Genomic DNA, 47,088 nt, shown 5'->3' on the forward strand with positions numbered 1-47,088 from the left:
AAGGAAATCGGCGCCGACATGAACTACGCCTGGCCGACCGCGCAGATCGCCGTGATGGGCGCCAAGGGCGCGGTGGAGATCATCTTCCGCAGCGACATCGGCGACCCCGACAAGATCGCGGCGCGAACCAAGGAATACGAAGACCGCTTCCTGTCGCCCTTCATCGCCGCCGAGCGCGGCTACATCGACGACGTCATCATGCCGCATTCGACACGGCGTCGGATTGCGCGCGCACTGGCGATGCTCAGGGATAAGAAGGTCGAGATCCCCGCGAAGAAGCACGACAATCTGCCGCTGTGACCGAAGCGTAGGGTGGGTTAGCATAAGTGTAACCAACCACCTTCGTTCGGCACGATCCGCGGCGGGTTACGGCTGTGCCTAACTCGCCCTACAGGTTTCAGTCTGATGACCGAAGACGAGCCGACCGACGAGATTTCAGAGATCGAGGCGCAGATCGAGGAGCTGGCCGAGAGCGCTGAACGATCCCGGCGGATCATCCTCGGCTCGAAGGTGGCAATCGCCGGTGGGTTCGCGTTGTTGCTGATTGCGCTGCTCGGCCTGTTCGGGGCCGGGCAGACCGCGGCGCTTGGATCGATTGCGCTGGTGCTCGGCGGCATCGTGTCGCTCGGATCGAATGTCAGCACCTTGCGGCAGACCGAAGCTGCCATCAGCACCGCAGAGGCGCGCCGCGCGCGGCTGATCGGTAACATCGAACTTCGGCTGGTGCATGATGCGCCGCTGAAGCTGATGTGAGGGCTTGAGCGGGCGAGGGCACGCGCATGATCGAAACGCAACGCCTTCGACTTCATCAATGGCACGACCGCCATCGCGGCGCGTTCGCGGCGATGCATGCCGATCCCGAGGTCATGGCCGATTATGGCGGGCCCGTCGGCCGGGCAGAGAGCGACGAGAAATTCGCGCGATATCTTGCCGCGCAGCGTGACCACGGCATCTCTCGATGGGCCGTCGAGACCGTCGACGGCCTGTTCCTCGGCTATGCCGGCGTGATGCCGCGATTGGCCGAAGATCATCCGCTCGGAAAGCATTTCGAGATCGGCTGGCGATTCACGCGCATGGCCTGGGGACACGGCTACGCGACGGAGAGCGCGAGGGCCGCGCTGCTGCATGCCGTTCATGACTTCGGCCCGCGCGAGATCGTGTCCTACACCAGCCCGGACAACGCGCGCTCCCAGGCCGTCATGGCGCGGCTCGGTCTCGTCCGCCATCCTGCGCGTGACTTCACGACGCTGACGGCGCGTGGCGAGCCGTGGCGGGGGCTGGTCTGGATCGTGCCACCGGGATGGCCGGGTGGCTGATCTGCCCGGATGCGTAACTCCATCCTGTAGGATGTGTGGAGCGAAGCGATACCCATCGACTTGCGCCAATGATGGGTATCGCTTCGCTCCACCCACCCTACGAGCCGACAATCAAATTCGTTCCGATTTTCAGAATTTAATTTGACGCCGGACCCAACTCAGATGTTCAATATGTGCGTCTCACCCGATCGAGGGGCGCTTCGCGATCGTCACGAACGCGGCGTGAGATGCGGTGGACGCCGAATGCGCAGTCGACGAATGCGCATGAAGCGGACGGTGAAGTCGTGTGGTCCTGACGCCCTAGCGGCCGGTGTCTTTTCGCATTGCGCGATGCGCGTTGTGAAGACGGTGACAACCAAGCCCAGTCTCGCCGGGGAGAGCATGAAGTAAGCCGTAAGCCATCGCGCAGGGAAAGCCGGATTGTTCCGGTTACACCTGTGGTCCTACCCCCGTGCTTTCTAACCATTTGCACGGGGCCCATGGGTGCGATCGGCACCCGGCTTTCCCTGCGCCCTCTGCTCGCAGAGTGGCGAAACCAAACGCAAAGCTCGGGCGAAACGCGCCGCGAGAGTGCGGACGCTTATCCTCATCGCTGTTTGAGATGTGAATCGGAATCTCACCCTACGTCGTCCCTGCGAAAGCCGCGACCAATAACCACCGCTCGATGTCGTTGCGCGACGCTGGGGCCACAGCGTGCTCAGCAACTCAACCCTGTGGTTATTGGTCGCGGCTTTCGCAGGGACGACGATGGAGAGAGTGTTGCGCTCCTTACTTCCCCGCCAGCGGCACGTAGTCGTATTCGCCGACGCCCTGCAGGATCAGGAAGGTCAGCGAAGTCGTGCCGGCATTGGTGACGAGGTGAGGGCGGGTCGGGCGTACCGCGTAGACTTCGCCTGGCTTCAGGTTCACTTCCTCCTTCGGTTCCTGCAGGAACAGCCGCATCCGGCGTTCCAGCACATAGAACGTGTCGGAGATGTTGCTGTGGGTGTGCCACGGCACTTTCTGGGTCGGCGAGAGTTGTAGCTCCATGATGCGGAAGCCGGGGCGGGCGGCGTGCTGGGCGCGGCGCTCGACTTCGTAGAGGTGGCTGGCATCCTTGATGGGTTGTCCTGACTTCACGGCGGCCTCCCGGAGGTTGTTCTTATGATGCGAGATGCTAGTCCCGTTCGGTAGTCCATGAAACGGTCGGAACGAGCATGACCGATGCGCGCGGAGGAGGCCGTGACGTCACACCGTGGCGGACGCCGCCGCGAGGCGTCGAGTTCCGCGAAACGTGAATGCGGGGTTCAGCGAACGTTCAGGTCGGGGCGAAAAAACTCAAGGGGGCAGTTGGTCCAACTCAGCAACAAAGGGAAACTCTCATGGAACGCCGGGATTTTCTGAAGATGGCCTTCGGTGTCGCCGCCGGAGCAGCCACGTTCGCAGCAACGGCCCAGGCGGCGCCGCTCGCACCACTTCCCCTCAACCAGGATGCACGTTCGCCGGCGACCAACGATGCGCATCCGGCCGTGACCACGGGCGATGAGGTCGATCGCCTGAAGCCCGAGCAGGTGCGTTGGCATCACGGTTGGTATCATCGGCGTTGGCACCACAGGCATTGGGGTTGGCGCCGCCGTCATTGGCGCCGTCACTGGCGCCGTCATCACTGGCGCCGCTGGTGATATCGACTCCATGTCGAAAAAGAAAAACCCCGCGCGAAGCGGGGTTTTGTTTGTTCGGAATGCACCGCGATCAGATCGGGCGGCAACGGCCGTAGCGCCACGTGAATCCGTAGGGGCAGGCGCGGACGCGCGGCGCCACCACGACCGGGCCGGGTGCGACGACGACAGGGCGCTCCACGACGACGGCGCCCGGAGCGACGACGACAGCGCCGCGGTTCCTGACGCAGCCGCCATAGGGGCCGCGGTGCCAGCCGGGGCCGCAGCCACCGGCGGCATCCGCAGCGCTGATGCCGGCGAAGGCGGTCGTCAGCAAAACTGCTGCTGCAAAAAGATACTTCATGACTTCTCCTTCTTAATGGGCCGCGCGCTGCGGCTCCGCAACAAGCTTGAGATTACCGATTCGCCCGGCCGGATCATTGCAGAAGCCGTGCCCGATGTCGTCGACCATAGTGGTGCGGACTGAATGCGACATGAATGTTGCGCATCACACCTGCGTCAGTGCGTCGCAAGCACGCTCAGCGTTGTTTCAGAATATTTCGCAAGGCGCGCGTTGAACGAAGCGCACAGCGGCGAGGGCACCAAATGTATCGGAGAGCGAGACAAGCGAGACCGGAGCTTCGCGAATGACCGCGCCAGGGCTGACCTGAACGCGCGATCTTACTCGTCCGCGCCGAACAGCGCTGCGAACCGCTTCTCGCCGGTTCGCGAGAAATTGACCACGCGGCTGCCCGGCGTCGCGTCGCGCGCGGCCCATTTCAACTCAGTGAAGCGGTCCATCACGGCAGCGCCGAGCGTGCCGGCGAGGTGGTGCCGCCGCTCGCTCCAGTCGAGACAGGCCTTGCACACCGGACGGCGCGGATGCGTCAGCGCGTCGGCGTCGATCTGCAACTCCTCGGCCATGAAGCGCTTGCCTTCGCCGGTGAGCTCGATCGCCTGCTTGCTCTGGCGCACCAGCTTCTGCCGCCTCATGCTGTCGAGCATCTGCACGCCGAGATCGCCGGCGAGATGGTCGTAGCAGATGCGGGCGTGGCGCAGCGCCGGATCCTTCGGTCCGGTGCGCACGCGCATGTGGCCGGCGCGGGCGGCAATGCCCTGCAGGCCTTCGAGCACGTCGGCGACGTCGGGGTCAGAGAGGCGATAGTAGCGGTGGCGGCCTTGCTTCTCGGGCTCGATCAGCCCGCCGGCCTCGAGCTTGGCGAGATGCGAGCTCGCCGTCTGCGGCGTGATGCCGGCCTCCTGCGCCAGCTCGCTCGCAGTCAGGGCGCGGCCGGTCATCAGCGCGGTCAGCATGTTGCAGCGTGCGGGATCCCCGACCAAAGCGGCGATCCGGGAGATGTCGGGTCCTGCTTTCATAGTTCGATGATAGCCGAAGCATCGAGGTGGAGCAAGCGGGTAGTGTCCACCTTGCAGTCATTGCGAGCGAAGCGACGCGATCCATCGTGCCACTTGCCAAGGCGTGGATTGCTTCGCTGACGCCCGCAATGACGGAATACATTCATCGGAGGCCATCAATGACCGTCACCGTTTTCATCCGCTACCAGCTCGATCCGTTCAAGCGCGCGATGTTCGAGGAGTATTCGAGGAATTGGCTCTCGATCATCCCGCGCTGCGGCGGCGATCTGCTCGGCTACTGGATGCCGCATGAGGGCACCAACAACATCGCCTTCGCGCTGATCTCGTTTGAGAGCCTCGCCGCCTACGAGGCCTATCGCGCGCGGCTGCGCCAGGACAAAGAGGGCATGGCGAACTTCCACTTCGCGGAAGAAAACCGCTTCATCCTCGCCGAAGAGCGGACATTTCTGCGCAAGGTCGAGCTATAGTCGCTCCACATCAGAAATGCGGAGACGCCCATGATCGCCGTGATCTTCGAAGTCTGGCCGAAGCCGGAGTACCGGCAGCAATATTTCGACCTTGCCGCCGAGCTGAAGCCGATCCTGCAGGAGATCGACGGCTTCATCTCGGTCGAGCGGTTCGAGAGCATCACCGAGCAGGGCAAGTTCGTGTCGCTGTCATTCTTCCGCGATGAGGCCGCGGTGGAAGCCTGGCGCAACACGGTCGAGCACCGGCGCACCCAGGCCAAGGGCCGCGCGCGGATTTTTGACGACTATCGCCTGCGCGTCGCTAGCGTGATCAGGGATTACGGTTTGAACGAACGCGATCAGGCACCGAAAGATAGCCGCGCGGTGCACGAACCGCACTAGCACCGTGAAGCCTGCGTGCCTATCTGTGCGCGGCCAACGATATCAGGGAGCGACCAATGCCACTGCCAACTGCTGACAAACGCACAGCCTTCAAGAAGCTGCATGAGAGCGGATGCTTCATCATCCCGAACCCGTTCGATGTCGGCAGCGCCCGCGCCTTGCAACATCTCGGCTTCAAGGCGCTGGCCTCGACCAGCGCGGGCTTCGCCTGGACCATCGCCAAGGCCGACAACCGCGTCACCGTCGATGACGTCTGCGATCACCTGACCGCGATCTGCGCAGGGGTCGATATTCCCGTCAATGCGGATTTCGAGGGCGGCTTTGCCGTCGAGCCCGACAAGGTTGCGGTCAATGTCGCGCGTGGCGTCAAGACCGGCGTTGCCGGGCTCTCGATCGAGGACTCCACCGGTGACGCTGCCAATCCGTTGTTCGAGCACAAGCTGGCGGTCGAGCGCATCAGGGCGGCGCGCAAAGCAATCGATGCCGACAACAGCGGCGTGTTGCTCACCGGCCGCTGCGAGGCGTTTCTGTGGGGCAAGCAGGACCTCAATCTGGTGATCGAGCGGTTGCAGGCCTATTCGGACGCCGGGGCCGACGTGCTCTATGCGCCCGGCATCAAGACCAAGGAGGAGATCTCGGCGGTGGTGAAGGCGGTGGCGCCGAAGCCGGTCAATCTCCTGATCGGCGGCGCGTCGGAGCTGACGCTGCAGGCGGTCGCCGATCTCGGCGTGCGCCGGATCAGCGTCGGCGGCGCGCTGGCGCGGATGGCCTGGACCGGCGTCATGAAGGCGGCGAGGGAGATGGCCGAGAAGGGCACCTTCACCGAATTCGCCAACGGCTATCCCGGTGGCGAGCTCAACAAGATGTTCAAGTAGACCTCACAAAGAAGCGGCGGGCCACATGGGCCCGCCGCTCGCGCCTGGTCAGACGTTGTTACTTTGAATTCTCGGCCGGCGGGGCGGCCGGCTTGTTCATGTCGGACTTGTTCATGTCAGACGGCGGGTTCGCCGGTTGCGCCGGCGCCGCGCCCGTGGTCACGCCGGGCTGACTGTTCGGCTTCGGCGTCACGTCGCGCATGCCCGGGGGTGGCGCGGCCGGATTCGGATTGGCCGGCTGCTGCTGCGCGGTCTGGGTCGACGGGGTCGTGCCGGCCTCGTGCACCGACGTGTTGTTCAACCCATAGAACAGCGCGCCGAGCACCACGGCTACCGCAACTGCGAACATCGCGATCTTTGTGCCGCTGGCCGGCCCCTCCTGCAGTTCCGGATCCGGCTGCAGCTCGTTGTCCAGGCTGTTGAAGCGCGCCTGACGGCGGACCTCGTCCTCGGTCAGGTTGGCGCGATACGGATCGTCAGGGTTGTAAGCCATCGTAAAGTTCCTCCGTTTGCCCCCAAAGGTTCAACGCTAAGCCTAAACGCCAAGGCTAAGCGCTCTCGGCTAAACACAGGGGACAATGGCTGGCGCGTTCGGATGTTCCGCGCCAATGTTGCAACCTGTTCATGCTGGAACCGGCGATTCCGGGTTCCGAACCCGTTCCATGAGGCGTTTTCAATGTGGACCATGCCGCCCACCGATTCGGTGCTGAACATGCTCTCGTTCATCGCGGTTGCGGCGCAGTCGATGACGGCGGCGCTGGCGGCGGGCCGGCGCAGCATGGATTGGGCCGGCGTCTGCATGCTGGGTGCGATCACCGCGCTCGGCGGCGGCACCATCCGCGACGTGCTGGTCGGGCATTATCCGCTGCTGTGGTTCAAGCACCCGATCTACCTTGCGGTCGCAGCCGCCGGCGCCTTCGCTACCATCCTGCTGGCCCGGCTGGTGGTCAGGCTCAATCTCGCTTTCCTGGTGCTCGATGCGATCGGGCTGGTGGTGTTCACCATGGCCGGCTGCGACGTGGCCTGGCAGGTCGACGCCTCGCTGCCGATCGTGATCGTCGCCGGCATGATCACCGGCTGCGCCGGCGGCGTGCTGCGCGACATCCTCTGCAACGAGGTGCCGCTGCTGTTTCGCAGCGAGCTCTACGCCAGCGTCTCGGTGGTGACAGGGCTGTTCTATGCGACCGGCGTCGGGCTGCACTTGAACGACCAGCTCTGGACCGTGCTCACCTTCGCCGTCGGCCTGACGTTCCGGATGCTTGCGATCCGATACCGATGGGAGATGCCGAAATTCGTATTCAATGCCGAGGAGGAGTGACCGACTATTGCGCTGTCCGCGCTTTGGCGACCTGATCGGCCGTCACGGCCGGCGCGGCATTGCCCCAGGAATTGCGGATATAGGTCGCGACGTCGGCGACCTCCTGGTCGGTGAGTTTCGGATAGGCCGGCATCGAGCCTGCGTTCGGCGCGCGCGGTGTGGTGATGGTCTGTGCGCCGTCGAGGATGATGCGCAGCGTGCTCGCCGGATTGGCCGATTGCAGATTGGCGTTGCCGGGCAGCGGCGGATAGATCCGTGGCGCTCCGGAGCCGTCGAGTTCATGGCAGGCGACGCAGGCGCCGCGATAGATGCGCTCGCCGTTGCTCATCTGAGCCGGCGAAGGCGGCGTGACCGCAGGCTCCGGCGCGCCGGGCAGGCTCTTCAGATAGACTGCGATCGCGCGCACATCGGCGTCACTCATCTTCGAGGTCGAGTTGACCACCATCTCGGACATCAGGGGGCCGGCATGGCTGTGCCCGTTGCGGCCGCTCTGCAGATATTCGGCGATGTCGTCCGCGCTCCAGGACTTCAGCCCGCTGCGCGCGGCGCCGTCGAGCCGTGGCGCGAACATGCCCTGGACCATGCTGCCATTGAGCGCCTGGTCGCGCTTGTCGGCGCCGAATGCGTTCTTCGGCGTATGGCAGGCGCCGCAATGGGCGAGGGCCTCGACCAGATAGCGGCCGCGATTCCATTCGGCACCCTTGCTCTGGTCCGGCTGGATGATGCCCGGTGTGAAGAACAGCGCATTCCAGGCTCGCATCAGCACGCGGTAGCATAGCGGCCAGCGCAGCTGCGGCGGCGGCGCCCTGTTGCTGACCGGCGCAAGCGTCGTGAGGTAGGCGCGGATCGCCAGGATGTCGTCGCGGATCAGCTTCGTGAAGTAAGGGTAGGGGAAGGCCGGGTAATAATGCTTCCCGTTCGGCGAGACGCCGCTCCGCAGCGCGCGGAGGAAATCGTCGTCGCTCCAGCCGCCGATGCCGGTATCGCGGTCGGGCGTCAGGTTCGGCGAAAACACCGCACCGAACGGCGTGTCGATCCGCTTGCCCCCGGCGAAGGGTTTTGCCGGGTCGGCGGTGTGGCAGCTCGCGCAGTCCCCGGCGATCGTGAGTGCCTTGCCGCGGGCGACGATGTCGTCGGTCGTCGCAGCGGCGCATTTGCCGGCCGCGAACGCACTGCACAACAGCGCTGTGACCAGAATCGCACCGGCCGTTCGAGGTCGTCGCCGCATCCATTCACCTTCCGCACCTTCCGGTCCACAGGACGCGTCACGCCATTTCGCCGCAGGCCCGTCTTGCGACAGAAACCGAAACGGCGCTCCGATATTCCCGGCACGAAATTGCGATTTTTGAGCGACGGGCTTTGTCGCCCAGAATTGTGTCGCGCAGGCCGGAACATCCGACATAGACTGGTTCTAACAAGCTCGGATGACTAGCTAAAAACCAGCCGTCGCGACCAGCGCAAAGAGGGCTAAATGGGAATCAACCAAGGGCCTATCAGCCTCGACCAGAAATACACCCAGGGCACCGGCCACGTCTTCATGACCGGCATCCAGGCGCTGGTCCGCCTGCCGATGGCGCAGATCAGACGCGATCGCGCCGCGGGCCTCAACACGGCAGGCTTCATCTCCGGCTATCGCGGTTCCCCGCTCGGCGGCTACGACCAGCAGCTGTTCGCCGCCCGCAAGCATCTCGAGCAGTACAACATCAAATTCCAGCCCGGCGTGAACGAGGATCTTGCGGCCACCGCGATCTGGGGCTCGCAGCAGCTCGGCCTGTCGTCCGGCGCCAAATATGATGGCGCGGTCGGCATCTGGTACGGCAAGGGCCCCGGCGTCGACCGCTGCGGCGATGTGTTCCGCCACGGCAATGCGGCGGGCTCCGCCAAGCATGGCGGCGTGCTCTGCCTTGCCGGCGACGACCATGGCGCAAAGTCCTCCACCGTCCCGCATCAGTCCGACCACGCCTTCATCTCCGCGCTGATGCCCTACCTCTATCCCTCCAGCATCCACGAAATGATCGAGATGGGCCTCCTGGGTATCGCGATGTCGCGCTACTCGGGCTGCTGGGTCGGCATGAAGGTGATCACCGAGACGGTCGAGACCACGGCCGAGATCGACCTCACCGACGAGATGACGCCGTTCATCATCCCGACCGATTTCGAGCTGCCGCCGGGTGGGCTCAACATCCGATGGCCCGACGACCGTTTCGAGCAGGACCGCCGCTTACAGGACTACAAGGGCTTTGCCGCGATCGCCTTTGCCCGCGCCAACAAGGTCAACCGCATCACGATGGATTCGCCGAACGCGCGCTACGGCATCATGGCCTCGGGCAAGAGCTACGAGGACATTCGCCAGGCGCTGCGCGAGCTCGGCATCACGCCCGAGATCGCCGCCAAGATCGGCATCCGGCTCTACAAGATCGGCATGCCGTGGCCGCTGGAGCCGGAAGGTGTGCGCAACTTCGCCGTCGGCCTCGAGGAGATCTTCATCGTCGAGGAGCGCCGCGAGATCGTCGAGAACCAGGTCAAGCAGGAGCTGTTCAACTGGCGCGACGACGTGCGTCCGCGCATCGTCGGCAAGATGGACGATCACGACAAGCGCTTCCTGACCTTCGCCGCCGAGCTCAGCGTCGCCTCGCTGGCGAGCTCGCTCACCGAACGGCTGCTTCGACTTAATCTCAACCCTGAAATCGCCGAGATGCTGCGCGCCAAGGCGGACTGGTTCAACGGCCGCCAGTCGAGCCAGATGCAGGCGACGGCGCCGGTCAGCCGTACGCCGTATTTCTGCTCTGGCTGCCCGCATAACACCTCGACCAAGGTGCCGGAAGGCAGCCGTGCGCTCGGTGGCATCGGCTGCCATTTCATGGCGCTGTGGATGAACCGCTCGACCGAGACCTTCACCCATATGGGCGGCGAGGGCGTGCCGTGGGTCGGCATCGCGCCGTTCACCAACGAGAACCACATCTTCGCCAATCTCGGCGACGGCACCTATTTCCACTCCGGCATCCTGGCGATCCGACAGTCGATCGCCTCCAAGGCCAACATCACCTACAAGATCCTCTATAACGACGCGGTCGCGATGACCGGCGGCCAGCGCCATGACGGCGATCTGTCGCCGCAACAGATCACCTTCCAGCTCCACGCCGAAGGCATTCGCGAGATCTATCTGGTCTCGGAGAACCCCAGTGCCTATCCGGCCGACACCATCGCGCCTGGCGTCAAGCTGTTCCATCGCGACGAGCTCGAGAACGTCCAGAAGATGTGCCGTGACACCAAGGGCACCTCGGCGATCGTGTTCGTGCAGACCTGTGCCGCCGAAAAGCGCCGTCGCCGCAAGCGCGGCCTGATGGAGGACCCGGCGCGCCGCGTGCTGATCAATCCCGCCGTCTGTGAAGGCTGCGGCGACTGCTCGGTACAGTCGAACTGCATCTCGGTCGAGCCGCTGGAGACCGAATTGGGGCGCAAGCGCACCATCAACCAGTCGACCTGCAACAAGGACTATTCCTGCGTGAAGGGTTTTTGCCCGTCCTTCGTAACGGTCGACGGCGGCACGCTCAAGCGCCGGGCACCGACTGAACTTGGCGATATCGGCGCCTTGCGGGAGCCGGCCTCGAAGCCCGCGCTCGACCGGCCCTACAATATCGCGGTCGGCGGCGTCGGCGGCACTGGCGTCTTGACGATCGGCGCGCTGCTCGGCATGGCCGCTCACATCGAGGGCAAGGCCTCGATGATCCTCGACATGTCGGGTTTGGCGCAGAAGGGCGGCGCGGTGCTCAGCCACGTCCGGCTCTCCGAGCACACGGCAGATGTGACCTGCTCGCGCATCGTGACCGGCACCGCCGATCTTGTGCTTGCGGCCGACGAGGTCGTGGCGGTCTCGAAGGACACTATCACGCTGTGTGACCCGAGCCGCACCGTCGGCGTCATCAACAGCCACATCATCCCGACCGCGGATTTCATCCTCAACCGCGACTTCAATTTCCAGAGTCGCAAGGTCAACAGCGTGCTGGAGACCGAGCTGCGCAAGGACTCCGCCTTCTTCGACTTCACCAAGCCGGCCGAAGCGCTGCTCGGCGATAGCATCGCCACCAACATCATGATGATGGGCTTTGCCTATCAGCGCGGGTTGCTGCCGCTGTCGGCGGAATCGATCCAGCAGGCGATCGAGGTCAACGGCGTCTCGATCAAGATGAACACCCAGGCGTTCCAGCTCGGGCGCCTCGCTGCCGCGGATCCGGCGCGGCTCGCCGCGATGATGAAGGGGCAGGATGGCGACGCAGCCCCGGTCAAGTCGCTGGATGCGATGTCGCTCGACGAGATCATCACCCATCGCATGGCGCTCTTGACCGACTACCAGAACGCGCGTCTGGCAAAACGCTACCGCAAGCTGGTCGACCAGGTCCGCGACGCCGCAGTCAAGGGCGGCTACGGCGAGGCGCTGCCGCGCGCGGTCGCGATCAACTACGCCAAGCTGCTGGCCTACAAGGACGAGTATGAGGTGGCGCGGCTGTTCACCGATGGCCGCTTCGAGAAGCAGCTGCGCGACCAGTTCGAGGGCGAGTTCAAGTTCAACTTCAATCTGGCACCGCCGATCCTCGGTGGCGGGCTCGATGCGCAGGGTCGTCCGAAGAAGCGCGCCTTCGGGCCGTGGATGATGTCGGTCTTCCGGACGCTGGCGCGCTTCCGCGTCCTGCGCGGCACGCCGCTCGACGTCTTCGGCTACAACGCCGACCGCAAGCTCGAGCGCGATCTGATCGCGGGCTACGAGAAAGACGTCGCGACGGTGCTGAGCCTGCTGTCGCCGCTCAATCACGACATCGCGGTCGAACTGCTGTCGCTGCCCGATCGTATCCGCGGCTACGGGCCGGTGAAGGAGAAGGCGATCAAGGAGGCAAAGGTTCGCTACGCGCAACTCGCCGCCGACCTCGCCAACCCGCCGCCCGCGCCGCGACAGATGGCGGCGGAGTAGGGTAGCCACACATTCGGTGTCGTCCCGGCGAAAGCAGGGACCCATAGCCACCGAAGTTCGTTGTTGTGCGACGCTGGGGCCATAGCGCGTTCTAACAACACAGCCCTGTGGTTATGGGTCCCTGCTTTCGCCGGGACGACACCGGTTTTGAGGCGCGCATAGTGCACGCTCATCACAGTCTCGCCTGACGGAATATTTCCGCGCTTGCCAAGGTCGCGTCGTCGGTTCAGAAAAACGCTGGAGATGAAAAACGCCAGCGGAGAGCGATTTGACCATCAAGGGCAAGGCCTACATTGCCGGGATCTACGAACATCCCACCCGGCATGCACCGGATAAATCAACAGCACAGCTTCACGCCGAGGTCGCCAAGGGCGCGATCGAGGATGCCGGGCTCACCAAGGACGACATCGACGGCTATTTCTGCGCCGGCGATGCGCCGGGTGGGCTGTGGCCGATGGTCGATTACCTCGGCCTCAACACCAAGAAGCTGCGCCACATCGACTCCACCGAGACCGGTGGCTGTTCCTATCTGATCCATCTCGGCCATGCCGCCGAGGCGATCGCCGCGGGCAAATGCTCGGTCGCGCTGGTCACACTGGCGGGCAAGCCGCGCACCGGCCCGATGCCGCCGCGCGCGTCCGGCGCCGAGGCCGATTTCGAATTGGCCTACGGGGCTACCACGCACAATGCCTACGGCATGTGTGCCATGCGCCATATGCACGACTACGGCACCACCTCCGAGCAACTCGCCTGGATCAAGGTCGCGGCCTCGCACCATGCGCAATACAATCCGCATGCGATGCTGAAGGAGGTCGTCACCGTCGAGGACGTGCTGAACTCGCCGATGATCTCCGATCCGCTGCACCGGATGGATTGCTGTGTCGTCACCGACGGCGGCGGCGCGATGATCGTCACCACGCCGGAAATTGCGAAGAGCCTGAAGAAGCCGCTGGTGCGCCTGATCGGTCACGGCGAAGCGGCGAAGGGTCCGCGCGGCGGCAAGGATCTCGATCTGACTTACTCCGCCGGTGTGTGGTCTGGCCCGCGCGCCTTCGAGGAAGCGGGTGTGACGCCGAAGGACATCAAGTACGCCTCGATCTATGACAGCTTCACCATCACGGTGCTGATGCAGCTCGAGGATCTCGGCTTCTGCAAGAAGGGCGAGGGCGGCAAGTTCGTCGCCGACGGCAATCTGATCTCCGGAGTCGGCAAGCTGCCGTTCAACACCGATGGCGGCGGCCTGTGCAGCAACCATCCGGTCAATCGCGGCGGCATGACGAAGATCCTCGAGGCTGTGCGCCAGTTGCGTGGCGAGGCGCATCCGAAGGTGCAGGTGAAGAACTGCGACCTCGCGATCGCCCACGGCACCGGCGGTCTGCTCGGCGTTCGCCACGCCGCCTCAACCTGTATTCTGGAGCGTGCGTGATGTCTGAAGCCAAGAAGTACAATGCCCCGGTGACCAATCCGGAGAGCGCGCCGTTCTGGGAAGCGGCGAAGGCGGGCAAGTTCATGATCAAGCGCTGCACCACCTGCGGGGAAGCGCATTACTTCCCGCGCGCGATCTGCCCGTTCTGCTTCTCCGACAAGACGGTGTGGGAAGAGTCGAGTGGCGAGGCCACGGTCTACACCTACAGCCTGATGCGCAAGTCGCCGACCGGTCCGTATGCGATCGCCTATGTGACGCTGAAGGAAGGCCCATCGCTGCAGACCAACATCGTCGACTGCGATCTGGAAACGGTGAAGATCGGCCAGAAGGTCAAGGTCGTGTGGAAGCCGACCGACGGCGCCCCGCTGCCGTTCTTCACGCCGGCCTGAGAAGTACCTTCCCCCTTGCGGGGGAAGGTGGCAGCGCAGCTGCCGGAAGAGGGGTATCTCTCCGCGAGAGATGTGTTTGCGGTGGCAACCCCTCTCCCAAACGAGTTTGCGTTTGATGCCAGTGTAGCCCTCTCCCGCAAGGGGAGGGGGCGCAATCGCGGGCAGCGGTGAAGAAAGAACAATTCGGGGAGAAAACGAATGCCGATCGTGTACGAACAGCTGATGGCCCTGAAGAATCTCGGCCAGAAATACAGCTACACCGACCGCGACGTGATGCTCTACGCCTATGGCATCGGCCTCGGTGCCGATCCGATGGATGAGAAGGAGCTCGCCTTCGTCAACGAGGGCGTGCTGACGCCGCGTCCGCTCAGGGTGGTGCCGACATTCGCGTCGGTCGCGGCCTGGGGCGCCGGTCCCGGCGAGATGAACCTCAACCGTGTGATGGTGGTCGACGGCGAGCGCGACATCACCTTCCACAAGCCGTTTGCGACCGCGGCCCACATCACCGCGGACTCGACCGTGCTCGACGTGTTCGACAAGGGCAAGGACAAGGGCGCGGTGATCCGTCACCAGACCGTGCTCAGGGACGAGAAGGGCGAAAAGCTCGCAACGCTCGTGGCCTCGCGCTTCGCCCGCGGCGACGGCGGCTTCGGCGGACCATCAGACGGCCAGCCCGAGCCGCACAAGGTGCCGGAGCGGGCGCCGGACAAGGTGGTCGACATCACGACGCGGCCCGACCAGGCGCTGATCTACCGTCTCTGCGGCGACCGCAATCCGCTGCACTCCGATCCGGAATTCGCCAAGAAGGCCGGCTTCCCGCGGCCGATCCTGCACGGCATGTGCACCTACGGCATCACTTGCCGCGGCGTGCTGCAGACCTATGCCGACTACGATCCTTCAGCCTTCAAGCAGCACGCAGCGCGGTTCTCCTCGCCGGTGTTTCCCGGCGAGACCGTGACCATGGAGCTGTGGAAGGACGGCAACGTGGTGTCGTTCGAGGCCAAAGTGAAGTCGCGCGGCGTTACGGTGATCAAGAGCGGCAAGACAGTGCTGGCGTAGCCACGCGCGACGGCTGTTATCTCCCTCGCCCCGCTCTTGCGGGGAGAGGGTGGGGTGAGGGGCCTTCACCGCGAGCTGTGACTGTGGTGAGACCTGTACCCCCTCACCCGGATCGCAAGGGCGATCCGACCTCTCCCCGCAAGCGGGGAGAGGTGAAGAAGAAACAATAAACGGAGAAACAACCATGGGATTACTCGACGGCAAGGTGGCGCTGATCACGGGCGCAGGCGGCGGACTCGGTGAAGCCTACGCGAAGCTGTTTGCGCGCGAGGGCGCGGCCGTGGTGGTCAACGATCTCGGCGGCCCGCGCGACGGCTCGGGCTCCGACAAGTCGATGGCCGACAAGGTGGTCGACGCAATCAAGGCCGAGGGCGGCCGTGCGGTCGCCAACGGCGCCGACATCTCGACCTTGGCCGGCGGCCAGTCGGTGTTCGACGATGCCATCAAGCATTTCGGCCGCGCCGACATCCTGGTCAACAACGCCGGCATCCTGCTCGACGAGACCTTCCACAAGGCTAAGGAAGCCAACTGGGACAGGGTGATGAAGGTGCATCTCAAGGGCACCTTCTGCTGCACCCAGCCGGTGTTCAAATGGATGCGCGACAATGGCGGCGGCGTCATCGTCAACACGTCGTCGACCTCGGGCCTGATCGGCAATTTCGGCCAGACCAATTACGGCGCGGCCAAGGGTGGCATCTGGGGCCTCTCCAACGTGCTGGCGATCGAGGGCCGCAAGTACAACATCCGGATCTGGACCCTGGCGCCGGGCGCGCTGACCCGCATGACCGCGGACCTGCCGCGCTACAAGGAGAACCCGGGTGCGGCGCTCGGGCCTGATGGCATCGCGCCGGCCGTGCTCTACATGGTCAGCGACCTCTCCGGTGACCAGACCGGCAAGGTGCTCGGCGTCTCGGGTCCGCGCGGCGTCCGCGAGATGCGGATGATGGAAATGGAAGGCTGGACGCCGCCATTCACCGGGTGGAAGGCCGAGGATATCGTCACCCACGCCAACGAGATCTTCTTCTCCGAGGAGGAGATCAAGAAGTCGGCGCGGCGGTTCAAGTAAATGGATGACCCGCGACCGGGGGTAGGGAGGGGCTTCCGGATGCGCAATGGCGCAGCCGGAAATGAGGCTGTATAGAGGGCGGAAACAGACGAGGCACCCATGACCAAACTCACCGCCCAGGCCGCAGGAACCTTTGCGATCGCGCCGACCCCGTTCCACGACGACGGCCGCATCGACGAGGCATCGATCGATCGGCTGACCGATTTCTACACCGAGGTCGGCTGCGACGGCGTCACGGTGCTGGGCATCCTCGGCGAGGCGCCGAAGCTCGATGCCGCGGAGGCGGAGCAGGTCGCGTTGCGCTTCGTCAAGCGCGCCAAGAAGCTGCAGGTGATCGTCGGCGTCTCGGCGCCGGGCTTTGCCACGATGCGCTCGCTGGCGAAGAAGTCGATGGATGCGGGCGCCGCCGGCGTCATGATCGCGCCGCCGCCGCATCTGCGCACCGACGACCAGATCATTGGCTATTTCAAGCAGGCACAGGAAGCGATCGGCGACGATATTCCCTGGGTGCTGCAGGACTACCCACTGACGCTGACCGTCGTGTTCACGCCCGCCGTGATCCGCAAGATCGTGATGGATTCGCCGTCCTGCGTGATGCTCAAGCACGAGGACTGGCCGGGGCTGGAGAAGATCTCGACCCTGCGCAATTTCCAGAAGGACGGCTCACTGCGGCCGCTGTCGATCCTGGTCGGCAATGGCGGCCTGTTCCTCGATTTCGAGATGGAGCGCGGCGCCGACGGTGCGATGACGGGCTATGCCTTCCCTGAGCTGCTGATCGACGTCGTCAATCTCTCCAAGGCCGGCAAGCGTGATGCCGCGCATGATCTGTTCGACGCGCATCTGCCGCTGATCCGCTACGAGCAGCAGCCCGGCGTTGGCCTCACCGTGCGCAAATACGTGCTGCAGAAGCGCGGCATCATCTCCTCCAGCGCCCAGCGCAAGCCGGGTGCCGTCATCACGCCGCAGGCGAAGGCCGAGGTCGACTATCTGCTCTCCCGTGTGGCGCGCGTTGACCGCCGTGCCAATCCGCAACCACAATCCAGCGCCGCAGGCTAAATAATGACCGAGATCGTTGCTCCGCGCCTTGCCTCAACTGTGCTCTTGCTGCGCGACGGCGCATCGTCACGCGAGATCGAAGTCTTCATGATGGTTCGCCATCACCAGATCGAGTTCAATTCGGGGGCGCTGGTGTTTCCCGGCGGCAGCGTCGACAAGAACGACAAGGAGATCGCCGCCGATCCCGCGCTCTATTCGGGCGGGAAAGGGCTCGACGGCGACGCGCTCGGTTTCCGCATCGCGGCGATCCGCGAAACCTTCGAAGAGAGCGGCATCCTGCTGGCGCGGCCGCAGGGCTCGAAGGATCTGGTCGACGCCGGGCGTGCGAACGAGATCGCCACCACGCATCGTGCGGCGTTGAACGAAGGCAAGATCACCTTCCTCAAGGTGCTGACCGACAACGGCATGGTGCTCGCGCTCGACGAGCTCGTGCCCTATGCGCACTGGATCACGCCGGAGGGCATGCCGAAGCGCTTCGACACCTGGTTCTTCCTGGCCGCAGCGCCCCCCGAGCAACTCGGTGCGCATGACGGCAAGGAATCGACCGATTCGATCTGGGTGTCGACGCGCGAAGCGCTCGAAGGCGGCGAGACCGGCCGCTTCAAGCTGCCGTTCCCGACCACGCGCAACCTGATCAAGCTCGGCAAGCAGCCGAGCGTCGGCGCCGCGCTCGCCGACAGCAAGGGCAAATCGATCGTCGCCGTGATGCCGGTGATGACCAAGACCGCAACCGGCCGCCAGCTCCGCATCCCCAAGGAAGCCGGCTACGACGGCGAGGTGTTCGACGTCGGTGCGATGGGCTGAGCCCGGCCGTCACCGCTACCAGACTTCGGCGAGCATCGAAGTATCGCGACCAGAACCGCCGATATAACCACGTAAGGTCACCGCGTCGGGCCAACCGCCCGGCGCATAAGGAGCCAACGTGGCAATATCCCCTGACGTCCCAACATCTCGCGAATTCCATCTGACGCTGCCCGGCAGCGATGACACGCTGCTGGTGCGGCACTGGCCGGGTGCCGGCGATCCCGTGCTTTACGTTCACGGCGCGACGTTCCCGTCGGCGCTGTCTGTCGGCTATCGCTTTGGCGGATGGTCCTGGGCGGACGATCTCAATGCCGGCGGCTTCGACGTCTGGGGTTTTGATTTCATAGGTTTCGGCGGTTCGAGCAGACCGCGGCAGATGTCGATGCCCGCGAGCGGGATCGCACCGCTCGGCCGTGCGACGGAAGCTGCCATTCAGGTCGGTGCGGTGGTGGATCACATCCGCAAGCAACGTGCCGGCGCGCCGGTTCATATCGTCGCGCATTCATGGGGCACGATGGCTGCCGGCTTCTTTGCCGGGCATCATCCGGATGCGGTCGGCCGCCTCGTGCTATTCGGGCCCATCGTCCGGCGGGAGCGGGAGGGGTTGCCACTTCCCGACAGCATCGGTGCATGGAGCGAGGTGACCATCGCGGATCAGTTGAAGCGCTTTGTCGAGGACGTCCCGCAGTCGCATCCGCCGGTGCTGATCGAGCCCGAACTCGCCGAGTGGGGGCCGGCCTATCTGGCAAGCGAAGCCGGCGCGACCGGACGCACCCCGCCGGCGGTCCGGATTCCAAATGGGCCGCAGGCCGACATCATTGCTGCGATGTCAGGGCAGTTCCCCTACAACCCGCGCCGTGTCGTGGCTCCGACGCTGATCGTGCGCGGTGAATGGGACAACCTTTGTCTGGATGCTGACGCAGCCTGGCTGACACATGCATTGGGCGCCACCAGGAAGGCCGATGTCGTCGTGCCCAAGGCGACGCATCTGATGCATCTCGAGCACGGGCGTGACGGGCTGTTTGCGGCAGCCACCGACTGGCTTTCCGGGAGCGCGTCGTGACGGGCGCCGAGACTGGCGACGCGCGCCAGCCCAATATGGCCTTCGAGCTGGCGCTGCTGCTCGCGCTCGCCACGCTCTGGGGCGGCTCCTACACGTTCATCAAGCTCGGCGTCGCGACCATCCCGCCGATCACGCTGATCGCGGCGCGCACCGCGATCGCGGGGGTCTTGCTGCTCGTCATCATGCGGATGCGCGGCGTGACGATGCCGACCGATGGCGCGACGTGGCGGCGCTTCATCTTCCAGGCCTGTCTCAACAGCGTGATCCCGTGGACGCTGATCGCCTGGGGCGAACGCTTCGTCGATGCCGGGCTCGCCACCATCCTCAATTCGGCCTCGCCGATCTTCACCTTCCTGTTCACCGTCGCGATCACCCGCCACGAGGCCGCGAGCCCGCGGAAGCTGTTCGGGGTGATCGCCGGTATGACGGGGATCTGTCTGATCGTGGGCGTCGACGCATTCCGTGATCTCGGGGAAGGGATCGTGGCCGAGGTCGCGATCGTCGCCGCCACCATCTGTTACGCCTGCGCCGCGATCTTCAGCCGCGGCTTCAAGGGGCTCGATCCGATGGCGCCGGCAGCCGGCTCGCTGATCGCGGGCGCTGTGATGCTGATTCCCCTCAGCCTTGCCGTCGAACGGCCCTGGACACTAGCGCCGTCGGCGAGCTCGCTCGCCGCATTGCTGGCGCTTGCGGTGTTCTCGACCGCGATCGCCTTCGTGATCTACTTCCGCCTGATCCAGACCCTCGGGTCCGTCGGCACCACCGCGCAGGCCTATCTGCGGGTGCCGATCGGAGTTGCGCTCAGCGTCGCTTTTCTGGGCGAGCGGCTGAGCCCGACCGCGTGGATCGGGCTCGCCTGTGTCGTGATCGGCGTCGCCGCGATGACGATTCCGGCGCGACGGGTCGCTACCGCCTGAGGTCATCGCCGCGATGACGATTCCGGCGCGAAGGGTCGCCGCCGCCTGAGGTTGTCGCCGCGACGGCGATTCCCGCATGAAGGGTCGCCGCGGCCCGAAGTTTCGTCCGCCGAACAGCATCAGGACGCCGGCATCCCGCCGGACTGAGGCCGACGGCCTGTGCCGGAATCGGTCACCGGCGGCCCGTCCGGGTGACACCGGTCACACCGCCGGCCGGGCCCTTCAGCATGTTTCCCCAACGCCCGTAATTTCCCGTATATTGGGGCGCATTGGACCCCGGCCTCGATGACATGACCGCTGAATTGCCGCCGAATTCGCAAGCGCCGCGCGCGTTCTCCCTCTCGATTGGCCAGCTCACGTTCGGCAGCTTCCTGCTGGTGCTGGCTGTGATCATTATCACATCCACGGCCAGTGTGATCGCGATTCGCCACATCGATACGACCTTTGCCGAGCTGCAGCGGCTGCAAAGCGTCGGCGACATTGCCGAGGATATCGACCGTCGCACCAACGAGCTGAGGTTGGCGGCGCGGGACTTCGTCACCGAGCCCGGCAATCAGTCGGCCCAGGTCGCTCAGGCGGCCCAGTCGCTGAGCGAGATCCTGAAAAAGACCCGCATCGAGCTGGCGCCCGAGCAGCAGGATATGATCGACGGCGTCACTCAGCGGCTGGCGACCTATCGCAGCGGGATCGAGCGCATCTCGGCGCTGCTCAGCCGCCGCGCCGAGATTGTCGCCGGGCTGCCGCCGCTGCGCGACGCTTTCGACAAGGCGCTCGCCGAGAGCAACGATGCGGCGCTGGCCAACACGCTGTCGCGGATACAGAGCGGCATTGCCACCGCGCTGCTGGCGCACAACACGTCCGCGGCCGAGCATGCCGCGCAAAGCATGCGGGCGATGACCATCGCCGATCCGACCCTGCGCAGCGCGGTCGACAATTATGCCGAGGCGATCAGCGCGATTTCGGTGCGCGAGGGCCAGATCGCCGACATCGACCGCGAGGTGCTCGGCGCGGAGGGCCTTCTGATCCAGAAGGTCACCGAGTTGTTGCGCGAGCTCAGCTCCCGTCGCGGCCATGTGCTGTCGCGCGATTTTGCGCGGACGCTGGCTGAAGCAAAATGGCAGAGCATCGTGCTCGGCACGGCGGGTGTGTTGATCGGCCTGTTCGCCTCGGTGCTGGTGGTTCGACGCACCGTCCGTCCGCTCGCCAGGATCGCCGGCTCGATCCGCAAGGTCGCGGGTGGCGAGAAGAGCGCGTTCATCCCCGGCGCCGATCTCGACAACGAGATCGGCGACATCGCACGCGCCGCCGAAGTGTTCCGCCAGACCCTGGTCGACGCCGACAGCGCGCGCGAGGCCGCGTTGCGTGCGCTCGCCGAGCAGCGGCTCGCCGAGGAGAGCTACCACAAGCTGTTCGAGGCGTCGGTGGACGGCATCTACGTCACGACGCCGGGCGGCGCGTTGCTCAACGCCAATCCGGCGCTGGCGCGGATGATGGGCTATGCCACGCCACAGGACCTGATCAAGGGCATCGATGACATCGCCACCACCGTCTATGTCGATCCGGCGGCGCGGGAGCAGTACCAGCAGCTCATGCAGCGGGACGGCACGGTGCGCGACTACGAGTATCAGGTGCGTTCGCGCGACGGCACGGCGCTGTGGCTGTCGGATTCGGCGACCGTCGTGCGCAACGACGAGGGCGAGGTGATCCGCTACGAAGGCACGGTGCGCGACATCACCGACCAGAAGCGCGCCGAAGACGCGATCGCCGAAGGCCGGCGGCTGTTGCAGATGGTCATCGACACGGTGCCCGCCGTCATCAACGTCAAGGAGCGCAACCTGCGCTACGTGCTGATGAACCGCTACATGGCGGGGATTTTCGGCATCGAGCCGCAGGACGCGATCGGCCAGACCACCGCCGAGCTGATGTCGCGCTACGGCGCAGCCAAGACCGACGAGAACGACAAGCGCATCCTGTCCGCGCGCCGCGAACTTGGCTTCTATGAAGAAGAGTACAAGGACGCCGCCGGCAACATGCGGCAATGGCTGGTCAACAAGCTGCCGATCCTCGACGCGCAGGGTGAGATCGAGAACATCGTCACCGTCGCGCTCGATATCGGCGACCGCAAGCGCTCTGAGCAGGAGATGCGCAAGGCGAGGGATTCCGCGGAGGCCGCGCTGCGCAATCTCCGGGAAACCCAGAATTCGCTGATCGAGGCCGAGAAGCTCGCCGCCCTCGGCCGTCTGGTGGCCGGCGTCGCCCACGAGGTCAACAACCCCGTCGGCATCAGCCTGACGGTGGCGTCCGCATTGGAGCGCAAGACCGCGATTTTCGGCGCTCAGGTCGAACGCGGCGACCTCAGGCGCTCGAGCCTCAACGACTTCCTCAACACCGCGCGCGATGCCTCGTCGCAGCTGGTCGCCAATCTCAACCGTGCCGCAGAGCTGATCCAGTCGTTCAAGCAGGTCGCCGCCGACCGCAACTATTCGGACCAGCGCACCTTCGATCTCGGCGATCTCACCGAGCAGGTGGTGATGAGTCTGCGGCCCGGCCTGCGCAAGCACAATCTGACGCTCAACGTCGATTGCGAGCCGAACCTGATCATGAATTCCTATCCCGGACCGTATGGCCAGGTGCTGACCAATCTGTTCCTCAACGCAGTCGCGCATGCGTTTCCGGACGGCAAGGCCGGCGAGGTCGAGATCCAGGTTCACGCGTCCGGCGGCGACAATGTCGAGGTGATCTTCGCCGACAACGGCTGCGGCATGAGCATCGATGTCCGCCGCCGCGCCTTCGACCCGTTCTTCACGACGCGGCGCGATCAAGGCGGCACCGGGCTCGGCCTGCATATCGTCTATAGCATCGTCACCAACCGCCTCGGCGGACGGCTCTCGCTCGATTCCGCGCCGGGCAACGGCACGCGGATCCAGATGATCCTGCCGAGGGTCGCGCCGCTGGAGCAGGCCGCGGAGTAGGCGGGCTCGGCGTCCGTCCGAGCCCAATCTCCATCATCCAAGCCGTGGTCTATCGCTTTGTCTCGTTGGCAAGCAGGTTCTTGTGGACCTTTCCGCCCTTCATGATGACCACAAAGCTCTTCGCGGGATCTTCGACCAGCTTGATGTTGTCGATCGGATTGCCGTCGACGAGCAGCAGGTCGGCCAGAGCCCCTTCCTCCACGACGCCGAGCTTGCCGGGATATGGATTTCGCAGGCCGGATAGAGTCAGAAGCTCGGCATTCGTCGATGTTGCCATGATCAATGCCTCGGCCGGCGTATACCAGCGAGTGAGGCTGGCCAACATCGCGCCTTGCCGGTCCGCCAGCGCCTTCGAGAACAGGATGTCGGTGCCGAACGCGGTCTTGAGTCCGTATTTCTTGGCCAGCGCATAGACCCGGTCGGTTCCGGTAACCACTTGCCGCAGCTTCTCCTGCTCCGCGGGCCCAAGGCCGCTTGCGCCGGTCAGATCGAGAAAGGGTTGCGTGCTCAGCCAGATTCCTTTCTCGGCCATCAGTCGGGCCGTCGCGTCGTCCATCAGGTGCCCGTGCTCGATGCACCTGACACCGGCCGCGATCGACCGCTGGATTGCAACCGACGTGTAGGCATGCGTGGCGACATAGGTACCCCAGTTCGTGGCCGCTTCGACGGCGGCGCGCAGCTCGGGCTCGGTGAACGTGGAGACGTCGATCGGACTGAATGGCGATGCAACGCCACCGCCGGCGGTGAGCTTGACCTGTGAGGCCCCTTGCATGAGTTGCTCACGTGCCCGCACGCGAACCTCGTCCGGACTGTCCGCAATCATGCTGCCGCCGATTTTTTCCATACGGCTGAGCATGCCGCCGATCGTGCGTGGCAGATCGGACAATTGCCGGAAATCGCCATGGCCGCCGGTGATCGAGATCACCGCGCCGGATGGATAGATACGTGGACCGGCCACGAGATCCTCGTCGATGGCTCGCTTGAGCCCAAAGGTCGGTCCGCCCATGTCGCGAACGGTGGTGAAGCCCCGCATCAGCGTGTCCGTCGCTTCGGCGGCCGCCAGCAGATTGTTGTAGCCGACGTCGCCGGCGATCGCAGACGTCGGCGTCGGGCGCACCAGCATCGTATGCCAATGTGCGTCGATCAGCCCGGGCATCAGGACGCGTTCGCCGCCCTCGATCACCTGAGCATCGGCTGTGATCGCCGCAGCCGAAATCTTCTCGATCTTGTTGTTCCTGACGAGAACGTTGGACGGCGCGGAGAGCGCGCTGTTCTTTCCGTCGAAAATGCGAACGTTCCGGAACAGGATCGCGGAGTCCTGTTGCGCCTGCGCGGCAGGCCCGACGCCGAGACTGGTTCCGATCGCGGCGAGCAGCGCGAAAGCTCTGACGAGTCCACCCGGAATTCTTAAACCTGACATATCCGATCTCCGCTGTCGCAATACCGGCGTCTATTCCGCCTTCTTCCTGTGAAGGAGGGGCGGTCCGGTGTGTCACACGTTGATGAATTGGTCGGCCGTTACGCGGGTCTGGCGGCGGGCAGCCAGGCGTAGGTCAACCATCCGATGCCGTGGGAGAGGAGGTCGATGCCCAGCAGCATTCCGAGCACCCACAGCCCCGTTGCCGGAAATCCCGTCAGGATGATCAGGCCGGCCAGGATGCCGAACGCCCCTGACGCCATCATGATCCAGCCGGCCTGTTGCCGATGGCCGATGCCGATCAGCACGCGGACGAAGCCCGAGACGAGCAGCATCAGGCCGAGCACATAGGTCAGGATCAACGCGCCGGTCACCGGCTGGCTCAGGAGGACGATGCCGGCTGCAACATAAAGGGCGCCGAGCAGCAGCTGCCACACGAAGCCTCCCCATCCCTTGGTCCAGAAGGCGTGCACGATCTCGAAGCCGCCGGCGAAGATCGCTGTCCAGCCGATGAAGATCGCGCTGACGACGGTGAAGAACACGATATCCCCAAGCACCAGGAGGCCTGCGGCGATCATCGCGATCCCGAGCAGAATACGCGCCCACAAAGGCGGTGTCGGCAGGCCCGTCAGGCCCGCCGTCGAACTGTTGTCATAGGTCGTCATGGCGTCCTCCTCGCGGACCTCCGGTCAGGCCGCTCGCTCGCGCTTCTCTGCCGCGTCGTCGTCCGGAATCTCTCCCGGCCGATAGTTCGGCAAATGTCCGGCTGGAATGACCGCCAGCAGGGCTAGGCCGGCCATGATCAACAGCCCGATCTTCAGGGCCCGCAGCCGGGCTTCGGTGTTGACCCGAATGGCTTCCTCGACCTGCTGCGGCGTGCCGCTTGTGCCTTCGAGCACGCTGCGCAGCCGGTCATTGCTGACGAAGGTGATGTTGTTGAGATCAACCTGGCTCTGCAGCTCCTTGGTCAGCACCGGGCTTGCCGTGATCTTGCCGAGGGCGATCGTGCTCAGGAGACCCACGAGAAGAGCGCCGGCGACCGCGGTGCCGACGGCGGCCGCCAGGTTTTGCGTGGTTCCGCGCAATGACCCGACATCGCCGGCCAGTGCCTTGGGCGAGGCCGTCACCAGGACGTTGAACAGCAGCGTCACCAGGGAGCCCTGGCCGATCCCGAACAGGATGAGGCCAAACAGCACGGGAACCTCGCTCCAGTCGTTGCGCACGACGAATGCGAGCCAGAGGAGCGCAACGGTGCAGAGCGCAAAGCCGAAGCGGCCGATCTGGCGCGGTGTCAGCCTGTCGTAGACATTGACGATGAGCATCGCCGAGAAGAAGACCGTGAGGTTGAACGGCATCATCGCGATTGCGGTCGCGATCGGCGAACGTCCCTGCACGATCTGGATGTAAAGCGGCACCGTGAAGTTCAGCGCCGCCTCCAGCGCGACCACTGCGAACAGCGCATAGACTGCACAGCGCTCTTCGGGCGATTCGATCACCTCCAGCGCCAGCAGCGGCGTCTTCCCCGCGGCCTGCTGCCGGCGCGTCCAACTCAGGAAGGCCTGCCCGAGAACGACGCCGAGCACGATCATGATCGGTGCCGGCGAAACGCCCAACAGATCGAACGGCGCGTTCGGCGTGGCGAGCGCCAACCCCCAACGGTTGAGATTGTTGAATCCGAAGCTGATGAGAATGATCGCACTTGCGGCAAGGGCGACGCCGACCAGATCGATCTGGACGTCCGGGCGGCCGCGGTCGGCCCTCAGGCGGAAGCTGAGGACGAAGACGATCGCCGAAGCCGCGATCAGGATCCCGAACGCCGGGCGCCACCCGATATAGGTTCCGAATACGCCGCCGATAACGAACGCCAGCACGCCCGCCGCGGCGCGCGCCGAGCCGAGCGCACCAAGGGCGGTCGCCTGCTGGCGTCCGGCATAGTTCTCGGCGATCAGGGCGACCAGCGACGGCACGATCACCGCGCCCGCGGCCCCGCAAAGCGCCTGCGCGGAAATCATGACGGCGGCCGTCGGGCTGAACGTCATCGCGAGCTGCGATACGAGGAAGAGCACCACCGCGATACGGAATACCTGCACAGCCCCGAACCTTTGGGCGAGCTTCGCGCCAAGCATGACGAACCCCGCCACAAGCATGGAGTAGGCCACGATCCCGGTCGCCACCGTGGTCGGCGGCACGCCGAAGCTCGCCACCATTCCCCCCAAGGCGACAGGCAACGATGCAACATTGTACGACATGATCATCTGACCAAGCGCGATCGCGATCATCGGAACCCATGATGCCCGCTCTTCGTGGTGGACGCCGTCGAACGACATTGTTTGTGTTGCCATCGCATCCTCCGACCTGATTGAGGTAGCGATCGGTCGGGCCGCGGCTCCGCCGATCCTGCGCGCATTCGTTCATTGTTCCGGTTGCGATACGAACAGATCCATGCCCAGCCGCTGCGACAGGAATTTTGCAGCGAGCTGGCCCCTCACGCTGTTGCCGGCCGCATCCAGCGGTGGGGCGAACGTGCCGAAACCACCTTTGCCGGGGGACACCGCGACGATACCGCCGCCAATGCCGCTCTTTCCCGGCAGGCCGATGTCGTAGAGCCAGTCGCCCGATGTCTCGTACAATCCGGCGGTAACCATCACGGCCAGGACGTAGTGGCACACATCAGCGTCGACCACGCGCTGCCTGGTCACCGGGTTCACGCCGCCGTCAGCCAGCGTCGCGCCCATCACGGCCAGATCCCTGGCGCTGACATTCAGCGAACACTGCCGAGTGTAGAGGTCGGTCGCCTGTTTGGCGTCGCTGTAGATCCGGTCATAGCTCTCCAGCAAACGAGCAATGCTCCGATTGCGGAAATTGGTCTCGGACGCAGACGCGTAGACCTCCTCGTTGAGCGGGAGGTTGCGGCCGGCGAAGCGCGACAGCCCGTCGTGGATGAATTTCCAGCGCTCCTCGATGGACTTTCCCGGCGCGAGGCTCGTGGTCGCGATCGCGCCGGCGTTCACCATCGGATTGGTCCGCCCGTTTCCCTGCTCGATCGCCGCGAGCGAGTTGAATGCCAGTCCGGTGGCGTTGGCGCCGAGCTTTTCGCGTGCCGCCTCAGGTCCGATCGTCTCGCAGATCAGCGCGAACAGGAACGGCTTCGAGACGCTCATGATGGAGAATTCGTGGTCGACGTCTCCCGCGCCATAGACACGCCCGCTGGTGCCAACGATACAGATGCCGAACAGCTCGCTCGGAACTCGGGCGAGGGCCGGATAGACCTGCGATCTGGTTCCATCGGTGTTGGACTTGAACCGTCGATGGGCGTCGTCCACAAGCGACTGCACCATCTCCGGGCCGGGCAGGTGGCCGGTCGAGACATAGGCTTGCTCTGGTTGATCGAGCGAATCCGACGCCATCGCATCACTCCGTCGAACGGACTGAATGCCGATCGGCTCCGTTCTAGAACACGACACGTTTTCCGCAGTCAGCGCCCAAGTTTCAATCGAGTCAATGTACAACCAGGGCTCGGTGCTGCGACCCGACCATCAATTATGTGCGAGGCTAGCGGTTGGAAAGACGTCCGGTGCCCGATTGGGTGAGCGAGACTGACATATTCGCTTTCAGTTTGAATCAAACCGCCGATGTCAGCGCGACACGCGATCGACGACAGATTGCAACTTTTCCGTCCGGGAGTAGCATCGTGCGCGCGTGCGCGAACCGAGCCTAAGCGAGAAGAACATGGGGCATCATCTGAAGGAGCGAGGCGTACCATGGCGGCGCAAACAAGTGACGGACATTTGTTCCTGGTCAAGAAGCTTGGCGGCCTGATCTCAGTCATTATCGGATGCCTGCTGACCGCTGTTGGCGTGACATTCGAATCCACCGATACGATCGTTATCGGTGTCCTGTTTCTGATGCTTGGTGCCGTCCTGCTGGTGCTCAAGATCATGAGACGAAATCAGGAGAGCTCGCCCGGCTAGTCGGGGGCATCAGCGTCTTCCGCGGCGGATCACGTGCACCGAGAAGAACCGGCAAGATCACCGTGCTTGCCGACAATTTCGAGGGCAAGCGCCTCAATGCGCCGAACGACATCGTGGTGAAGTCCGACGACACGATCTGGTTCACCGATCCGGTGTTCGGCATCGCCGGCGAGTGGGAGGGCTTCAAGGCCAAGCGCGAGCAAGACAACACCAGCGTGTTCCGCATCGGCACCGATGGAAAGCTGACCGCCGTCATCACCGATCTGGTCAATCCGAACGGGCTTGCCTTCTGGCCGGACGAGAAGAAGCTCTACGTGGTCGAGTGGAAGGGCACGCCGAACCGCAGCATCTGGAGCTACGACGTCAATGCGGATGGCACGGTGGGCAACAAGTCCAAGCTGATCGACGCTGCCGACCAAGGATCGCTTGACGGCTTCCGCGTCGACCGCGACGGCAATCTGTGGTGCGGCTGGGGCAGCAACGGTGCGCTGCAGTCGGAGCCGGCCGACGTGGGCGGCCGCAAGGTCTATCAGTTCAAGGGAAGACCGGAGGATCTCTACGGCGTCATGGTGTTCAGCCCGCAGGGCAAGTCGCTGGGATTCGTTCGCCTGCCGGAGCGCTGTGAGAACCTGACCTTCGGCGGACCCAAGAACAACCGCCTGTACATGGCATCCTGCCACTCGATCTACGCATCCTATGTCGAGGCACACGGCGCGACGTGAGGCGGCGCTTTCAACGGCGTCATTGCGAGGAGCAATAGCGACGAAGCAATCCATGGCTCCGCTCGTCGCAGTATGGATTGCTTCGCTTCGCTCGCAATGACGTGGTTCGGCCGATGCAGAATCCCCGTCATCCCCGCGCAAAGGCGAAGCCTTTGCGCGGGGGTGACGGGTCAAGCAGCGAGTCTCGAACCGCTAATTGATATCCGCGAGCTTGTGCAGCGTTGCGCCGAAGATCAGGCTTGCCTTGCCGACCAGCGCGGTTCCACTCATGGTGCCGCGGGTATCGGTGAAGGTGCCGGAGACGCCGATGCCGACCGGCGCGGGTCCGCCGAACAGCGGGTTGTCGGTGTCGCGTGGCGTGGTGTGGCGTTGGACCAGGACCTCGCCCTTGAATGTGTCGCCCTTCACCGTGTAGCTGCCGGTGTAATACAGATAGGCATCGCCGCCGAGGATTTGCCCATCGCGGAAAAGAATCACTCCGCTGCCCTTGCCGACGCGTCCATCCAGCAGGGTGACGTGGATTGAGTACAGCCCGTTTTTCATAATTTCCCATGGTCCCGGCTGCCACGCCCGCAGCAATCCGGATTGGTTTTTTATGCCAAAGCGAGCAACCTCGTGCAATGCGGCAGGTTGATTCCGGGGTGTCCGGAGTGACTGTGAACCCTCGGTTCCTGCCAGGCGGTGTGACGGCGCGATGACAGCGGACCGTGCGCGCGAATCGAACTGGCCCGCGAAATGCATAGCTCTGGTTGCACTGGCCGGTGAGTGCTGGAGCAACATACATGACAGACAGGATGGAAGCTGGCGGCCGTTTGGTGGGCCGGTATGACGATCCGGGAACCTTGGCTGGCCGTCGCGGCGGCCGGATGCGCGTGGCCCTGCTGCTTGGTCTGGTCGGGCTCTTGTCGGTCGGCGCTGCGCAGTTCGCGCAGGCGCGCGATCCCGACGGCCGCTACGCCAATTCGCCACTGAAGGAGTGGTTCGACGGCCTGCGCAGCGGCAAGGGGCCGTGCTGTTCGGACGCCGATGGGAGCGCGGTCAGCGATGTCGATTGGGAGTCCAGGAACGGACACTATCGCGTGCGCCTCGATGGGGCGTGGATCGACGTCCCCGACGAGGCTGTGGTGACCGAGCCCAACCGGGTCGGCCGCGCCATGGTCTGGCCGATTCCCAGCTACATGGGCGTGACGATCCGCTGCTTCATGCCGGGCAGCATGACGTAGCGCGTTTCGAACGACGTGGAGAAAACGCGCATTCGCTCACGCGTACTTCTTGTCGCGCTCGAGCAATTCGATCGAGATGCCCTGCGGCCCGCGGATGAAGCAGATCCGCACGCCGGGGCGGATCGTGGTCGGCTCCTTGGTGAACTCGACGCCCTTGGCCTTGATCTCGGCCGCGACCGCGTCGATGTCCTTCACCGCCAGCCCGAAATGATCGAGCCCCTGATATGGCGTTACCGGCGGCGCGTTGACGCCGTCGCCCTGCGTCACCTCAGCGATGAACACCTTGGCACCGCCGAGCTGGACGTCGATGCGGCCGGGGCCGCGGATGATCTCGCCGCCGAGGATGTCGCGCAGCCAGGTCGCGGTGGCCTCGGGATCTGGACTGCGCAGATGAACGTGGTCCCAGGTGACGACAGGCATTGCGATCTCCTTGTTGTTCTCGCGCCGCTCAGGTGCACGGCACTCGCTCTCGGGCGGCGCGAATTTAGCGAGCGGCCGGCCGTGATGCCATCCCTCCATGCCTGTCGCAAGATTGTCGTTCCGGAATGAAACCATTCCGGCGGTCGACGATTGTTCTTGCGTGGCCGCTCGACCTGCGGCCGTCCCGGAAGCCGCACGGTGCGGTGTTTGCGTGGCTCGTTGGTGTGTGGCGGCCTGATCGGGCTGCCGGGGTGAGGGCACGACGATGCGGATCGGTTTGGCGTCGTTTGGAAGGCTGGCCGCCGGACGTCTCGGTGAACGCGGCCTCTACGCCGGCCTGCTGCTGCCGCTGATCGCGATGGCCGGGATCGGCGCATGGTTCATGCTCCCCGAGCCCAGCGACGCCGGAGACCAGGATATCTGGCCGCTGTCGTCCGCCATCATCCGCACCGCGCAGAATGCATCGACCGGGACGCAGCCACAGTCCGCAAAGGACGCGCCGGGAGATGAGCCGGCCACGGTCGGGGTAGCCACCACCCCGCCGGCCGCAGAGGAGGCCAGGCCGTCTGAGCCCGCCGAAAGGTCGCCGCTGGACCGGCTGCGGATCGCCTCGCAATCCTGGCAGCGCGGCGGGCTGGGTTCGAAGGTGCTGGTCACCCTGACGCTGCGTAATGCCAACGATTTCGCGGTCAAGGATATCGAGATCGCCTGCGCCTTCATCCGGCGCGACGGCAGCCCCCTGACCGAGCGCAAGCGGCTGATTTCGGACACCATCGCCATGAAGAGCCGCAAGACCTACTCGCGGATGTTGATCGGCTTCGTCAATGTTAACGCAAACAAGGCGAAATGTTCGCTCGTGACGGCGAGCCGCGTCTAAACCCTGCATCCCGAAAAAGTGACCGGGAATTGACTTGCCGGGTGAACCGTAACGGCCAGGCAGGAACTAACTAATATGCCGACCGTTAGAGAACGACCCGGAAGCGCGGGATGGCGTCTGTCCGGGTGATCATGCGCAGACGATGAATTCGTCGCCCGATGACTGATGTCGTCGCGCCGAGATGAACCGCGCCCATCGCGCGGGGGGAGCTACCAAGATGCCTGTGGCGCGTTATTTCCTGTTCGTCGGTGGCGTGCTGCTCGCGCTGCTTTTCGTCGTCAATGCCATCGTGCCGCAGGAGGCCGTGGTCGCCAGCCAGAACCAGAGCCTGTCGTCGCCCGCGGTCGACAACAAGACCGTGGTGCGGATCAAGTCGGTCCAGAAATTGCCGGAGCGGGTGGTATACGACACCAGCCTGCCGACCATCGTTCCGTCGCAGGTCAACGCGGTCGCAGCGGCTGCTCCGCCGGCTACCGGCGACGCGTCGGCGGAAGCCCGCGTCCGCAACACGTTCGCCCAGTTCATTCCGCCGGAGAAGGCTGACACGAACAAGGTCGTTGCCGAAGCGAAGCCGGCCGAGCAGCCCGCGCCGGCCCAGCCGCAGGCGCCGAAGAAGCGCAAGGTCGCGCACAACCATAACCATTACCAGCAGCCGATGCGCTTCGCGCAGCCCGGCATGTATCAGCCCTACCGCGTCGCCCAGCAGCAGCCGCGGATGGGCTTCTTCGGCGGCTTCGGCACCTGGTAAGCGGGGCCGCCACAGCCGGCAATCGATACGCCGCCGCAAGCACTTGCGGCGGCTTTTTCATGTCCGCGATTCCAGGGGGCAGCGTGCCGCCCGGCCTGGCGTGATTAACGCGGCAGGCGCGGAATCTTGTCGGCGAAGCCGTTGTAACAGGTCAGCCGCTCGTCCTCTTCCTTCACGAAACGGCATTCGTTGACGCCCTTCGCGGGGGCGGCCTTCGGCTTGGGCTGCGGCTTGAAGATCTCATCGTAGCACATCAGCCTCTCCTTGGTGGCGTCGTCGATGTCGCCACAGGCCTGGAGCTTCTGCGCGACCGAGGGCGGCTTGCCCGGGGCGGACTTCTCGCCCTTCTTGGCCGCCGACTTCTTGCCGACCTGGACCAGCGGCTTGTCGCCGACCATGGGCTGTGAGGCTGCCGGCTTGTCGGCGGCGGGTGGGGCGGCGGCTGGAGCGGTGGCTGGAGCGGTGCCTTGGGCAAGCGCGGCAGCCGGGCACAGGAGCGCCAGCGCGAGAATGATATGTCTCATGTTGAAAATGTCCGAAATGACGTGATGACCGGAAGGGTGGCGCCGGGGATCGGAAAAGCCCGGCAAGCGCCGAGGCTTATCGCAAGTTCTGCCCGAATCCTACCCCCAGGCGTGGTCCGCACGGCACCGATCCACCGGCAAAAACCGGGGCAATTCGTCGCCGATTGGGCCGCAAGGGAGCGTGATTTGCCTTTGCCCGGCCGGGCGGCTATGACGGCGCCATCTGCGCGACTGGCGCTTGGATGGACCACCATCGGGGAGCGCAGAGACTGAACGCCGCGCGCCTGGGCACCGCTTCGAAACGGAGGTGCCATGACGGCGAACATTCTTGATGGGCACGCGCATGCCCAAATTGTCATCGACAAGGTTGCTCACGAACTGGACCGGCTGCCCCACGCACCGGGGCTTGCGGTCGTGCTGGTCGGCGACGACCCGGCGAGTCAGATCTATGTGCAGAGCAAGGTCCGGATGGCCGAGCGGCTCGGCCTGCGCGGCGAGGTCGAACGGCCGCCCGATGATTGCAGCGAGGCCGATCTGCTTGCCAGGATCGAGGCGCTCAATGCGCGCGACGATATCGACGGCATCCTCATCCAGTTGCCGCTGCCGGCGCATATCGACAGTTTGCGTGTGATGGCGGCGGTCGATCCCGCGAAGGATGTCGACGGTCTGCACGCGCTGAACGCCGGCCGGCTGTTTCACGGCGACGATGCGCTGGTGCCGTGCACACCGCTCGGCTGTCTCCGTCTGATCAAGTCGATCCGGCCAGATCTCACCGGCGCCCATGCCGTGGTGATCGGCAGCTCCAACATCGTCGGCAAGCCGATGGCTGCGCTGCTGTTGCAGGAGCACGCGACCGTGACGCAGACCCACATCCACACCCGCGGCATCAGCAAGATCTGTCGCCAGGCCGATATCCTGGTAAGCGCGGTGGGCAAGGCCGGCCTCGTGCGTGGCGACTGGATCAAGCCGCAGGCCATCGTCATCGACGTCGGCACCACGCGCGTCGAGAAGCCGGAAGGCGGCTACGCGGTGTGCGGCGATGTCTCCTTCGACGAGGCGGTGCAGGTCGCCGGCGCGATCACGCCGGTGCCGCGCGGCGTCGGCCCGATGACGATCGCCTGCCTGATGGAGAACACCGTGAAGGCCGCAAAGGCGAGGGCGGCCCGGCTGCAGTAACGCGGCATGCCTGCGGTGATGCGCGCGAGCGGCCGGTGCCGTTCGCACGCATCTCGCTCGCGCTTGGGCGTTCCGTGCGCGAACTTCATGACCCCGGAGGTAATGGAAAGCCAGCAGCGTTGGTCTATCGTCGCACCACAGACGGGAGGCGTGCGATGCTGTATGCGGAAGATCTCACCGAGGGCCAGACCTTCAAACTCGGCAGCTACATGATCGGCGAGGCGGAGATTCTGGAGTTCGCCGGCAAGTATGATCCGGTGCCGATCCATACCGATCCCGTCGCGGCTGCGGCGGGCCCGTTCGGCGGCCTGATCGCAAGCGGCTTCAATACCATTGCGATCTATCAGCGCCTCGTCGTGGAGGCGATCTGGACCAGGGTGGCCGGCATCGTCGGACGAAGCTTCGAGATTCGCCTGCCGAGCCCGGTTCGCCCGGGAGCGACGCTGACCGGGCACTCCCGGATCGAGAAGATTACCATCCGGCCGGAGCGCCGCGACGCTGTCGTGATCTTCAAGACGGAGCTCGTCAACGACGAGCTGCGCCCGGTTCTTGTCCTCGTGCTCGATGCGCTCATCCATATGCGGCCGGCGGAGCAGGGGCGGACGTAATCCCCGCGCGGGCCGGCGGCGCTTGATCTGGTCGCCGCCCAATGCCGCGGCTAATGTGGTGAGCCTGCTGGCCCGACGATGCGGTGCGGGGCATTGCTTTGGACGGGGTGGGCGTGAAAAGCAGCAAGCAGAAGCGCAGCGAGATCGACGCCAAGCGGCGCAAGGCCGAGGAGTGGCGTCGCCTGCAAGCGCAACGCGCCGCTGAGCAGTGCCGGCTCCGCGAATACAAGCTCGCGCTGGCGCGCGGCGAGGTAGCCGTGGTGACCAGCGAGCTCGCGCCCTCGAACAGCTATTCGACGCCCGACTTCGTCTTGCGCGGAACCTACCGACCCGAGCCATTCGTCTGCAAAGACTGCGGCGTCGCAGAGGTCTGGACGCCGTTGCGGCAGAAGTGGTGGTACGAGACCGCCAAGGGCGATGTGTTCACGATGGCTGTGCGCTGCCGGGCCTGCCGCACCAAGGAGCGCGCACGCAAATCCGCCGCGCGTCGGGTGCATCTGGACGGGCTCGCGAGGAAGAAGCCTTCCGCCACATGAGTGGCGGGCAGGTGTGACGTCGTGCCGCATTTCCTACATCGATGCACGGGAACCCCGCGCGCAAGCGGTCAATGCGTCGCGCGTGCGGAACGTTTCGGTGCCTGATCGGTTCGAGACTTCGAAGCCCCCGGCGAGGGGCGCGGGCGGGAGGAACCAGCCAGGGAAACCAGCAAGGCCGGAACCAACGAGAAGGAGCAGCGGATGAAACTTAACTCGACGCAAGTCAAACAGACCATGACGCAATTGAACGCGCAGGTGCTTCCGGACGATCACCCGGCGGTGGCGCAACTGAACAGCGTCTTCGGCGAACATACATTCTTCGTCGACACCAGCGGACTGAAGGTCCTCGAACCTGCGCAGAGCTCCGACATGGCGGGGCAGACGGGCGAGGTGGTGAGCCTCGCCGAGTGGAGCGATCCGGAGCTGACTTCGCTTCGGCCGCACGAGCCCGAGCCGACCGGCGTGCTTATCGCGCTTGAACCCAGCAAGCACTAATTGCCGCTTCGCCCGGCACGACGATCGGCTCGCTTGATGGCGATAGCCCCAACGTCGCGTCAAGAGGTGCCGAAAGTCACATGGCAAATCAGCGCCGCCTGCGTATGCATCGGATTGAGGTGGGTATCCAGGCGGTGAGGGGCAGATGGGGATCGTGCGGCGCTGGAGCCCTGACGAGGACGAGAAGCTCAGAGAACTCGCCAGGGCCGGCAAGAATGCTCTCGAGATCAGCAACGAACTGACCCGCAGCGCTTCGGCTGTGCGCCGTCGCGCCGAGGTCCTGTCGGTCCTGATCATGGCGAAGGCATTTCGCGCGCGCCCGTCGCATGTCGCCACCCATCTCGAAAGGGTCGCGATCGACGCGATCCGGACCCGCCGCTCGTTTCCCGCAGGCGTCGGCCCGAGCACCATTGCCGGAATGATCGAGAAGGGCTGGATCGTCCCGGAGCTGGGGCGCAGATATCGCGTCACCGATGCCGGGGTGGAGGCGGTACGGCGGAAGATCCCGAGCGGCTGAGCGTGGCGGCTCGCCCGGCGCGATTGGCGTTGGCACCGGACGGGTTTCCCGTAGATGCGCGGGAGGCGAGGCGGAATATTTGGACCCGGATGTGAGATTTTGCGCCCGAGACGGACGCGCGCCGCGTTCAACCATCGGGGACAAATGGCTGTCTCCACGTGCCCTCCCGTCCGATCCGATGGTGCCAATGCTCAACGTCTCGCGATCTCAAGCCGACCGATACCAGCGTTTCGCCGCCCTTTCGGATTCCGTGGGCGAAGCCGTCGTTGCGATCGCCGGACTGAGCGCAGATCAGCGCACCGACGTGGACTTCCTCGAGCGGGAGTTCATCCCTGCGCTGGAGCTCAATGACGAGTCGCTGCGCGAGCAGCCGTCGGAATTGTCGGCGAGCTTCGGCAAGGGCCTGCACATCTGGCAGTATCCGAGCCAGCTTGCGCCGTACCTGGCCTGGCTCTCGCGCAACGCGCGTCCGGCATTTCGTCCTTCATGGAAATCGGCTGCCGCTGGGGCGGCATGTTCATCCTGGTTGCGGAGTGGCTGAGGAACAGCGGCGCCGATCTCAAGACCGTCATTGCGCTCGATCCGACACCGTTCATCACGACCTATTTCGATCTCTTGCGCGAGCGCAATCTCTATCTCACCGCGGTCGAGAGCAAGTCGGTTGGCGTTGTCGGGGCCGATCGCAAGTATCGCACCTATCTGAGCGATCCGGAGATGGTCTGGCCCGACGGCATTACAGCCTCCGCGGATGGGTACATGTACGTATCGGCGTCGCAGATTTCGGCGGCCGCGATGTTCCACGGCGGTAGGGGCGAGAACGGGGCCCCGCATCTGATCTATCGCTTCAAGCCGCTTGCGGCGGCCTACGTCTTGCGGTGATTGCGGAGCGTGTTGACGACAAGTGACGATCGCCCGGCTTGGCTTGAAGCCGGGCGATCGCAGCGATCACGAAGCCGCTGGCCGATCGCCTAGGTTCAACTTGCTCTTGTCGCCACCCGCCCACGCCAAGGTCTTCGGGTCCATTACCCGGAACCAGAGCGGCGGGATCGCAGCCAACCCGAACATGCCGGTGTAGCCGTTCGGCAGCCGCGGGATATCGTCGAAATCGCGCAGCGACTGATAGGGGCGCATCGGGTTGGCGTGGTGGTCGGAATGACGTTGCAGATGGAACGTCATCAGGTTCGAGACGATGTGGTTGGTGTTCCAGGAGTGGCGCGGCTCGACCGCCTGGTAGCGGCCGTTCGGAAGTTTTTCGCGGAGCAGCCCGTAGTGCTCGACATAGTTGGCCTGGGTCAGCGCGTACCAACCGAGGAAATGATGCGCGACGATGAACGGCGCGACCTTCCAGCCGAACAGCGCAATCAGGATGGCGGCGACGATAAGCGTCAGCGCGAAGCCCTGCAGGATCTCGTTGTTGATCGACCAGACCGGCTCGCCGCGCCGGGTCAGCCGTTCGGCCTCGTTGCGCCAGCCGCGCTTGAACGCGCCCGGCAGTTCGCGCGTGGCGAACGTATAGATCGATTCACCGAACCGCGCGCTGGCGGGGTCTTCGGGTGTTGCGACCCAGGTGTGATGGCCGCGATTGTGCTCGACGCGGAAATGGGCGTAACCGACCGCACAATTGGCGAGCATGCCGAAGAAGATGTTGAGCCTGTCCGCCTTGTGGCCGAGCTCGTGCCCGATCAGCAGCGCGCCGCCGTTGATGGTGCCGACGCCGAGCAGCAGGGCGACATAGGACCACCACGGCAGCTCCTGCGTGCCGAAGAAGGCGATCAGCGCGACGTAGTTGATCCAGGGAAACACCACGGTGATGCGCGCGAGCCGCAGATAATACGGGTCGGCCTCCATCGCCGCGACCACTTCCGCCGGCGGATTGTGCGTGTCCTCGCCGAAGAGGACATCGAGCAGCGGGATCAGGATGAAGATGAAGACGAAGGGGATCAGCGTCACCAGCGGATTGTTTGTCCGCAGGAACAGCCAATAGGAAAACAGCGGAATCAGCGGCGGGATGAACGAAAGCATCCACAGATAGCGTTTGCCGTCCCGGTAGGTGATCGTCTCGCCCGCAGCATTGGTGCCCGTGAAGATCATCGTATTCCTCCAGCGTCTCCTCGAAGCGGCGTTCGCCGTCATTTCGCCAAGCATGCCGCGACGTGGGCCTGCGCGGCCAGTTCCCAATAGGCCAATTTTGTGGCATTTTGCGCCAAGTGGCTCAGCTGGACGCTCGCGCGGGAGGGGCGCCGACGCAATGCAGGGATCGGAGGCAGATGCGCTTCGCACGCCGGTGTCTGCGGCCTACGCACGGGCGCTGGTGCGGGCATTCGGCAAGACGCGGAGCGAGCGCGACGAACTGCTCATGGGCACCGGAATCCAGCAGGACACCGTCGACCAGCCCGGCGCGCACATGCCGGTGTCGTCGCTGGTGGCGCTGGCCGCCAACATCACCCGTCGACACGGCGAGCTGTGGCCGTTGTCGGCTGCGGCGGTCTGGTCGACATCGTTGCAAGGTGCGCTCGATGTTGCGACCCGGACAGCGCCGACCATCGAAGATGCGTTGAGCACCGGCGCCCGCTTTGGGTCGACCCGCGCGCCGTTCGTTCGCAACCGGCTGCGCCGAACCGCGCGCGCGATCCAGATTGAGATCACTCCTGCGGTGGCCATGGAAGGCGCGCTGTGGCGCGCCGTGGCGCTGGCGGTGAGCCTCAACGTGCACGCGGTGTATGTGCAGCTGCTCGAGGATGCGATCGGCCAGGCGACGCTGCAGTTTCCCTGGCCGCCGCCCGCCGGCGCGGAGCGGCTGGCACAGCACTATTTCTGCGCCGTGAAATTCGACGCCGCAGCCTTCATCTTCGAGGTGCCGAAGGCGCTGTGTGCGCGGCCGTCGCCGTTTGCCGATCCGGAATTGCACGCCAAGGCGATCGAGGCGCTGGAGGCGATCGAGAAGCCGCGCTCGGACACCGCGGCGCTGACGCGCATGGTCGAGAGCCTGATTGCGGCGCGGCTGCCGCAGCGCCTCGGCGAGGAGGAAGCAGCGCGTCTCGTCGGCACCTCGCGGCGGACCTTGGTGCGGCGGCTCGCGGAAACCGGCAGCGCCTTCCGTCCGCTGCTCGACGGCGTGCTGCGCGAGCGCGCCCGCACCATGCTCGCGGCGGGCAGCCAGTCGCGCGACGAGACGGCGGCCGCGCTCGGCTATACCGATGCAACGAGCTTCAGCCGCGCCTGCCGGCGCTGGTTCGGCGATAAGAGCTTGCGCAGCTAGCTCAGCAGCGCGCCTTGGCGTGGCTGTGCAGGCTCTTCACCCTTCGACAAGCGATGTTGGGAGGCTGACGGGTCGTTGCGCTTGTGCTTCGAAGTCCACACGACGAACGGGTAGGCCAGCAGCGCCAGATAGCTGGAGGGCATTGGATAATCGACGCCAAATGCCTTCGGATCCTGCCCCTTTGGAAGGTAGGCGGTCCCGAACAGCACATCGCAGAACGAGAACAGCCCTGCGAAGTTCTTGTCCCTGGCTGCCGTCTCGCTGCTGTGGTGCCAGTGATGAAATTCCGGCGACACCAGGACGTGGCGCAGCGGTCCGTAATTCAGGCGGATATTGGCGTGAACCAGCCAGGCCTGCCGGGTGCCCAACAGCGTCAATAGCGTCAATAGGAAGGAAGCCCAAGCTGAACGAGCGTCAAGCGGGAGCGTTAATCGGCGGGCGGGTCATCTCGACCAGATTTTTGGCGCCATGAATGGCTTGATGTGTAGATCGACGTGCTGCTCATCGCTGCGTGTGCGCTACCCTTGGCTAGCTCCTAGCCTTAAGCCAGATCTCGACCAGCAGGTGGCCCCATTTGGGGACGCTCAAGGGGTCTCGGCTCTTTGTCCCGGATCGTCGCAAACTCCGCCAGATGCCTGCGGCGGATCAAAAGTCCCATGCAGCCGACGACTACTAGCAGTGCTCCGGCGATCATGAGCCAATGCGGCAATTGCAATGACAGCAAGAAGTCCTTTGCCATTGTCACTCCAGAACGTCGTACTCAAATGCTACGCCCTCAGGGTCGTTTTCCTCTAGCCATTTTTCAGCGACCTCGATCGTTGCGAAGACCTTGATGTGGTTCTCGTCGCCGACCTTTTTCGCCGCGTCCGTGTAGATCCAGACAGTTTTCATCGCATCAACTGACCTCGCTCAACCGCAACTTGGTGCCGACAATGTGCTGCAGCAGCATATGTCGGGTGCCAACTGTGATCCGGTCTCGTTGGATGGTCGTCCTGCCCGGCGTGGTAGGCCTGCATGTCGGCACCAAACTGCTGGGTCGGCGGGATCTCGATCGGCTTTCGGGGAATGGGCATGCCAGAGATAGAGACCGTGGCTTTCGTCGATGGTCGCGCGTGAGCGGTGAAAGTTGTTGTGGCTCGCCACAAGACCAACCGTGCCAGATCTATCTGCCGGTCAGTGCATGAAAGCCACCATCAGCGCAATCGTGACCAAGACGTATGTGCTGGTAACGGTGATGCCGAGGTATAAGCGCTCCATAACGGCCTCGCTGCCATTCAAGGTGAGGTGCCGCCCCCTCGTTGTTCATCGTAGCGTTTGCTGCGCGCCGCGAAGTTGGAATTTCGACTTACGGTGGCTGTACGGGAAGAACCATCGGGATTAGTCCTTGTGGGCCACCCCAGTTTTGCGCCGATCCCGCCTGTCGCTGACGCGCGCGATGGGCTAATTCAGCGACGGTGCATCCAGGGCACCGCGACTTGGAAATCGTTGCTTGCTCGCATCAAGGATCAGAACGTTCGGAATGGTCATTGGCTGGCTGGCGCTGGCCTTTATTGCGTTTGCCACACTTTCCCCGATCGGAGACCGTCCCTCGTTTGCGGCTGATCCGCATGTCGAGCATTTCGCCGCGTTCGCGGTGATGGCATTGGCCTTTGTGGTAGGCTATCCCCGGCGCGCTATGCTGGTCATGCTCTTAGTCGTTTTCAGTGCGTTCACGCTCGAAACAATGCAATTGCTAACCCCTGACCGGCATGGCCACCTGGCCGACGCAATCTTCAAGGTTGCAGGAGGCCTCGCCGGCATCGGAGCGGGCCAGCTCCTACTGCTCGTTCTGCGCAACCAGTCCCGCCGGTGACTTCAACCGATGAACTTCGCGCACGGCCAAGCAGCTTCTCCATGGGGAGAAAAGGCGCCTTGCTGAAGCGAGCATGACAGTCAGACGCTGACGGCCACAGTGATGATAGAGGTGTCTGGATGACCATGCCCTCCCTCTCGCCACCGTCAACTGGCCCATGGCGTACGCTTTCACCATACAGCGCATGCCAGTTCAAATGAGGCATTCGTTCGGGAGTTGATACCGTGCCTCCGCTCTTCCTAGCTTCGCTTCAGACGAGCGATCCTCTTGTAGTCGATCCACAACTCGACGAATTCATGTTCGTCCAAAAAATCCTCAGCTCGGCGCTTTGCCTCTTCGTCGTCATTGCAACGAAGTTCATACGTTGCGCGCGCGACGCCGGCCGGGTCTACTCCAAATGCCACGTAAGGTTTGCGTTCTTCAATCATTTTGTCCCCACGACCTAATGGCAGTCCGATTGACGCAGCTCGGCGTCCGAAGGTGTCATTGCAATCGATGAATTTCAAAATAACGAAAGAGGCCGCTGGCCGCTGAACAGCGGCCTCCTGGACCCCGATTTCAAATGAACGTCTTGGAAATAAAGTCGCCACCGGAGATCCGGTATCAGTAGAGGGCAAATGCGCAACGCAGTGAAGTCCAAACACGCCCATCCACAAGGGGAACTGTTGTGACGTTGCGAGCACGACACACTTCTGTGACCTCGGAGCCAAGTGGAACGCTCGAGATCTAGCTGCGCAAGGCGAGATAATAGTCGAGTTCGACGATGATGATTGCTAGGTGCCGCACTACGATTGATCGGAACGGACCTCGCGTCGAAGGACCGCAATCAGCAGCGAACTTGCATAGCGAACCTCAGCGCGATCTCCAGCGGCTTTCTGGGAGGGGACATCGGTCGAAATATCGACATGGGGCGTTCGGCACGTGTGTGCAGGTTCACAGAAGCGTCGAAGGCCAAGTGCTATACTAAGAAGATATTGCGGTCGTTCATATTGCTGACGGAGTCTACGATGAATTGCACGGCACCGATGCAGCCAAGGTTCCTCGTTCGAAAAGGAAGCACCGACTGGATGGTTTACGACCGACAACGCAAGGGGGCGGCCCAATTGAACGATTACAGTTTGGCTGAGAAACTGACGAAGGAACAGGCCGAGCAGATTAAGCAGAGGTTGGCGACCTGGAACCCTCAGCCTGCTTGAACTAGCCCGAAACGCCCTTCGCTAAGTTGATTACCTCGCCCCGTCCGGCCGAGTATCGGCTCACGAAGCTTGCCGCAGGAAACGCATTTGAGGTGCGCCGAGATGTCGTACCAGTCTCCGTCGGGAAGGTCGGAAGGCTTCAGCCGGCCGTTGTGGTGTTGGCAGCCGACGCAAAACACCAGCACCGCGGCCCGATCCGTCTAAAGGGTAGTCGCGGGGTCAAGAGGCGGACGAGGACCTCGAAGCGTCTTTCGATGCCCAATGAGGACCGGGACGAGCGGCCCGAATATATTGCGCTTGAGGCACATACACAGATTTTAAGAAAGAGGAGCCGGCGCCAGGGCCCGTACGCCAGCTCCTCCGAAACGGAGACCGTAAGACGTTCCCCAAACCGGTCCCGTCCCTCCGAGAACCCTGCGCCGACCTGCTTGCTGATTTGCTAACGGCCTCGCTCGGCTAGCCCTCGACAGACGGCGAATGGATATCGTTTTCCGGCAGGCTGGGCGGGAGTAACCCTTGATGGCGTTGCTTAGGGGCGGAATGAGCAGCGGTATCGGAAGTAGTCTGTCGGCTCCCGATCCTTACACCCCACCCGGTCGGGAGTTGACAGAATGGCGACCTCGGCGCGTCGGGGGTCGCTCCTCATTTTGCACATCGCAGTTCAGAACAAACGCCAAACCGCCTTGTTGCGCGGAGTGAGTTGAAGCGGTTGGAATGTCTTGATTTTGCTCGCAGCGTTAAGCTTGCTCGCAACACGAAACGATCATCCAGAACGAAACCAGTTCGTCCTAAGCTATTGTACGATCGATGAAAACGCTGGCGCGCTCGGAGAGATTCGAACTCCCGACCCTCGGAATCGAAATCCGATGCTCTATCCAGCTGAGCTACGAGCGCGTTGCGGGTCGATTATCAGACTTGGCCGACCGGGGCCAGCACAGACGGCGCGGTGTCCTGCCGGCCTGTCGCTGACCTCAGAAGCAGGGGTGCCGGCGGTGGTCCTGGCCGATATAGGCGGCCGCGCTCTGGTAGCATTTGTTGGAGGAGGGGCCGTCGTAATAGGCGAAGCTGCCGGCGGCCAGGCCCGGGCCATAATTGTGCAGGTAGCTGATGTGGTAGGGCAGGCCCCAATGAGCGTGGTGGTGATGCCGGTGGTGGCGCGGACTGGCCGAGAGATCGGCCGCGGCCGCCGGGGAGAGGGCCGGAACGGCGAGGGAAACAGTCACGGCGAGGGCGGCGAAAAGCTTGGTCTTGGTCATTGGCGGCCTCCGGGCATTCGCGCTGGAATCGGCCTGTCCAGCCGATCCAAAGCCTTTAGCAGTTCATTTAACCCGGAATAGGGCCGAAAGCTGCGGGAAATCAGCCACAGCGCGCCAAATTTTGCCTTTTTGAGGATGCTTAACGGATTGCCAACACAGTCCGGCCAGAGTCTTGGGGTCAGGTCCGCCCGGGCCGCCTTTCCCTCGGTTTAGAACATTTCATGCGCATCACGCCCCTTGTCGCCTTGCTGCTCTCGGTTCTGGCGGTCACGCCGGCACGAGCCGTGCTGCACATCACGCGCGACCATGGCGGGTATGTCGAGGAGTACAAGGCCAAGTACAAGCAGATCCGCGACCGCCGCGAGCGCGTCGTGATCGACGGCATCTGCAACTCGGCCTGCACGCTGGTGTTCGGCATCGTGCCGTTGAACAAGATCTGCGTGACGCCGAAGGCCAGCATCGGCTTCCACCAGGCCTATTACGACAAGGCCTTCACCTTCGGAATCAAGGTCACCAGCCTCGAGGGCACCTCCGACCTGATGTCCTACTATCCCGACACGGTGAAGGACTGGATCCGCCGCAATGGCGGGCTCACCACCGAGATGAAGAAGATCAAGAACGGCATCGATCTCTGGAAGATCGTCGATCCCTGTCCGGAAGAGTGGTAGGGCGCCAGGTCGCTTGTGCGCCGGCGAGCTGCGATCAGAACGGGCTGAGCGCCGGCCGGCCGCCCCGACATTGCCGAAATTCACGCGGTCGCCCTGGATGCTGCCGGCCTGGAATGGGTCGTTCGCGTCACTCATGAACCGTTCATCCACATGGTGCGATTATCCCGGTAAGCGAGCCTGACGGCCGCGTCTCAGCTCGCGCGCACGGGAGACTGCGATGGCAACCAGATCCAATCTTTCGAAGGCTGAACTCGCGCGCAGCGTTGCCGGCGCCACGTCGGCGTTGGTGCTGAGCGCGCTGGCCTTGTTCGTCGCCGCACATCATCTGAGCGGCGGATAGGGCGGACGGCGTGTCCGCCAGCCAATCATGAAAGCAGGAAGGTCCCGATCAGGAGGCCGGCCGCGAATGCCCAAAGCCCGAGGGTACAGGCCGAGATGACCCGGACCAGATTGCGCAGATCCACGTCCTGCCAGTTGCTGTGGGATCGATAGGTCAATTGCAGGCACCCCCTGCGGCGGCCGCCTTTGCTTCCGGCCGGCAGCCTGTTCCCGATCAGTGCCCAAATGAAGGCAACCAATGGTGGTACCTGATCACGCATTTGCGAGGCAGCGCCTCAGGCGCCCGGGTATTGCCGCTCGCCGGATTTGCCCATCGTGCGACCGGGGGCGGGAGGTTGCGCCGGCATGTTGTGCCGGTGCGGCAGTGCTGATGGCAGGCCTTGGCAACTTCGCCGGACGCGCCACGATCTGATGCCCGTCGGTTGTATGCGAGGGGGACGCGGGTTACAGAAAGCTGGCTTGGCAAGGCAACAGCCCGGGGAAGTGTCGTTGAGCATATCTGCCAATACCCGCATCGTGATCGGAACGACGCTCTTTGCGTTGGCGTCGAGTGCATTCCTTTATGCGCTTCCTCCGAGTCCGATCGACAGAGACCTGCTCCGCGGCAGCTTCTACTGGTTGCAGGGATATGCGTACCAAATTCCCGTCAAGTACCTGAACGGCGAGCTCAACGCTGCTCGATTGTATGAAGATGACAAGCTGCTCGGCCCGGCAAATAGCGACCGGGAGGAGATCGCCACCAAAGGCGGCGGCCGATTCCAGCTCTTCCGGGACAGCAAGAGCTTCTTCGGCCCGGTGTTGCTGCTCTCGACGAGCGACAATACCAACCCGAACACGAACGGCCGGAAATATCACCTCAAGTGACGGTCAGCGCTGTGGTCGAACCGAGACCCGCGTCGGTCACATGAAGCCCGGGTTGCGCGGCAGATACTGGGCCCAGTTGCCAAATTCTCACGACGACATCAGCAGCATCGGACACTTGATCCGCATTCGCAGCGCCATCGTAGTATCAAGCGCCGCCTTGCTAGCACCGGGCAGGAATGCCGATATCCGTGAGGCATCGCTCTCGGCCGCCAGGTAGAGCGCTGTTCTCAAAGCGGGAGCGACCGCGTGCGGCTCCGTGACTGCGAGCGGCCCGATATGACCGCCGGCGTCCACGTAGGCGTAGCCGATCCAGTCGTTTCCATCGAGGAGATTGAACCCGGTCGCGGCGCCGTCATTGATCAGATAGCGATGATGCTTTTCGCGTGAGACCCCAAGGATCCGCTCGTCCGCTTGCGCAAGGCGGCGCAGGGTCGAGGCCTCCGGCCTGAGCGGCGTGACGTCGTATCGTGGACCGTGCAAATGGCCGATCACCTGCTCGCGCGATGCACTGACATTGTAGATCGGAAATCGCGGAAGCAGGCCGTGACGGATGTAGAGCCCCTGCGACACCGTGTTGAAGCTGAAGGTGATGAGCACCCTGTTGGACGCGCCTGATGTCTCGGCGTGCGCGATGGTTCGCTTGATCAGTTCGTTACCGATGCTCCGACCCTGCTGATCCGGCGACACGAACACTTTTCGCAGGGACGACAGTTTTGGCGGCGATTCCAACAAGATTCACGATTGCCGACTGCCTCGTCTTCGGGCAATGACGACCTGCAATGAACAAGAGCTTCGAGGAAACTGCCGCTCGTCTGGCGCCGGCGATCTTTGTCGTGCTGTGGAGCACGGGATTCATCGGCACCAAATACGTCATCAACAATGCGGAGCCGCTGACCTATCTGGCGATCCGGATGGCGTTCGTCGTGGTGGTGATGACGGTGATCGCCGTGGTCGCGCGGCCGAAATGGCCGGACCGGACAGGCGTCTTCCACAGCGCGGTGGCCGGCATCCTGGTGCACGGCTTCTATCTCGGCGGAACCGCAATTGCGATCGCACATTCGATTCCGGCCGGGCTCTCGGCGTTGATCCCGGGCCTGCAGCCGATCCTGACCTCGACCATCGCCAACCGCTGGCTTGGTGAGCGCGTCACGCCGCTGCAATGGGGCGGGCTGGTGCTCGGCCTCGCCGGCGTCGTGCTGATCCTGCACAACCGGCCGATGACGGGTGAGGCGGGGTGGGGCTGGCTCGCCTCCGGCGTCTCACTGATCTCGATCACGCTCGGCACGCTCTATCAGCGCCGCTACTGCAATGCGATCGACTGGCGCGCCGGC

54 protein-coding genes, 1 tRNA gene, 1 pseudogene and 1 riboswitch are annotated in these 47,088 nt (G+C 64.1%); of the genes and pseudogenes, 36 read left to right on the forward strand and 20 right to left on the reverse strand.

Features of this window, described 5'->3' with window-relative positions; all coding sequences use genetic code 11:
- The 3 genes from FNJ47_RS12300 to FNJ47_RS12310 all read left to right on the forward strand — a co-directional run.
- Positions 1–300, forward strand: a 300-nt coding sequence (locus FNJ47_RS12300) for a carboxyl transferase domain-containing protein (protein WP_283811237.1), incomplete at its 5' end; no start/stop codon positions are given.
- Positions 301–405: 105 nt separating this feature from the next.
- Positions 406–753, forward strand: a complete 348-nt coding sequence (locus tag FNJ47_RS12305; RefSeq protein ID WP_163153337.1) for a hypothetical protein — start codon at positions 406–408, stop codon at positions 751–753.
- Positions 754–779: 26 nt separating this feature from the next.
- Positions 780–1,316 carry a GNAT family N-acetyltransferase gene (locus tag FNJ47_RS12310; protein WP_163153338.1) on the forward strand — a complete coding sequence of 179 codons (537 nt, stop codon included), beginning with the start codon at positions 780–782 and terminating at the stop codon, positions 1,314–1,316.
- Between the two features lie 768 nt (positions 1,317–2,084).
- Here FNJ47_RS12310 and FNJ47_RS12315 read toward each other — a convergent pair.
- Positions 2,085–2,435: a cupin domain-containing protein gene (locus FNJ47_RS12315; RefSeq protein ID WP_163153339.1), complete on the reverse strand. Its 351-nt coding sequence runs from the start codon at positions 2,433–2,435 to the stop codon at positions 2,085–2,087.
- Between the two features lie 242 nt (positions 2,436–2,677).
- Here FNJ47_RS12315 and FNJ47_RS12320 point away from each other — a divergent pair, with 242 nt between their 5' ends.
- The gene (locus FNJ47_RS12320) at positions 2,678–2,977 is read left to right on the forward strand and encodes a twin-arginine translocation signal domain-containing protein (RefSeq protein ID WP_163153340.1); all 300 of its coding nucleotides are present in this window, start codon (positions 2,678–2,680) and stop codon (positions 2,975–2,977) included.
- A gap of 70 nt (positions 2,978–3,047) precedes the next feature.
- On the opposite strand, the gene FNJ47_RS12325 is transcribed toward FNJ47_RS12320, so the two are convergent.
- Complete coding sequence (locus tag FNJ47_RS12325) at positions 3,048–3,317, reverse strand: GCG_CRPN prefix-to-repeats domain-containing protein (RefSeq protein WP_163153341.1); 270 nt, start codon at positions 3,315–3,317, stop codon at positions 3,048–3,050.
- Positions 3,318–3,634: 317 nt separating this feature from the next.
- Complete coding sequence (locus FNJ47_RS12330; protein WP_165445658.1) at positions 3,635–4,330, reverse strand: ArsR/SmtB family transcription factor; 696 nt, start codon at positions 4,328–4,330, stop codon at positions 3,635–3,637.
- 158 nt (positions 4,331–4,488) lie between these two features.
- Between FNJ47_RS12330 and FNJ47_RS12335 the strand changes: the two genes are divergently transcribed.
- From FNJ47_RS12335 to FNJ47_RS12345, 3 genes are read left to right on the forward strand one after another with little or no spacing between them, the layout of a single operon-like run.
- A complete protein-coding gene (locus FNJ47_RS12335) occupies positions 4,489–4,797 on the forward strand; it encodes an NIPSNAP family protein (RefSeq protein WP_163153342.1) in 309 nt (102 codons plus the stop codon).
- A gap of 30 nt (positions 4,798–4,827) precedes the next feature.
- Positions 4,828–5,178, forward strand: coding sequence for an antibiotic biosynthesis monooxygenase family protein (locus FNJ47_RS12340; protein WP_163153343.1), 351 nt, complete (start codon positions 4,828–4,830; stop codon positions 5,176–5,178).
- Positions 5,179–5,234: 56 nt separating this feature from the next.
- Positions 5,235–6,053, forward strand: coding sequence for an isocitrate lyase/PEP mutase family protein (locus FNJ47_RS12345; protein WP_163153344.1), 819 nt, complete (start codon positions 5,235–5,237; stop codon positions 6,051–6,053).
- A 58-nt stretch (positions 6,054–6,111) separates the two neighbouring features.
- Here the strand turns inward: FNJ47_RS12345 and FNJ47_RS12350 are convergent, their stop codons facing one another.
- The gene (locus tag FNJ47_RS12350) at positions 6,112–6,546 is read right to left on the reverse strand and encodes a hypothetical protein (RefSeq protein WP_163153346.1); all 435 of its coding nucleotides are present in this window, start codon (positions 6,544–6,546) and stop codon (positions 6,112–6,114) included.
- A gap of 183 nt (positions 6,547–6,729) precedes the next feature.
- On the opposite strand from FNJ47_RS12350, the gene FNJ47_RS12355 reads away from it, so the two are divergent.
- Entirely contained in the window at positions 6,730–7,371 is a 642-nt protein-coding gene (locus FNJ47_RS12355) for a trimeric intracellular cation channel family protein (protein WP_163153348.1), read from the forward strand.
- A gap of 4 nt (positions 7,372–7,375) precedes the next feature.
- Here FNJ47_RS12355 and FNJ47_RS12360 read toward each other — a convergent pair whose 3' ends face one another.
- Positions 7,376–8,599: a c-type cytochrome gene (locus FNJ47_RS12360; RefSeq protein WP_163153350.1), complete on the reverse strand. Its 1,224-nt coding sequence runs from the start codon at positions 8,597–8,599 to the stop codon at positions 7,376–7,378.
- A gap of 243 nt (positions 8,600–8,842) precedes the next feature.
- Here FNJ47_RS12360 and FNJ47_RS12365 point away from each other — a divergent pair, with 243 nt between their 5' ends.
- The 10 genes from FNJ47_RS12365 (at position 8,843) to FNJ47_RS12410 (ending at position 23,089) form a co-directional block, all read left to right on the forward strand.
- Positions 8,843–12,337 carry an indolepyruvate ferredoxin oxidoreductase family protein gene (locus FNJ47_RS12365; RefSeq protein ID WP_163153352.1) on the forward strand — a complete coding sequence of 1,165 codons (3,495 nt, stop codon included), beginning with the start codon at positions 8,843–8,845 and terminating at the stop codon, positions 12,335–12,337.
- A gap of 268 nt (positions 12,338–12,605) precedes the next feature.
- Positions 12,606–13,763, forward strand: a complete 1,158-nt coding sequence (locus FNJ47_RS12370) for a thiolase domain-containing protein (protein ID WP_163153354.1) — start codon at positions 12,606–12,608, stop codon at positions 13,761–13,763.
- Positions 13,763–14,152, forward strand: coding sequence for a Zn-ribbon domain-containing OB-fold protein (locus FNJ47_RS12375; protein WP_106318237.1), 390 nt, complete (start codon positions 13,763–13,765; stop codon positions 14,150–14,152). The genes FNJ47_RS12370 and FNJ47_RS12375 overlap by 1 nt, the downstream gene beginning before the upstream one ends.
- A gap of 198 nt (positions 14,153–14,350) precedes the next feature.
- Positions 14,351–15,211 (forward strand): MaoC family dehydratase, encoded by an 861-nt coding sequence (locus FNJ47_RS12380; RefSeq protein ID WP_163153355.1) that lies wholly within the window; start codon positions 14,351–14,353, stop codon positions 15,209–15,211.
- A 184-nt stretch (positions 15,212–15,395) separates the two neighbouring features.
- Complete coding sequence (locus FNJ47_RS12385; RefSeq protein ID WP_163153357.1) at positions 15,396–16,277, forward strand: SDR family oxidoreductase; 882 nt, start codon at positions 15,396–15,398, stop codon at positions 16,275–16,277.
- A gap of 99 nt (positions 16,278–16,376) precedes the next feature.
- Positions 16,377–17,333, forward strand: coding sequence for a dihydrodipicolinate synthase family protein (locus tag FNJ47_RS12390; protein ID WP_163153359.1), 957 nt, complete (start codon positions 16,377–16,379; stop codon positions 17,331–17,333).
- Between the two features lie 3 nt (positions 17,334–17,336).
- Positions 17,337–18,137, forward strand: coding sequence for an NUDIX hydrolase (locus FNJ47_RS12395; protein WP_163153361.1), 801 nt, complete (start codon positions 17,337–17,339; stop codon positions 18,135–18,137).
- 118 nt (positions 18,138–18,255) lie between these two features.
- Positions 18,256–19,200 carry an alpha/beta fold hydrolase gene (locus tag FNJ47_RS12400; RefSeq protein WP_163153363.1) on the forward strand — a complete coding sequence of 315 codons (945 nt, stop codon included), beginning with the start codon at positions 18,256–18,258 and terminating at the stop codon, positions 19,198–19,200.
- Between the two features lie 35 nt (positions 19,201–19,235).
- A complete protein-coding gene (locus tag FNJ47_RS12405) occupies positions 19,236–20,117 on the forward strand; it encodes a DMT family transporter (protein ID WP_163153412.1) in 882 nt (293 codons plus the stop codon).
- A gap of 290 nt (positions 20,118–20,407) precedes the next feature.
- Positions 20,408–23,089 carry a PAS domain S-box protein gene (locus tag FNJ47_RS12410; protein WP_163153365.1) on the forward strand — a complete coding sequence of 894 codons (2,682 nt, stop codon included), beginning with the start codon at positions 20,408–20,410 and terminating at the stop codon, positions 23,087–23,089.
- A 49-nt stretch (positions 23,090–23,138) separates the two neighbouring features.
- On the opposite strand, the gene FNJ47_RS12415 is transcribed toward FNJ47_RS12410, so the two are convergent.
- From FNJ47_RS12415 to glsA, 4 genes are all read right to left on the reverse strand, one after another.
- The gene (locus FNJ47_RS12415) at positions 23,139–24,509 is read right to left on the reverse strand and encodes a metal-dependent hydrolase family protein (protein ID WP_163153367.1); all 1,371 of its coding nucleotides are present in this window, start codon (positions 24,507–24,509) and stop codon (positions 23,139–23,141) included.
- A gap of 98 nt (positions 24,510–24,607) precedes the next feature.
- On the reverse strand, positions 24,608–25,171 hold the full coding sequence (locus FNJ47_RS12420) for an HdeD family acid-resistance protein (RefSeq protein WP_163153369.1): 564 nt from the start codon (positions 25,169–25,171) through the stop codon (positions 24,608–24,610).
- A 24-nt stretch (positions 25,172–25,195) separates the two neighbouring features.
- The gene (locus FNJ47_RS12425; protein ID WP_175068369.1) at positions 25,196–26,848 is read right to left on the reverse strand and encodes an MFS transporter; all 1,653 of its coding nucleotides are present in this window, start codon (positions 26,846–26,848) and stop codon (positions 25,196–25,198) included.
- Positions 26,849–26,917: 69 nt separating this feature from the next.
- On the reverse strand, positions 26,918–27,913 hold the full coding sequence (gene glsA / locus FNJ47_RS12430) for a glutaminase A (RefSeq protein ID WP_163153371.1): 996 nt from the start codon (positions 27,911–27,913) through the stop codon (positions 26,918–26,920).
- A gap of 354 nt (positions 27,914–28,267) precedes the next feature.
- Here glsA and FNJ47_RS12435 point away from each other — a divergent pair, with 354 nt between their 5' ends.
- Both FNJ47_RS12435 and FNJ47_RS12440 read left to right on the forward strand, forming a co-directional pair.
- The gene (locus FNJ47_RS12435; protein WP_163153373.1) at positions 28,268–28,477 is read left to right on the forward strand and encodes a hypothetical protein; all 210 of its coding nucleotides are present in this window, start codon (positions 28,268–28,270) and stop codon (positions 28,475–28,477) included.
- Between the two features lie 22 nt (positions 28,478–28,499).
- A pseudogene (locus FNJ47_RS12440) lies at positions 28,500–29,199 on the forward strand (SMP-30/gluconolactonase/LRE family protein); the annotation flags it as partial.
- A gap of 192 nt (positions 29,200–29,391) precedes the next feature.
- On the opposite strand, the gene FNJ47_RS12445 reads toward FNJ47_RS12440, so the two are convergent.
- Entirely contained in the window at positions 29,392–29,742 is a 351-nt protein-coding gene (locus tag FNJ47_RS12445) for a GrlR family regulatory protein (protein ID WP_163153375.1), read from the reverse strand.
- Between the two features lie 323 nt (positions 29,743–30,065).
- Here FNJ47_RS12445 and FNJ47_RS12450 point away from each other — a divergent pair, with 323 nt between their 5' ends.
- Complete coding sequence (locus FNJ47_RS12450; protein WP_163153416.1) at positions 30,066–30,422, forward strand: hypothetical protein; 357 nt, start codon at positions 30,066–30,068, stop codon at positions 30,420–30,422.
- A 36-nt stretch (positions 30,423–30,458) separates the two neighbouring features.
- On the opposite strand, the gene FNJ47_RS12455 is transcribed toward FNJ47_RS12450, so the two are convergent.
- Positions 30,459–30,842, reverse strand: coding sequence for a VOC family protein (locus FNJ47_RS12455; RefSeq protein ID WP_163153418.1), 384 nt, complete (start codon positions 30,840–30,842; stop codon positions 30,459–30,461).
- A 265-nt stretch (positions 30,843–31,107) separates the two neighbouring features.
- Here FNJ47_RS12455 and FNJ47_RS50185 point away from each other — a divergent pair, with 265 nt between their 5' ends.
- Together FNJ47_RS50185 and FNJ47_RS12465 are read left to right on the forward strand one after the other, a co-directional pair.
- Positions 31,108–31,719 carry a hypothetical protein gene (locus tag FNJ47_RS50185; protein ID WP_175068370.1) on the forward strand — a complete coding sequence of 204 codons (612 nt, stop codon included), beginning with the start codon at positions 31,108–31,110 and terminating at the stop codon, positions 31,717–31,719.
- A gap of 217 nt (positions 31,720–31,936) precedes the next feature.
- Positions 31,937–32,467, forward strand: a complete 531-nt coding sequence (locus FNJ47_RS12465) for a hypothetical protein (protein ID WP_163153377.1) — start codon at positions 31,937–31,939, stop codon at positions 32,465–32,467.
- Between the two features lie 104 nt (positions 32,468–32,571).
- On the opposite strand, the gene FNJ47_RS12470 is transcribed toward FNJ47_RS12465, so the two are convergent.
- Positions 32,572–32,991: a hypothetical protein gene (locus FNJ47_RS12470; RefSeq protein ID WP_163153379.1), complete on the reverse strand. Its 420-nt coding sequence runs from the start codon at positions 32,989–32,991 to the stop codon at positions 32,572–32,574.
- 217 nt (positions 32,992–33,208) lie between these two features.
- Positions 33,209–33,288: riboswitch (ZMP/ZTP riboswitch) on the forward strand.
- A 15-nt stretch (positions 33,289–33,303) separates the two neighbouring features.
- Between FNJ47_RS12470 and FNJ47_RS12475 the strand changes: the two genes are divergently transcribed.
- The 7 genes from FNJ47_RS12475 to FNJ47_RS12505 all read left to right on the forward strand — a co-directional run bounded on the left by FNJ47_RS12475 (position 33,304) and on the right by FNJ47_RS12505 (position 37,202).
- Positions 33,304–34,167: a bifunctional 5,10-methylenetetrahydrofolate dehydrogenase/5,10-methenyltetrahydrofolate cyclohydrolase gene (locus FNJ47_RS12475; RefSeq protein ID WP_163153381.1), complete on the forward strand. Its 864-nt coding sequence runs from the start codon at positions 33,304–33,306 to the stop codon at positions 34,165–34,167.
- A gap of 155 nt (positions 34,168–34,322) precedes the next feature.
- Entirely contained in the window at positions 34,323–34,775 is a 453-nt protein-coding gene (locus FNJ47_RS12480; protein WP_163153383.1) for a MaoC/PaaZ C-terminal domain-containing protein, read from the forward strand.
- Positions 34,776–34,888: 113 nt separating this feature from the next.
- Entirely contained in the window at positions 34,889–35,311 is a 423-nt protein-coding gene (locus FNJ47_RS53910; protein WP_163153385.1) for a zinc-ribbon domain containing protein, read from the forward strand.
- Positions 35,312–35,512: 201 nt separating this feature from the next.
- A complete protein-coding gene (locus FNJ47_RS12490) occupies positions 35,513–35,806 on the forward strand; it encodes a hypothetical protein (RefSeq protein WP_163153387.1) in 294 nt (97 codons plus the stop codon).
- A gap of 145 nt (positions 35,807–35,951) precedes the next feature.
- Positions 35,952–36,323: an SANT/Myb-like DNA-binding domain-containing protein gene (locus FNJ47_RS12495; protein WP_163153389.1), complete on the forward strand. Its 372-nt coding sequence runs from the start codon at positions 35,952–35,954 to the stop codon at positions 36,321–36,323.
- 250 nt (positions 36,324–36,573) lie between these two features.
- A complete protein-coding gene (locus FNJ47_RS12500; RefSeq protein ID WP_163153391.1) occupies positions 36,574–36,864 on the forward strand; it encodes a hypothetical protein in 291 nt (96 codons plus the stop codon).
- Positions 36,810–37,202 carry a hypothetical protein gene (locus tag FNJ47_RS12505; RefSeq protein ID WP_163153393.1) on the forward strand — a complete coding sequence of 131 codons (393 nt, stop codon included), beginning with the start codon at positions 36,810–36,812 and terminating at the stop codon, positions 37,200–37,202. The genes FNJ47_RS12500 and FNJ47_RS12505 overlap by 55 nt, the downstream gene beginning before the upstream one ends.
- Before the next feature lie 66 nt (positions 37,203–37,268).
- On the opposite strand, the gene FNJ47_RS12510 is transcribed toward FNJ47_RS12505, so the two are convergent.
- Entirely contained in the window at positions 37,269–38,414 is a 1,146-nt protein-coding gene (locus FNJ47_RS12510; RefSeq protein WP_163153395.1) for an alkane 1-monooxygenase, read from the reverse strand.
- A gap of 157 nt (positions 38,415–38,571) precedes the next feature.
- Here FNJ47_RS12510 and FNJ47_RS12515 point away from each other — a divergent pair, with 157 nt between their 5' ends.
- On the forward strand, positions 38,572–39,582 hold the full coding sequence (locus FNJ47_RS12515; protein ID WP_163153397.1) for a helix-turn-helix domain-containing protein: 1,011 nt from the start codon (positions 38,572–38,574) through the stop codon (positions 39,580–39,582).
- On the opposite strand, the gene FNJ47_RS12520 is transcribed toward FNJ47_RS12515, so the two are convergent.
- Positions 39,579–39,968 carry a sterol desaturase family protein gene (locus tag FNJ47_RS12520; RefSeq protein WP_163153399.1) on the reverse strand — a complete coding sequence of 130 codons (390 nt, stop codon included), beginning with the start codon at positions 39,966–39,968 and terminating at the stop codon, positions 39,579–39,581. The two genes, FNJ47_RS12515 and FNJ47_RS12520, sit on opposite strands and share 4 nt — an antisense overlap.
- A gap of 355 nt (positions 39,969–40,323) precedes the next feature.
- Positions 40,324–40,473 (reverse strand): hypothetical protein, encoded by a 150-nt coding sequence (locus FNJ47_RS49830; RefSeq protein WP_165445659.1) that lies wholly within the window; start codon positions 40,471–40,473, stop codon positions 40,324–40,326.
- Positions 40,474–41,101: 628 nt separating this feature from the next.
- On the opposite strand from FNJ47_RS49830, the gene FNJ47_RS12525 reads away from it, so the two are divergent.
- Entirely contained in the window at positions 41,102–41,434 is a 333-nt protein-coding gene (locus FNJ47_RS12525) for a VanZ family protein (protein WP_163153401.1), read from the forward strand.
- A 239-nt stretch (positions 41,435–41,673) separates the two neighbouring features.
- Here FNJ47_RS12525 and FNJ47_RS51155 read toward each other — a convergent pair whose 3' ends face one another.
- The 3 genes from FNJ47_RS51155 to FNJ47_RS12540 all read right to left on the reverse strand — a co-directional run bounded on the left by FNJ47_RS51155 (position 41,674) and on the right by FNJ47_RS12540 (position 43,886).
- A complete protein-coding gene (locus tag FNJ47_RS51155; protein ID WP_235999844.1) occupies positions 41,674–42,117 on the reverse strand; it encodes a hypothetical protein in 444 nt (147 codons plus the stop codon).
- 1,330 nt (positions 42,118–43,447) lie between these two features.
- A tRNA-Arg gene (locus tag FNJ47_RS12535) sits at positions 43,448–43,524 on the reverse strand.
- 77 nt (positions 43,525–43,601) lie between these two features.
- Complete coding sequence (locus FNJ47_RS12540) at positions 43,602–43,886, reverse strand: hypothetical protein (protein WP_163153403.1); 285 nt, start codon at positions 43,884–43,886, stop codon at positions 43,602–43,604.
- A gap of 221 nt (positions 43,887–44,107) precedes the next feature.
- On the opposite strand from FNJ47_RS12540, the gene FNJ47_RS12545 reads away from it, so the two are divergent.
- The gene (locus tag FNJ47_RS12545; protein WP_163153405.1) at positions 44,108–44,554 is read left to right on the forward strand and encodes a hypothetical protein; all 447 of its coding nucleotides are present in this window, start codon (positions 44,108–44,110) and stop codon (positions 44,552–44,554) included.
- Positions 44,555–44,771: 217 nt separating this feature from the next.
- On the forward strand, positions 44,772–44,894 hold the full coding sequence (locus FNJ47_RS53190) for a hypothetical protein (RefSeq protein WP_274613371.1): 123 nt from the start codon (positions 44,772–44,774) through the stop codon (positions 44,892–44,894).
- A gap of 25 nt (positions 44,895–44,919) precedes the next feature.
- On the opposite strand, the gene FNJ47_RS53195 is transcribed toward FNJ47_RS53190, so the two are convergent.
- A complete protein-coding gene (locus FNJ47_RS53195) occupies positions 44,920–45,051 on the reverse strand; it encodes a hypothetical protein (RefSeq protein WP_274613372.1) in 132 nt (43 codons plus the stop codon).
- 331 nt (positions 45,052–45,382) lie between these two features.
- Between FNJ47_RS53195 and FNJ47_RS12550 the strand changes: the two genes are divergently transcribed.
- Positions 45,383–45,757: a hypothetical protein gene (locus tag FNJ47_RS12550; RefSeq protein WP_165445660.1), complete on the forward strand. Its 375-nt coding sequence runs from the start codon at positions 45,383–45,385 to the stop codon at positions 45,755–45,757.
- 87 nt (positions 45,758–45,844) lie between these two features.
- On the opposite strand, the gene FNJ47_RS12555 is transcribed toward FNJ47_RS12550, so the two are convergent.
- Positions 45,845–46,489: a GNAT family N-acetyltransferase gene (locus FNJ47_RS12555; RefSeq protein WP_347341659.1), complete on the reverse strand. Its 645-nt coding sequence runs from the start codon at positions 46,487–46,489 to the stop codon at positions 45,845–45,847.
- Between the two features lie 47 nt (positions 46,490–46,536).
- Between FNJ47_RS12555 and FNJ47_RS12560 the strand changes: the two genes are divergently transcribed.
- On the forward strand, positions 46,537–47,088 hold a 552-nt coding region (locus tag FNJ47_RS12560), incomplete at its 3' end, for a DMT family transporter (RefSeq protein ID WP_163153409.1).

The organism is Bradyrhizobium uaiense, assembly GCF_010811875.1.
GTDB lineage: Bacteria > Pseudomonadota > Alphaproteobacteria > Rhizobiales > Xanthobacteraceae > Bradyrhizobium > Bradyrhizobium uaiense.

What these genes read in the sequence shown, in the direction of transcription:
- FNJ47_RS12305 (WP_163153337.1), top strand. Translation starts at nt 406, where the DNA reads ATGACCGAAGACGAGCCGACCGACGAGATTTCAGAGATCGAGGCGCAG.
- FNJ47_RS12310 (WP_163153338.1), top strand. Translation starts at nt 780, where the DNA reads ATGATCGAAACGCAACGCCTTCGACTTCATCAATGGCACGACCGCCAT.
- FNJ47_RS12320 (WP_163153340.1), top strand. Translation starts at nt 2,678, where the DNA reads ATGGAACGCCGGGATTTTCTGAAGATGGCCTTCGGTGTCGCCGCCGGA.
- FNJ47_RS12325 (WP_163153341.1), bottom strand. Translation starts at nt 3,317, where the DNA reads ATGAAGTATCTTTTTGCAGCAGCAGTTTTGCTGACGACCGCCTTCGCC.
- FNJ47_RS12330 (WP_165445658.1), bottom strand. Translation starts at nt 4,330, where the DNA reads ATGAAAGCAGGACCCGACATCTCCCGGATCGCCGCTTTGGTCGGGGAT.
- FNJ47_RS12335 (WP_163153342.1), top strand. Translation starts at nt 4,489, where the DNA reads ATGACCGTCACCGTTTTCATCCGCTACCAGCTCGATCCGTTCAAGCGC.
- FNJ47_RS12340 (WP_163153343.1), top strand. Translation starts at nt 4,828, where the DNA reads ATGATCGCCGTGATCTTCGAAGTCTGGCCGAAGCCGGAGTACCGGCAG.
- FNJ47_RS12345 (WP_163153344.1), top strand. Translation starts at nt 5,235, where the DNA reads ATGCCACTGCCAACTGCTGACAAACGCACAGCCTTCAAGAAGCTGCAT.
- FNJ47_RS12350 (WP_163153346.1), bottom strand. Translation starts at nt 6,546, where the DNA reads ATGGCTTACAACCCTGACGATCCGTATCGCGCCAACCTGACCGAGGAC.
- FNJ47_RS12355 (WP_163153348.1), top strand. Translation starts at nt 6,730, where the DNA reads ATGTGGACCATGCCGCCCACCGATTCGGTGCTGAACATGCTCTCGTTC.
- FNJ47_RS12360 (WP_163153350.1), bottom strand. Translation starts at nt 8,599, where the DNA reads ATGCGGCGACGACCTCGAACGGCCGGTGCGATTCTGGTCACAGCGCTG.
- FNJ47_RS12365 (WP_163153352.1), top strand. Translation starts at nt 8,843, where the DNA reads ATGGGAATCAACCAAGGGCCTATCAGCCTCGACCAGAAATACACCCAG.
- FNJ47_RS12375 (WP_106318237.1), top strand. Translation starts at nt 13,763, where the DNA reads ATGTCTGAAGCCAAGAAGTACAATGCCCCGGTGACCAATCCGGAGAGC.
- FNJ47_RS12380 (WP_163153355.1), top strand. Translation starts at nt 14,351, where the DNA reads ATGCCGATCGTGTACGAACAGCTGATGGCCCTGAAGAATCTCGGCCAG.
- FNJ47_RS12385 (WP_163153357.1), top strand. Translation starts at nt 15,396, where the DNA reads ATGGGATTACTCGACGGCAAGGTGGCGCTGATCACGGGCGCAGGCGGC.
- FNJ47_RS12390 (WP_163153359.1), top strand. Translation starts at nt 16,377, where the DNA reads ATGACCAAACTCACCGCCCAGGCCGCAGGAACCTTTGCGATCGCGCCG.
- FNJ47_RS12395 (WP_163153361.1), top strand. Translation starts at nt 17,337, where the DNA reads ATGACCGAGATCGTTGCTCCGCGCCTTGCCTCAACTGTGCTCTTGCTG.
- FNJ47_RS12405 (WP_163153412.1), top strand. Translation starts at nt 19,236, where the DNA reads ATGGCCTTCGAGCTGGCGCTGCTGCTCGCGCTCGCCACGCTCTGGGGC.
- FNJ47_RS12410 (WP_163153365.1), top strand. Translation starts at nt 20,408, where the DNA reads ATGACCGCTGAATTGCCGCCGAATTCGCAAGCGCCGCGCGCGTTCTCC.
- FNJ47_RS12415 (WP_163153367.1), bottom strand. Translation starts at nt 24,509, where the DNA reads ATGTCAGGTTTAAGAATTCCGGGTGGACTCGTCAGAGCTTTCGCGCTG.
- FNJ47_RS12420 (WP_163153369.1), bottom strand. Translation starts at nt 25,171, where the DNA reads ATGACGACCTATGACAACAGTTCGACGGCGGGCCTGACGGGCCTGCCG.
- FNJ47_RS12425 (WP_175068369.1), bottom strand. Translation starts at nt 26,848, where the DNA reads ATGGCAACACAAACAATGTCGTTCGACGGCGTCCACCACGAAGAGCGG.
- glsA (WP_163153371.1), bottom strand. Translation starts at nt 27,913, where the DNA reads ATGGCGTCGGATTCGCTCGATCAACCAGAGCAAGCCTATGTCTCGACC.
- FNJ47_RS12435 (WP_163153373.1), top strand. Translation starts at nt 28,268, where the DNA reads ATGGCGGCGCAAACAAGTGACGGACATTTGTTCCTGGTCAAGAAGCTT.
- FNJ47_RS12445 (WP_163153375.1), bottom strand. Translation starts at nt 29,742, where the DNA reads ATGAAAAACGGGCTGTACTCAATCCACGTCACCCTGCTGGATGGACGC.
- FNJ47_RS12450 (WP_163153416.1), top strand. Translation starts at nt 30,066, where the DNA reads ATGCGCGTGGCCCTGCTGCTTGGTCTGGTCGGGCTCTTGTCGGTCGGC.
- FNJ47_RS12455 (WP_163153418.1), bottom strand. Translation starts at nt 30,842, where the DNA reads ATGCCTGTCGTCACCTGGGACCACGTTCATCTGCGCAGTCCAGATCCC.
- FNJ47_RS50185 (WP_175068370.1), top strand. Translation starts at nt 31,108, where the DNA reads ATGCGGATCGGTTTGGCGTCGTTTGGAAGGCTGGCCGCCGGACGTCTC.
- FNJ47_RS12465 (WP_163153377.1), top strand. Translation starts at nt 31,937, where the DNA reads ATGCCTGTGGCGCGTTATTTCCTGTTCGTCGGTGGCGTGCTGCTCGCG.
- FNJ47_RS12470 (WP_163153379.1), bottom strand. Translation starts at nt 32,991, where the DNA reads ATGAGACATATCATTCTCGCGCTGGCGCTCCTGTGCCCGGCTGCCGCG.
- FNJ47_RS12475 (WP_163153381.1), top strand. Translation starts at nt 33,304, where the DNA reads ATGACGGCGAACATTCTTGATGGGCACGCGCATGCCCAAATTGTCATC.
- FNJ47_RS12480 (WP_163153383.1), top strand. Translation starts at nt 34,323, where the DNA reads ATGCTGTATGCGGAAGATCTCACCGAGGGCCAGACCTTCAAACTCGGC.
- FNJ47_RS12490 (WP_163153387.1), top strand. Translation starts at nt 35,513, where the DNA reads ATGAAACTTAACTCGACGCAAGTCAAACAGACCATGACGCAATTGAAC.
- FNJ47_RS12495 (WP_163153389.1), top strand. Translation starts at nt 35,952, where the DNA reads ATGGGGATCGTGCGGCGCTGGAGCCCTGACGAGGACGAGAAGCTCAGA.
- FNJ47_RS12505 (WP_163153393.1), top strand. Translation starts at nt 36,810, where the DNA reads ATGGAAATCGGCTGCCGCTGGGGCGGCATGTTCATCCTGGTTGCGGAG.
- FNJ47_RS12510 (WP_163153395.1), bottom strand. Translation starts at nt 38,414, where the DNA reads ATGATCTTCACGGGCACCAATGCTGCGGGCGAGACGATCACCTACCGG.
- FNJ47_RS12515 (WP_163153397.1), top strand. Translation starts at nt 38,572, where the DNA reads ATGCAGGGATCGGAGGCAGATGCGCTTCGCACGCCGGTGTCTGCGGCC.
- FNJ47_RS49830 (WP_165445659.1), bottom strand. Translation starts at nt 40,473, where the DNA reads ATGAAAACTGTCTGGATCTACACGGACGCGGCGAAAAAGGTCGGCGAC.
- FNJ47_RS12525 (WP_163153401.1), top strand. Translation starts at nt 41,102, where the DNA reads ATGGTCATTGGCTGGCTGGCGCTGGCCTTTATTGCGTTTGCCACACTT.
- FNJ47_RS12540 (WP_163153403.1), bottom strand. Translation starts at nt 43,886, where the DNA reads ATGACCAAGACCAAGCTTTTCGCCGCCCTCGCCGTGACTGTTTCCCTC.
- FNJ47_RS12545 (WP_163153405.1), top strand. Translation starts at nt 44,108, where the DNA reads ATGCGCATCACGCCCCTTGTCGCCTTGCTGCTCTCGGTTCTGGCGGTC.
- FNJ47_RS53190 (WP_274613371.1), top strand. Translation starts at nt 44,772, where the DNA reads ATGGCAACCAGATCCAATCTTTCGAAGGCTGAACTCGCGCGCAGCGTT.